Source organism: Mesorhizobium sp. USDA 4132, from assembly GCF_056279545.1.
Map to the genome: position 1 here is coordinate 3,383,311 of NZ_JBWCCP010000001.1, position 55,047 is coordinate 3,438,357.

General features: G+C 62.5%; 56 protein-coding genes and 4 pseudogenes (2 of these 60 cut by a window edge). 34 read left to right on the plus strand and 26 right to left on the minus strand.

What is annotated here, in order from left to right; all coding sequences use genetic code 11:
* The 3 genes from ACZ9IU_RS17245 to ACZ9IU_RS17255 all read left to right on the plus strand — a co-directional run.
* A protein-coding gene (locus ACZ9IU_RS17245) for a class I fructose-bisphosphate aldolase (RefSeq protein WP_038544955.1) crosses the window boundary here: on the plus strand, nt 1–881 show its 3' portion. 151 nt of this gene lie to the left of the window's left edge; the window shows 881 of its 1,032 coding nt (coding positions 152–1,032); the start codon falls outside the window, past its left edge; the stop codon is at nt 879–881.
* Between the two features lie 130 nt (nt 882–1,011).
* Complete coding sequence (locus tag ACZ9IU_RS17250) at nt 1,012–1,458, plus strand: DUF6841 family protein (RefSeq protein WP_157885164.1); 447 nt, start codon at nt 1,012–1,014, stop codon at nt 1,456–1,458.
* Between the two features lie 112 nt (nt 1,459–1,570).
* Nucleotides 1,571–2,488, plus strand: coding sequence for a PhzF family phenazine biosynthesis protein (locus tag ACZ9IU_RS17255; RefSeq protein ID WP_038544961.1), 918 nt, complete (start codon nt 1,571–1,573; stop codon nt 2,486–2,488).
* Nucleotides 2,489–2,509: 21 nt separating this feature from the next.
* Here ACZ9IU_RS17255 and ACZ9IU_RS17260 read toward each other — a convergent pair whose 3' ends face one another.
* The gene (locus ACZ9IU_RS17260) at nt 2,510–2,677 is read right to left on the minus strand and encodes a hypothetical protein (RefSeq protein WP_167551677.1); all 168 of its coding nucleotides are present in this window, start codon (nt 2,675–2,677) and stop codon (nt 2,510–2,512) included.
* Between the two features lie 189 nt (nt 2,678–2,866).
* Here ACZ9IU_RS17260 and ACZ9IU_RS17265 point away from each other — a divergent pair, with 189 nt between their 5' ends.
* The 3 genes from ACZ9IU_RS17265 to rcdA all read left to right on the plus strand — a co-directional run bounded on the left by ACZ9IU_RS17265 (nt 2,867) and on the right by rcdA (nt 5,331).
* Complete coding sequence (locus ACZ9IU_RS17265) at nt 2,867–4,165, plus strand: MFS transporter (protein WP_051899799.1); 1,299 nt, start codon at nt 2,867–2,869, stop codon at nt 4,163–4,165.
* The gene (locus ACZ9IU_RS17270; RefSeq protein WP_038544964.1) at nt 4,162–4,353 is read left to right on the plus strand and encodes a DUF1192 domain-containing protein; all 192 of its coding nucleotides are present in this window, start codon (nt 4,162–4,164) and stop codon (nt 4,351–4,353) included. The genes ACZ9IU_RS17265 and ACZ9IU_RS17270 overlap by 4 nt, the downstream gene beginning before the upstream one ends.
* 465 nt (nt 4,354–4,818) lie before the next feature.
* Nucleotides 4,819–5,331: a protease adaptor protein RcdA gene (gene rcdA / locus ACZ9IU_RS17275; RefSeq protein ID WP_038544967.1), complete on the plus strand. Its 513-nt coding sequence runs from the start codon at nt 4,819–4,821 to the stop codon at nt 5,329–5,331.
* A gap of 68 nt (nt 5,332–5,399) precedes the next feature.
* Here the strand turns inward: rcdA and ACZ9IU_RS17280 are convergent, their stop codons facing one another.
* Nucleotides 5,400–6,050, minus strand: coding sequence for a P-loop NTPase family protein (locus ACZ9IU_RS17280; RefSeq protein WP_065814780.1), 651 nt, complete (start codon nt 6,048–6,050; stop codon nt 5,400–5,402).
* 84 nt (nt 6,051–6,134) lie between these two features.
* Complete coding sequence (gene rpmE / locus ACZ9IU_RS17285; RefSeq protein ID WP_007775493.1) at nt 6,135–6,356, minus strand: 50S ribosomal protein L31; 222 nt, start codon at nt 6,354–6,356, stop codon at nt 6,135–6,137.
* Between the two features lie 187 nt (nt 6,357–6,543).
* Between rpmE and ACZ9IU_RS17290 the strand changes: the two genes are divergently transcribed.
* Both ACZ9IU_RS17290 and ACZ9IU_RS17295 read left to right on the plus strand, forming a co-directional pair.
* On the plus strand, nt 6,544–8,340 hold the full coding sequence (locus ACZ9IU_RS17290) for an ABC transporter transmembrane domain-containing protein (RefSeq protein WP_038544973.1): 1,797 nt from the start codon (nt 6,544–6,546) through the stop codon (nt 8,338–8,340).
* 108 nt (nt 8,341–8,448) lie between these two features.
* Entirely contained in the window at nt 8,449–9,720 is a 1,272-nt protein-coding gene (locus ACZ9IU_RS17295; protein ID WP_080719204.1) for a glucoamylase family protein, read from the plus strand.
* Here ACZ9IU_RS17295 and ACZ9IU_RS17300 read toward each other — a convergent pair.
* The 4 genes from ACZ9IU_RS17300 to ACZ9IU_RS17315 form a co-directional block, all read right to left on the minus strand.
* The gene (locus ACZ9IU_RS17300; RefSeq protein WP_038544976.1) at nt 9,717–9,935 is read right to left on the minus strand and encodes a hypothetical protein; all 219 of its coding nucleotides are present in this window, start codon (nt 9,933–9,935) and stop codon (nt 9,717–9,719) included. The genes ACZ9IU_RS17295 and ACZ9IU_RS17300 overlap by 4 nt on opposite strands.
* Before the next feature lie 59 nt (nt 9,936–9,994).
* Nucleotides 9,995–11,026 carry a peptidoglycan -binding protein gene (locus ACZ9IU_RS17305; RefSeq protein WP_038544979.1) on the minus strand — a complete coding sequence of 344 codons (1,032 nt, stop codon included), beginning with the start codon at nt 11,024–11,026 and terminating at the stop codon, nt 9,995–9,997.
* 3 nt (nt 11,027–11,029) lie between these two features.
* A complete protein-coding gene (locus ACZ9IU_RS17310; protein WP_038544982.1) occupies nt 11,030–12,082 on the minus strand; it encodes a hypothetical protein in 1,053 nt (350 codons plus the stop codon).
* 136 nt (nt 12,083–12,218) lie between these two features.
* Nucleotides 12,219–13,019, minus strand: coding sequence for an inositol monophosphatase family protein (locus ACZ9IU_RS17315; RefSeq protein WP_038544985.1), 801 nt, complete (start codon nt 13,017–13,019; stop codon nt 12,219–12,221).
* A 199-nt stretch (nt 13,020–13,218) separates the two neighbouring features.
* On the opposite strand from ACZ9IU_RS17315, the gene ACZ9IU_RS17320 reads away from it, so the two are divergent.
* Entirely contained in the window at nt 13,219–13,554 is a 336-nt protein-coding gene (locus tag ACZ9IU_RS17320; RefSeq protein WP_038544988.1) for an SdpI family protein, read from the plus strand.
* Nucleotides 13,555–13,664: 110 nt separating this feature from the next.
* Here the strand turns inward: ACZ9IU_RS17320 and ACZ9IU_RS17325 are convergent, their stop codons facing one another.
* Entirely contained in the window at nt 13,665–14,810 is a 1,146-nt protein-coding gene (locus ACZ9IU_RS17325; RefSeq protein WP_157885250.1) for a tetratricopeptide repeat protein, read from the minus strand.
* Complete coding sequence (locus ACZ9IU_RS17330) at nt 14,810–15,463, minus strand: thiamine phosphate synthase (protein WP_038544991.1); 654 nt, start codon at nt 15,461–15,463, stop codon at nt 14,810–14,812. The genes ACZ9IU_RS17325 and ACZ9IU_RS17330 overlap by 1 nt, the downstream gene beginning before the upstream one ends.
* Before the next feature lie 117 nt (nt 15,464–15,580).
* Here ACZ9IU_RS17330 and ACZ9IU_RS17335 point away from each other — a divergent pair, with 117 nt between their 5' ends.
* Both ACZ9IU_RS17335 and ACZ9IU_RS17340 read left to right on the plus strand, forming a co-directional pair.
* On the plus strand, nt 15,581–16,351 hold the full coding sequence (locus ACZ9IU_RS17335; protein WP_038544994.1) for a sulfite exporter TauE/SafE family protein: 771 nt from the start codon (nt 15,581–15,583) through the stop codon (nt 16,349–16,351).
* A 114-nt stretch (nt 16,352–16,465) separates the two neighbouring features.
* Nucleotides 16,466–16,726, plus strand: a complete 261-nt coding sequence (locus ACZ9IU_RS17340) for an ArsR/SmtB family transcription factor (RefSeq protein ID WP_038544997.1) — start codon at nt 16,466–16,468, stop codon at nt 16,724–16,726.
* A 153-nt stretch (nt 16,727–16,879) separates the two neighbouring features.
* Here the strand turns inward: ACZ9IU_RS17340 and ACZ9IU_RS17345 are convergent, their stop codons facing one another.
* The gene (locus ACZ9IU_RS17345; RefSeq protein WP_038544999.1) at nt 16,880–17,056 is read right to left on the minus strand and encodes a YdcH family protein; all 177 of its coding nucleotides are present in this window, start codon (nt 17,054–17,056) and stop codon (nt 16,880–16,882) included.
* A gap of 230 nt (nt 17,057–17,286) precedes the next feature.
* Between ACZ9IU_RS17345 and ACZ9IU_RS17350 the strand changes: the two genes are divergently transcribed.
* From ACZ9IU_RS17350 to ACZ9IU_RS17380, 7 genes are all read left to right on the plus strand, one after another.
* Nucleotides 17,287–17,490: a YdcH family protein gene (locus ACZ9IU_RS17350; RefSeq protein WP_038545001.1), complete on the plus strand. Its 204-nt coding sequence runs from the start codon at nt 17,287–17,289 to the stop codon at nt 17,488–17,490.
* 10 nt (nt 17,491–17,500) lie between these two features.
* Nucleotides 17,501–17,998 (plus strand): 5-(carboxyamino)imidazole ribonucleotide mutase, encoded by a 498-nt coding sequence (purE, locus tag ACZ9IU_RS17355; protein WP_007757842.1) that lies wholly within the window; start codon nt 17,501–17,503, stop codon nt 17,996–17,998.
* Complete coding sequence (locus ACZ9IU_RS17360) at nt 17,995–19,074, plus strand: 5-(carboxyamino)imidazole ribonucleotide synthase (RefSeq protein ID WP_038545005.1); 1,080 nt, start codon at nt 17,995–17,997, stop codon at nt 19,072–19,074. Before purE ends, ACZ9IU_RS17360 begins: the two co-directional genes overlap by 4 nt.
* Before the next feature lie 123 nt (nt 19,075–19,197).
* A complete protein-coding gene (ykgO, locus tag ACZ9IU_RS17365) occupies nt 19,198–19,323 on the plus strand; it encodes a type B 50S ribosomal protein L36 (RefSeq protein ID WP_007607121.1) in 126 nt (41 codons plus the stop codon).
* Between the two features lie 100 nt (nt 19,324–19,423).
* The gene (locus ACZ9IU_RS17370) at nt 19,424–20,044 is read left to right on the plus strand and encodes a tetratricopeptide repeat protein (RefSeq protein WP_038545008.1); all 621 of its coding nucleotides are present in this window, start codon (nt 19,424–19,426) and stop codon (nt 20,042–20,044) included.
* A gap of 19 nt (nt 20,045–20,063) precedes the next feature.
* Nucleotides 20,064–21,104 (plus strand): alpha/beta fold hydrolase, encoded by a 1,041-nt coding sequence (locus tag ACZ9IU_RS17375; protein ID WP_038545011.1) that lies wholly within the window; start codon nt 20,064–20,066, stop codon nt 21,102–21,104.
* Nucleotides 21,105–21,178: 74 nt separating this feature from the next.
* Nucleotides 21,179–21,922: a hypothetical protein gene (locus ACZ9IU_RS17380; protein ID WP_038545012.1), complete on the plus strand. Its 744-nt coding sequence runs from the start codon at nt 21,179–21,181 to the stop codon at nt 21,920–21,922.
* A gap of 131 nt (nt 21,923–22,053) precedes the next feature.
* Here the strand turns inward: ACZ9IU_RS17380 and ACZ9IU_RS17385 are convergent, their stop codons facing one another.
* The 3 genes and pseudogenes from ACZ9IU_RS17385 to ACZ9IU_RS17395 form a co-directional block, all read right to left on the minus strand.
* Nucleotides 22,054–23,424 (minus strand): IS1182 family transposase, encoded by a 1,371-nt coding sequence (locus ACZ9IU_RS17385; protein WP_038541118.1) that lies wholly within the window; start codon nt 23,422–23,424, stop codon nt 22,054–22,056.
* Between the two features lie 100 nt (nt 23,425–23,524).
* The gene (gene pyk / locus ACZ9IU_RS17390) at nt 23,525–24,964 is read right to left on the minus strand and encodes a pyruvate kinase (RefSeq protein ID WP_038545015.1); all 1,440 of its coding nucleotides are present in this window, start codon (nt 24,962–24,964) and stop codon (nt 23,525–23,527) included.
* Nucleotides 24,964–25,356, minus strand: a pseudogene (locus tag ACZ9IU_RS17395) (DUF1036 domain-containing protein); the annotation flags it as partial. The pseudogene ACZ9IU_RS17395 and the gene pyk, both read right to left, overlap by 1 nt.
* Before the next feature lie 290 nt (nt 25,357–25,646).
* Between ACZ9IU_RS17395 and ACZ9IU_RS17400 the strand changes: the two are divergent.
* The 3 genes from ACZ9IU_RS17400 (at nt 25,647) to ACZ9IU_RS17410 (ending at nt 27,145) form a co-directional block, all read left to right on the plus strand.
* A complete protein-coding gene (locus ACZ9IU_RS17400; RefSeq protein ID WP_038545018.1) occupies nt 25,647–26,438 on the plus strand; it encodes an N-formylglutamate amidohydrolase in 792 nt (263 codons plus the stop codon).
* 24 nt (nt 26,439–26,462) lie between these two features.
* Nucleotides 26,463–26,786, plus strand: a complete 324-nt coding sequence (locus ACZ9IU_RS17405) for a DUF1244 domain-containing protein (RefSeq protein WP_038545020.1) — start codon at nt 26,463–26,465, stop codon at nt 26,784–26,786.
* Nucleotides 26,787–26,872: 86 nt separating this feature from the next.
* Nucleotides 26,873–27,145, plus strand: a complete 273-nt coding sequence (locus ACZ9IU_RS17410) for a DUF2312 domain-containing protein (RefSeq protein ID WP_007752220.1) — start codon at nt 26,873–26,875, stop codon at nt 27,143–27,145.
* Between the two features lie 88 nt (nt 27,146–27,233).
* Here the strand turns inward: ACZ9IU_RS17410 and ACZ9IU_RS17415 are convergent, their stop codons facing one another.
* The 3 genes and pseudogenes from ACZ9IU_RS17415 to ACZ9IU_RS17425 all read right to left on the minus strand — a co-directional run.
* Entirely contained in the window at nt 27,234–29,150 is a 1,917-nt protein-coding gene (locus tag ACZ9IU_RS17415) for a peptidoglycan L,D-endopeptidase MepK (RefSeq protein ID WP_244447432.1), read from the minus strand.
* Nucleotides 29,151–29,338: 188 nt separating this feature from the next.
* Nucleotides 29,339–29,515 (minus strand): annotated as a pseudogene (locus tag ACZ9IU_RS17420) (helix-turn-helix domain-containing protein); the annotation flags it as partial.
* 197 nt (nt 29,516–29,712) lie between these two features.
* Nucleotides 29,713–30,901, minus strand: a pseudogene (locus ACZ9IU_RS17425) (sigma-54-dependent transcriptional regulator); the annotation flags it as partial.
* Between the two features lie 157 nt (nt 30,902–31,058).
* Between ACZ9IU_RS17425 and ACZ9IU_RS17430 the strand changes: the two are divergent.
* The 4 genes and pseudogenes from ACZ9IU_RS17430 (at nt 31,059) to ACZ9IU_RS17445 (ending at nt 35,191) form a co-directional block, all read left to right on the plus strand.
* A pseudogene (locus ACZ9IU_RS17430) lies at nt 31,059–32,910 on the plus strand (M3 family oligoendopeptidase).
* Nucleotides 32,911–32,951: 41 nt separating this feature from the next.
* Complete coding sequence (locus tag ACZ9IU_RS17435) at nt 32,952–34,127, plus strand: aminodeoxychorismate synthase component I (RefSeq protein ID WP_038545028.1); 1,176 nt, start codon at nt 32,952–32,954, stop codon at nt 34,125–34,127.
* Nucleotides 34,112–34,816 carry an aminotransferase class IV family protein gene (locus tag ACZ9IU_RS17440; RefSeq protein WP_038545030.1) on the plus strand — a complete coding sequence of 235 codons (705 nt, stop codon included), beginning with the start codon at nt 34,112–34,114 and terminating at the stop codon, nt 34,814–34,816. The genes ACZ9IU_RS17435 and ACZ9IU_RS17440 overlap by 16 nt, the downstream gene beginning before the upstream one ends.
* On the plus strand, nt 34,817–35,191 hold the full coding sequence (locus ACZ9IU_RS17445; protein WP_038545032.1) for a nuclear transport factor 2 family protein: 375 nt from the start codon (nt 34,817–34,819) through the stop codon (nt 35,189–35,191).
* Here ACZ9IU_RS17445 and ACZ9IU_RS17450 read toward each other — a convergent pair whose 3' ends face one another.
* Both ACZ9IU_RS17450 and ACZ9IU_RS17455 read right to left on the minus strand, forming a co-directional pair.
* Nucleotides 35,192–35,485, minus strand: coding sequence for a type II toxin-antitoxin system RelE/ParE family toxin (locus ACZ9IU_RS17450; protein ID WP_038545035.1), 294 nt, complete (start codon nt 35,483–35,485; stop codon nt 35,192–35,194).
* Nucleotides 35,482–35,766, minus strand: coding sequence for a CopG family ribbon-helix-helix protein (locus tag ACZ9IU_RS17455; protein WP_051899801.1), 285 nt, complete (start codon nt 35,764–35,766; stop codon nt 35,482–35,484). Before ACZ9IU_RS17455 ends, ACZ9IU_RS17450 begins: the two co-directional genes overlap by 4 nt.
* Nucleotides 35,767–36,078: 312 nt before the next feature.
* On the opposite strand from ACZ9IU_RS17455, the gene ACZ9IU_RS17460 reads away from it, so the two are divergent.
* The 4 genes from ACZ9IU_RS17460 (at nt 36,079) to hemH (ending at nt 41,566) form a co-directional block, all read left to right on the plus strand.
* Nucleotides 36,079–37,530 carry a homospermidine synthase gene (locus tag ACZ9IU_RS17460; RefSeq protein ID WP_038545037.1) on the plus strand — a complete coding sequence of 484 codons (1,452 nt, stop codon included), beginning with the start codon at nt 36,079–36,081 and terminating at the stop codon, nt 37,528–37,530.
* Nucleotides 37,531–37,747: 217 nt separating this feature from the next.
* The gene (gene omp10 / locus ACZ9IU_RS17465; RefSeq protein WP_037077168.1) at nt 37,748–38,107 is read left to right on the plus strand and encodes an outer membrane lipoprotein Omp10; all 360 of its coding nucleotides are present in this window, start codon (nt 37,748–37,750) and stop codon (nt 38,105–38,107) included.
* Nucleotides 38,108–38,320: 213 nt separating this feature from the next.
* A complete protein-coding gene (locus ACZ9IU_RS17470; protein ID WP_038545041.1) occupies nt 38,321–40,357 on the plus strand; it encodes a 5'-nucleotidase C-terminal domain-containing protein in 2,037 nt (678 codons plus the stop codon).
* 174 nt (nt 40,358–40,531) lie between these two features.
* Nucleotides 40,532–41,566, plus strand: coding sequence for a ferrochelatase (gene hemH, locus ACZ9IU_RS17475; protein WP_038545043.1), 1,035 nt, complete (start codon nt 40,532–40,534; stop codon nt 41,564–41,566).
* Between the two features lie 6 nt (nt 41,567–41,572).
* Here the strand turns inward: hemH and queC are convergent, their stop codons facing one another.
* Complete coding sequence (gene queC, locus ACZ9IU_RS17480; protein ID WP_038545047.1) at nt 41,573–42,283, minus strand: 7-cyano-7-deazaguanine synthase QueC; 711 nt, start codon at nt 42,281–42,283, stop codon at nt 41,573–41,575.
* Between the two features lie 193 nt (nt 42,284–42,476).
* Here queC and ACZ9IU_RS17485 point away from each other — a divergent pair, with 193 nt between their 5' ends.
* A complete protein-coding gene (locus ACZ9IU_RS17485) occupies nt 42,477–43,514 on the plus strand; it encodes an SPFH domain-containing protein (RefSeq protein WP_038545050.1) in 1,038 nt (345 codons plus the stop codon).
* A 3-nt stretch (nt 43,515–43,517) separates the two neighbouring features.
* Entirely contained in the window at nt 43,518–43,976 is a 459-nt protein-coding gene (locus tag ACZ9IU_RS17490; protein WP_038545053.1) for an NfeD family protein, read from the plus strand.
* Between the two features lie 39 nt (nt 43,977–44,015).
* Here ACZ9IU_RS17490 and ACZ9IU_RS17495 read toward each other — a convergent pair whose 3' ends face one another.
* The gene (locus ACZ9IU_RS17495; protein ID WP_038545065.1) at nt 44,016–45,011 is read right to left on the minus strand and encodes a KpsF/GutQ family sugar-phosphate isomerase; all 996 of its coding nucleotides are present in this window, start codon (nt 45,009–45,011) and stop codon (nt 44,016–44,018) included.
* A 145-nt stretch (nt 45,012–45,156) separates the two neighbouring features.
* Between ACZ9IU_RS17495 and ACZ9IU_RS17500 the strand changes: the two genes are divergently transcribed.
* Nucleotides 45,157–46,683, plus strand: a complete 1,527-nt coding sequence (locus ACZ9IU_RS17500; protein ID WP_038545079.1) for an outer membrane beta-barrel protein — start codon at nt 45,157–45,159, stop codon at nt 46,681–46,683.
* Here ACZ9IU_RS17500 and ACZ9IU_RS17505 read toward each other — a convergent pair.
* Together ACZ9IU_RS17505 and galU are read right to left on the minus strand one after the other, a co-directional pair.
* Nucleotides 46,680–47,564: a Rossmann-fold NAD(P)-binding domain-containing protein gene (locus ACZ9IU_RS17505; protein ID WP_038549592.1), complete on the minus strand. Its 885-nt coding sequence runs from the start codon at nt 47,562–47,564 to the stop codon at nt 46,680–46,682. The genes ACZ9IU_RS17500 and ACZ9IU_RS17505 overlap by 4 nt on opposite strands.
* A 94-nt stretch (nt 47,565–47,658) precedes the next feature.
* Entirely contained in the window at nt 47,659–48,546 is an 888-nt protein-coding gene (gene galU / locus ACZ9IU_RS17510) for a UTP--glucose-1-phosphate uridylyltransferase GalU (protein ID WP_038545092.1), read from the minus strand.
* Between the two features lie 201 nt (nt 48,547–48,747).
* On the opposite strand from galU, the gene ACZ9IU_RS17515 reads away from it, so the two are divergent.
* Nucleotides 48,748–49,968 (plus strand): lytic murein transglycosylase, encoded by a 1,221-nt coding sequence (locus ACZ9IU_RS17515; protein WP_038545102.1) that lies wholly within the window; start codon nt 48,748–48,750, stop codon nt 49,966–49,968.
* A 156-nt stretch (nt 49,969–50,124) separates the two neighbouring features.
* Nucleotides 50,125–51,303, plus strand: a complete 1,179-nt coding sequence (locus tag ACZ9IU_RS17520; RefSeq protein ID WP_244447433.1) for an SGNH/GDSL hydrolase family protein — start codon at nt 50,125–50,127, stop codon at nt 51,301–51,303.
* 63 nt (nt 51,304–51,366) lie between these two features.
* Here ACZ9IU_RS17520 and ACZ9IU_RS17525 read toward each other — a convergent pair whose 3' ends face one another.
* The 4 genes in view from ACZ9IU_RS17525 to gltB are tightly spaced (at most 60 nt apart) and all read right to left on the minus strand, a layout consistent with a single transcriptional unit that may run on beyond the window.
* Nucleotides 51,367–52,821, minus strand: coding sequence for a glutamate synthase subunit beta (locus ACZ9IU_RS17525; RefSeq protein WP_038545105.1), 1,455 nt, complete (start codon nt 52,819–52,821; stop codon nt 51,367–51,369).
* Nucleotides 52,822–52,841: 20 nt separating this feature from the next.
* A complete protein-coding gene (locus ACZ9IU_RS17530) occupies nt 52,842–53,237 on the minus strand; it encodes a type II toxin-antitoxin system VapC family toxin (protein WP_051899802.1) in 396 nt (131 codons plus the stop codon).
* Nucleotides 53,237–53,509: an antitoxin gene (locus tag ACZ9IU_RS17535; protein WP_244447434.1), complete on the minus strand. Its 273-nt coding sequence runs from the start codon at nt 53,507–53,509 to the stop codon at nt 53,237–53,239. The genes ACZ9IU_RS17530 and ACZ9IU_RS17535 overlap by 1 nt, the downstream gene beginning before the upstream one ends.
* Nucleotides 53,510–53,569: 60 nt before the next feature.
* A protein-coding gene (gene gltB, locus ACZ9IU_RS17540) for a glutamate synthase large subunit (RefSeq protein ID WP_157885165.1) crosses the window boundary here: on the minus strand, nt 53,570–55,047 show its 3' portion. It continues 3,244 nt past the right edge of the window; only the last 1,478 of its 4,722 coding nucleotides appear in the window; the start codon falls outside the window, past its right edge — the gene reads right to left on this strand; its stop codon occupies nt 53,570–53,572.

A 55,047-nucleotide genomic window follows, 5' to 3' on the forward strand; every position in this document is an offset into this window, starting at 1 on the left:
TGCTGTTCCGCTCCGACGACGCCATGAAGAAGTGCATCTCGGGCGTCATCCTCTACGAGGAAACCCTCTACCAGAAGGCCGCTGACGGCACCCCTTTTGTCGATATCATCAAGGCCGCGGGGTCGATCCCGGGTATCAAGGTCGATACCGGCGCCAAGCCGATGGCCGCGTTCCCGGGCGAAACCATCACCGAGGGCCTCGACGGCCTCGGTGAGCGGCTCGCGAAATATTATGAAGCCGGTGCCCGTTTCGCCAAATGGCGCGGCGTGATCGCCATCTCCACCGAGCAGAAGCTGCCGACCTGGGGCTCGATCAAGGCCAATTCGCAGGCGCTCGCCCGCTACGCGGCGCTCTGCCAGCAGGCCGGCATCGTGCCGATCGTCGAGCCGGAAGTGCTGATGGATGGCGAACCGGCGACCCACAGCATCGATACCTGCGCCGAAGTGACCGAATGGGTCCTGCGCACCGTCTTCGCCGACCTCTATGACGCCCGCGTCAAGCTCGAAGGCATGATCCTGAAGCCGAACATGATCATCGACGGCAAGAAAGCCCGCAAGGCGTCGGTCGAGGAAGTGGCCGAGCGGACCGTCAGGGTTCTGAAGGCAACCGTTCCGCCCGCGGTTCCGGGCATCGCCTTCCTCTCCGGTGGTCAGTCGTCGGAAGAAGCGACCGCCCATCTTTCGGCGATGAACTCCGGCTACGACCTGCCCTGGGGGCTGACCTTTTCCTACGGCCGCGCACTTCAGGACCAGGCTCTCAAGGCCTGGGGCGGCAAGTCCGAGAATGTTGCAGCCGGCCAGCGCGCCTTCACCCATCGCGCCGAGATGAACAGCCTCGCCGCCAAGGGAAGCTGGAAGAAAGATCTCGAAAAGGCTGCTTGAGGAGCGCCTTTTCAAGGAGGAGGAAGAAGGCCGCTTCGGCAACGGAGCGGCCTTTCTGTTGTGTCGCCACCTCAAAATCCAATTGAACCGAAAGGGCGAAGCGGCGTTCATTGCGTGAATGGAGGTTGCCATGATGGAAATGGAAACCAGGGTCCACAGGCTTTTCGACGAGTACGGCCGGACCAGCAATGATGCCCTCAAGGATGCGGCGTCGGTGAATATCGCGGGCATCGCAGCGTTCTTCGCCGCCTATTTCGTCGGCTCGACACCGCAGGCCGTGTTCGGCGGAGCCAATGACGCGGCATTCCGCGAAGTGATCCCGCAGGGCTTTGCCCGATATCGCGAGGTCGGCGGCAAGCGGATGGACATAACCGGCGTGAAGATCACCTGCCTCAACGATCTTCATGCGCTTGCCGAAATCGGCTGGGATTTTTCCTATGTCAACAAGGCGGGCGAGGCTGGCAATGTGCGGTTCACCAATTTTTATTTGGTGACTGTCGCCGACGGTACCCCCAGGATTTTCGCCTATATCACCGGCGACGAGGAGAAAGCGATGCGGGACCACGGCCTTGCCTGAGCCGACGATGCTGGCCGGTTTCATTTCCGTGATGATGCCGATCAAAAACATTGGCTGGTCATGGCGGTTGATGAGGCTTTAAATCCGGCATCGCTCCCGGAGAATTTTCGCCATGCCGACCGCCGATTTCATCACCGTCGATGTTTTCACGAGCGAACGTTTCGCCGGCAATCCGCTCGCCGTGGTGCCGGATGCGCGTGGGCTCACCGACCGGCAGATGCAGAACATCGCCATCGAATTCGGTTACGCCGAAAGCACCTTCGTCCTGCCGCCCGAAAACCCTGAGAACAGCGCGCGGGTACGCATCTTCACCCCGACGATGGAAATTCCCTTCGCCGGCCACCCCAATGTCGGCACCGCCTATGTGCTTGGCCAGCGCGCCGACCTTTTCGGCAAGCCGATCGCCGATACGCTCCGTTTCGAGGAGATCGCCGGCCTGGTCGAAGTCCGGTTGCTGCGTGAACCGACCGGCGTGATCGGCGCCACGATCCGCGCGCCGCGGCCGCTGGAAATCGGCTCGGAGATCGAGCCTGGCCTGATCGCCGGCTGCGTTTCGATCGATGCGAAACATGTGCGCACCACCGCCCACAAGCCGGTCTTCGCCTCCGTCGGTCTCGCGTTCGCGATCGCCGAACTTGACGGTCTCGAAGCACTTGCCGCCGCCCGGCCGAACATCACCGTCTTCCACGAGGCAGCAGCAAAGCACGAGGGTCCCGAAGGCGACTTCCCCATCTTCCTTTATGTCCGCAACCCGGAAAAGCCCTGGAACTTTCGCGCCCGCATGTTCGCGCCGCTCGACAACATCATGGAGGATCCAGCGACCGGCAGCGCGTCTGCCGCCCTCTCCGCCTTCCTGGTGACGCGTGCACCGGAGACGGATGCCAGGGTGCATCTGACGATCGAGCAGGGTGTCGAGATGGGCCGCCGCAGCATCATCGAACTCGATGTGGCGAAGGCGGCCGGAACCGTCACCGACGTCACCATCACCGGCCGCTGCGTGTCCGTCATGCGCGGCTCGATCGAGGTCTAGAGCCTTTCCGGGTTAAAGGCTCTAGAGCGTGGTGAATTCGCGCAGGATCAGCGCAATGCTCCAGACAGCGAAAGCGACGACGGCGAGCCTCCAGAAATCGCTCCGGCGCCTTAAGCCTGGAAGATTGAGCGGCTTGATGATCTGTACCAGCATGGCGAGGATCAGAAGAACCGCGATTGGCTTTGTCATTTAAGCTTTGCCGATCTCATCCGCCACAGGCTGGACATTTTTGCGCTCCACCACAGATAGATGCGGAGGGATTCGGGGAATAGATAGTCCGCTTCGCTTTCGTTAACGCCCGGTTCATTCGCATGCAACAATGCTTGCCTGCGGTCCCGTGATTGATCGCATTCGCGCAAAGAGCTGACAGTAGCAAAGATGAGACGAAACCTCCTTCCAATCCTCGCCCTCCTTTGCGGTACGCTTCTCCTTTTCCTCGGCAATGGCCTGCAGAGCCTGCTTCTGCCGGTGCGGGGCGCGCAGGAAGGTTATTCCAACGAAGTGCTCGGCCTGCTCGGCACCACATGGGCCTCCGGGTTCGTGATCGGCTGCTTCGTGGCGCCGAACGTGGTGCGCCGCATCGGCCACGTCCGCGCCTTTTCCGGCTTCCTGTCGCTGATCTGCCTGAACGTGCTGCTGACCGGGCTGATGGTCGACCAGAACACCTGGCTGGTCCTGCGCGCCATCACCGGTTTCTGCACCGCCGGCACCTCGATGATCATCGAAAGCTGGCTGAACGAGCGCGCCACCAGCGAAAGCCGCGGAACCATCTTTTCGTTCTATATCTCGATCACCCTTTTCGGCGTCGTCGGCGGCCAATTGATGGTGCCGTTCGCGGATATTTCGACACCGACGCTGTTCATGATCTGCGGCATTTTCTACAGCCTCGCAGCGCTGCCGACCACTCTGTCCAAGGCCGCCTCGCCGCAACCGCTGAAACGCGCACGCCTGGATCTGCGCGGCCTCTTCCGCAACTCGCCCATCTCCTGCATCGGCATCCTGCTGATCGGCACCGCCAACGGCGCGTACGGCACGCTCGGCGCCGTCTTCGCCACCCGCGCCGGCCTCGACCAGGGCGCGGTGGCGGCGATGGTCAGCATCACCCTCTTCGCCGGTGCGATCATGCAGTTTCCGGCAGGCCGGCTGTCCGACAGGATGGACCGCCGCCACGTCCTTGCCGGCCTTTCGGCCGCGGCAGCACTGGCGGGCCTGGCGATCCTGGTCATCCACCCGACCGGCACCTATCAGATCGTCGTGCTGGTAGCGATCTATGGCGCCGCCGCCAACGCGCTCTATCCGATCGCGGTCGCGCATGCCAACGACTTTGCCGCTCCCGAGGACTTCGTAAAAGTCTCGGGCGGCTTGCTTCTGCTTTATGGGATAGGAACCATCATCGGCCCGACGCTCGGCGGCCCGGTAATGACCTGGGCGGGCCCGCATGCGCTGTTTGCGGTGACGACCGGGGCGCATCTTCTGGTGGCCGCCTATGCTATCATTCGCAGCCGTCAGCGAGCGCCGGTTCCCATCGCCGAGCGCGACGCCTACACGACCGCACCGGCCTCGACCTCGCCGCTTGCAACGCCCGAGAGCCTGTCGCTCGACCCGCGTGCCAAGACCGGCGGTTCGACGCCGGAGAATGTCAGGCCAGACACGAATGCCGGAAAGGAGACGTCATGAGCATTATCGACGATGAACGGCCGAAGAAACCGACAACCCACGAACTCGGCTGCGACCTCTCCATGCTGTCCGCGGATGAGCTCGAATCGCGAATCGGCCTGCTGAGGCAGGAGATCGCCCGGATCGAGGCCGAGAAGGAGAAAAAGGCCGCAGGCCGGCGCGCGGCCGACAGTCTGTTCCGTTCCTGAACGCTGCCGCTCGCCAATTATTTTAAGTATTTCCCCTTAATGTTAAGACTATATTAAGCATCATCGAACAATATAAAGGCGTTCAGGCTTCCTGGACTCAGACAGTTTCACCATTCGGCGAATGGTCTGATTTCTCCCTGTTTTACCTTGAGAGCCGCCTTTCCGCGGCTCTTTTTTTTATGGCCGCGCCGGCCCGGCCCCGGCTCCTTGCCCTCGATACCGCGGAGGCAAGGGTTTCAACCGGCTTTCCCACAGAAACAAACTGTTGTATTGGACGCCAAAATGCGTCTCATTTCAGGAACATGGCGGCTGTTTACCACTTCTTGTGGGTATTAACCTTTCCTTAAGAAACGCCTTGCGGATTTCCATTATAAGTATCATGTTCAGATCAGTCAGAACGGCATGGGAACTTTTATCCGCCGTTGTCATTGCCTGAATGTGATTGCGTTGAGCAGGATGATTTCGATGTCCGAACAGGGATTGAATACCGTAAGTTTTGCAGGCCGTGCCGCTGCGTCTTCGCAGTTCAAGGCGCTCTACTCCGAAGGTATGTCGCTGGTCGAGGAGACCGCGAGCTACCTTGACGGGACGGGACGCGCCGCGTCGAAGGTTCTGCCGCGCATGGCATCGGTTCTTTACGCAGCCGAATCCATGCGGCTGACCACCCGCCTCATGCAGATGGCCTCCTGGCTGCTTCTGCAACGCGCCGTCAACAATGGCGAGATGAGCCGCGAGCAGGTCATGTCGGAAAAGAGCAAGGTCCGCCTCGACGGCTTCAACGTCGACCGCAATGCTCCGGGCTGGCTCGACCTGCCGGAAGGTTTCCGCGACCTCGTCGAGCGTTCGCTGCGCCTCCAGAACCGGGTCGCCATTCTCGATCGCGAGATCTATCGCCCGGCCGACCCGGCCGTCCTGCCGGACAACGAAAACAGCGTCCGCGCCCAGCTCAGCCTGCTGCGCACCGCCTTCGGCAACTGATTGCCGTAGCGCTATTTGATAGGATCAAACGAAGGGCCGACGCCAAGCGTGGGCCCTTTTCATTTCTGTCAACGCCTTCGAATGTTCGGGTCCATCTCGGCACGCTCCACTGCCTCGATGACGGCATCGAGCGCATCGGCCGTGAGGTGGCTCCGCTGTGCCGCCGCTTTCAGCCAATCATGTTTATCGGTTGGCATCGGCAGAAGGCTCTCCGCATAGGCATCGATCTCGTCCCGGCTCGTCAGCCGCGCCTTCTGGCCCAAGAAGCTTTCATAAAGCTTCAGGTGAGCATCGAACGAGTTCCAATTGTTCTTTCGAAGCCTGTATTCCGACACCCATTTGACCAGCCCGTCGAATGACCCCTGGCTCTCGCCGCCCTGGATGCCGCGGCGCATGATATTCGCCACGCACTCGTCTTCACTCAGATCAAGCCAGATCAACGTCGTTGCCCTCGGCAGGGCGATGCCGACGTAGAGGCCATAGACGCCTTCGATCAGCCAGGCTTCACCCGCTGCGATCGACCGGACATCCTCGTGCACGACGGCCCGGTCGCGCGCAATTCCGTAGCGACCCGGCTCCCAATGCACGTCGTCGAGGTGAACGAGCGACAGGCCAAGCGGCTCTGCCAGCCTTAGTGCCAGCCAGGTCTTGCCGGACCCGCCATTCCCCATGATCACGATCCGCCGGGATGCGGCCGGAATATCGGATTGCTCTTGCAACGGCTCCTCCCCCGCCAGAACACCGCTAACGAAAAAAGCCCGGCTTCCGCCAGGCTCTTCGAAACTCTTCCGTCAAGAAGCGTATTAGAGGCCGAGGCCGCCGAAACGCTTATTGAACTTGGAAACGCGGCCGCCGCGGTCCAGCATCTGCTGGTTGCCGCCGGTCCAAGCCGGATGGGACTTGGGGTCGATTTCCAGGTTCATGGTTGCGCCTTCCGAACCCCAGGTAGAGCGGGTTTCGTACTCGGTGCCGTCGGTCATGACCACTTTGATCACGTGATACTGCGGATGGATGCCAGCCTTCATGTCGATATTCCTGCTCTGCGAGGTCCATTTGTCGCAATTGCGAGCGAGAGGCCTCTTTAATAAATGAAGCCGCAGACCGGTCTGGTCACGGCTTCCCAATTCGATGCGGAGCCTATACAGGAAGGTCGCCGGAAGTACAAGTACCCGCAAGGCCGAGAAATGAGCCTTTCAGGCCTATGGAGATGACGTGGCAGACGCCCGAGAAAACCAGCCGAGAGGCAAAGCCTTAAGACCGCTCGCAAGGCTCCTTCCCTATCTTGCCCGGTATCGTTCGATGGTCGCCGCGGCAATCGTTTTCCTGGCGCTCGCCGCCGCAACCACGCTCGCTCTGCCGCTCGCCGTGCGCCGCATGGTCGACCACGGTTTTGCCTCGTCCGACGGCCATTTCATCAACAACTATTTCGGAATGCTACTGGCCTTGGCGGCCCTCCTCGCCGTCGCAAGCGCCATGCGCTACTATTACGTCATCACGATAGGCGAACGGGTCGTCGCCGACCTGCGCCGCGAGGTCTTCTCGCATGTGACATCGCTGTCGCCCTCCTTCTTCGACGTCAACCAGTCCGGCGAGATCGTCTCGCGGCTGACCGCCGACACGACCCAGATCAAGTCCGCCTTCGGCTCCTCCGCCTCGCAGGCGTTGCGCAACACCATCCTCTGTCTCGGCGCGATGGGAATGATGATCTATACCAGCCCGCGCCTCTCTGCGCTGGTGCTCGGCGCCATCCCGCTGATCGTCTTTCCGCTGGTCGGTTTCGGCCGCTCGGTCAGAAAACGCTCCCGCGCCGCCCAGGACACGCTTGCCCAGACCTCCGCCTTCGCATCCGAAGTGATCGGCGCGACCCGTACCGTACAGGCTTTCGGCGGCGAGGCGACCGCCAACGGCCGTTACGGCGGCACGGTGGAAAGCGCCTATGACGCCGCTCGCACCGCCATCAAGGCCCGCGCGCTTTTGACCGGCTTCGGCATCCTGCTTGTTTTCGGCAGCATCGTCGGCGTGCTCTGGTACGGCGCCCAGAGCGTGCTGGCCGGCACCATGACCGCCGGCACGCTCGGCCAATTCGTGCTCTATTCGGTGATCGCGGCAAGTTCGCTCGGCCAGCTGTCCGAAGTCTGGGGCGAGCTTTCCGCAGCCGGCGGCGCCGCCGAGCGCCTGACCGAACTGCTGCAGGAAGTCCCGGCCATCCGCGACACCGAAAACCCCGTCGCACTCCCCTCCCCGCCGCGCGGTGAAGTGGAGTTCGAAACGGTCTCCTTCGCCTATCCCGCCCGCGTCAGCGCCATCACATTGAATTCCCTGTCGTTCAAGGTGAAGTCCGGCGAGACGGTGGCGATCGTCGGGCCGTCCGGTGCCGGCAAGAGCACGATCTTCTCGCTGCTGCTGCGCTTTTATGATCCCTCCGCCGGGTCGGTGAAGCTCGATGGCATCGACCTGCGCCAGGCAAGGCTCGCCGAACTGCGTTCCCGCCTCGCCATCGTACCCCAGGACGTGACCATCTTCGCCGCCTCCATCCACGATAACATCGCCTTCAGCGCTCCGGATGCCAGCCGCGAGGCTGTCCGCGCCGCGGCAAAAGCCGCCCAGGCAGATGAGTTCATCTCGCGGCTCGACAATGGCTACGACACCATGGCCGGCGAGCGCGGCATCACCCTTTCCGGCGGCCAGCGCCAGCGCATCGCCATCGCCCGCGCTATCCTCAAGGACGCTCCGGTCCTGCTGCTCGACGAGGCGACTTCGGCACTCGATGCGGAAAGCGAAACGCTGGTCCAGAAGGCGCTCGACGGGCTGATGGAGAACCGCACCACGCTGGTCATCGCGCATCGCCTGGCGACAGTTCTCAAAGCCGACCGCATCCTCGTGCTGGAAGACGGGCGGATCGTCGAAGAAGGCACCCATCAAAGCCTGATCACCGAGGGCGGCCTCTATGCCAAGCTTGCACGGCTGCAGTTCCACGATATCGAACGGCAGAGCGCCACGGCGCTCTGATCCTTCACGCCAACGTGTTTCGCTTGGTCTAAATCGGGCGCACCGAGTGCCTACCTACTGCAGAACCGCTAGTATCGCAGATACCATTGCCGCCAGAAGCTTGAGATCATGAATTTCAGTCAATTGCCGCCCAGCCCAACCCTCGACGATTGCCTCGACAAGATACAGTCCCAAACCTTTCGCTTCTTCTGGGATGGTGCCCATCCCGAATCAGGGCTGCCGTTCGACAAGTGCTTCGTTTCGGGCGCGCCTTCTCCCGGCATCGTTTCGGTCAGCGGCGTCGGCTTTGGGGTGCTTGCCATCATCGTCGCCTGCGAACGCCAGTGGATCACCCGTTCGCAGGCACTGGCACGCATATCGACCATCATCGATCATCTGAGGCACTCCCCAACGTTCCGCGGGGCATTCGCGCATTTCATCGACGGCTCGACGAACGACGTCATCCGCTTCTCCGGACGCGACGACGGCGGCGACCTCGTCGAAACGACGCTGCTGATGCAAGGCCTGATCTGCGCGCGGGAATATTTCGCCGGTGGGACCGCTCGGGAAGAGAAATTGCGGGCAGATATCACGCGATTGTTCGACGAGGTGGAATGGAACTGGTTCACCCGCGGCAAGGATGAAGCCCTCTACTGGCACTGGAGCCCGAACTACGAATGGGCCATGAACCTGCCGATCCGCGGCTGGAACGAGGCCTTGTCCTGTTATGTCCTGGCGGCCGGCTCCAACACCCATCCGATCAAGCCGGAGAGCTACCATGCGGGCTGGGCCCGGTCTGGCGCCATGCGCAACGGCGCGACTTACCTCGGAACCGAACTTCCGCTTGGCGAGCCCTATGGCGGCCCGCTCTTCATCTCGCATTATTCGTTCTGCACGCTGGACCCGAGAGGCCTGAGCGACCGCTATTGCAGCGACTACCAGAGCCAGGCCGTGGCCCATACGCGGATCAACCACGACTATTGCCTGACCGTGCCCGACTATGCCAATGCCGGGGTCTGGGGCCTCAGCGCCTCCGACGGACCGCAAGGTTACGGCGCCCATTCGCCGACCTACGATCGCGGCGTCATCGCCCCGACCGCGGCCCTGTCGAGCTTTCCCTTCTTGCCCGCCGAGGCAGAAAGCGCCATGCGCGCATTGCTTCGGTATGGCGATGGCAAACTGCTCGGCGCATTCGGCTTCGTCGATGCCTTCGTGCCGAAGGCAGACTGGGTGGCCGGCACATATCTTGCCATCGACCAGGGCCCGATCATCGCGATGATCGAGAATTATCGATCCGGCCTGCTGTGGCGCCTGTTCATGAACGCGCCCGAGGTGCGTCGCGGCCTGGAGCGGCTGGGCTTCACGTCGACCACCCATTCCATCGCGGCGGAAAATACCTAGTCCAGGCGCCTGAACGTCCACTTCACCACGTAGTCGCCGTTGCGCTTCACCTTGGTCTTGGTCCGCACCTCGACCGGCCCGCCGAGAGCAGCCTCCGCCTCTTCGAACGCCTGACGCGCCTCGGCGATCGCCTTGTGGTAGACGCTGTTGTCCCGCTTCGGGCTTTCCGCGACCTCCTTCAGAAGGACGCTCATATCCGGCTTGTCTTCGGCCATCAGTTGTTCTTCCCCGTCACGTCAGGCGTGGCGACCTCCATCGATACGAAAATGACCGATTACCGCTCGGTGAGCTTCAGCTCGATGCGGCGGTTCTGGGAGCGGGCGTCGGGCGTGTCGCCTTGGGCAAGCGGCTGGAATTCACCGAAACCGGCAGCGACGAGCCGGTTGGCGGGCACGCCCTTGGAGATCAGGTATTTGACCACCGACGTGGCACGGGCCGAGGAAAGCTCCCAGTTGTCGCGATAACGGCCAGTGCCGGTAAGCGGCGAATTGTCGGTGTGACCATCGACGCGCAGCACCCAGTTGATCTCGGCCGGTATCTCCTTGGCAAGGTCGAGCAGCGCCGCCGCAAGCTTGTCCATCTCCACCCGGCCGGCCGGATCGAGTTCGTTGCCGCCGACAGGAAAGAGCACTTCCGACTGGAACACGAAACGGTCTCCAACGATGCGGATGTTCTCGCGGTCCGACAGGATCTCCCGCAGCCGGCCGAAGAAATCCGAGCGGTAGCGGTTCAGTTCCTGGACGCGCTGCGCCAGCGCGACGTTGAGGCGCCGGCCGAGATCGGAGATCTGTGCCTGCGACGACGAGTCTCTGGCCTCCGAGGCCTGCAGTGCCTGTTCGACAGCCGCGATCTGGGCCCGCAGCGCGGCGATCTGCTGGTTGAGCAGCTCGACCTGGCTTGCCGCGCGGGCACTCAACTGTTGTTCCTGGTTGAGCTGGTTGGTGAGGTCGCCGATGCGGGCATTGGCGGCGCTGCTATTGCCGGTGCCCTGGCTCAGAAGCTGCTGCAGGCGCGAGCGGTCGGCCTCGGCCGTGGCGAGCGACGACTGCAGGTTGGCAAGCTGATCCTCGACATCCTGGTTATTGCCTTTTTCGAGCGCCAGCAGTTCCGTCAGTTCGGCGATCTGGCTGTTCAGCCGGTTCAGCACCTCGTCGCGGCCGGTGATTTCACGGCTAAGCAGGAACTGCGCCAGCACGAACACCGTGAGCAGGAACATGATGGCGAGCAGCAGCGTGGACAGCGCATCCACGAAACCCGGCCAATAGTCGACGCCCCGCTCCCGGCGGCGGCTCTTGCCAAGCGCCATCGCTTACTTCCCCCCGATCTTGTCGGAAAGCCGATCGAGCGTGCGGCGCAAAGCCTTCGATTCCTCCTGCTGCGCCTCGATCCAGTCGCGCAACATCTGCTGTTCGTTGCGCATGTTCTTGACGAGGCCCTGGATGCCTTCGGCAAGATTGGCCATGGCCGACAGCGACCGCTCGTTCTGATGGGCGTCGACAGGGCCCTTGGTCTGGGCGGATGCGAGTGCACGCAGCTGCTCCGTCAGCGCCCTCAAATCTTCCGAAGAGCCGCTCGCCAGGGTTTCGGCGACGACCGGCGGCATGTCCGATCCGAGATCGGTCACCGAAGACAGCCAGTTTTCGAGTTCCGTGTAGAAGCGATTCTGGGCGCGGCCGGCCTGCAGGTCGAGGAAGCCCAGAATCAATGATCCGGAAAGGCCGAGCAACGAGGACGAAAACGCCGTGCCCATGCCGGCCAAAGGCTGGGCAAGGCCGCTCTTGATGGCGGCCAGCACATCGTTGGAACTGCCGGAACTCGGATCGAGCGCCCCGATCACGTTGCTGATCGAGCCGATGGTCTGGATGAGGCCCCAGAACGTGCCGAGAAGGCCGAGAAAGACGAGCAGGCCGATGAGATAGCGCGAGGTGTCGCGTGATTCGTCGAGGCGCGTGCCGATCGTGTCGAGGATGGAGCGGAAGGCATTGGTGGACAGCGCCATTCTGCGGCGGCTGCCGATCAGGGTTCGCATCGGCGCCAGCAGGCGCGGTTCGCGGCCGACCTTGTCGGCGTTACCGGCGGCGCGGAAGGAATTGAACCAGCGCACTTCCGGCATCAGGGCGATCACCTGGTTGAAAACCAGAATCACGCCGATCAGGAGAACGCCGAGAATGAGGCCGTTCAGGCCCGGATTGGTCTGGAAGGCATGCGCAGCCTGGCGGTAGAGGATCGACGCGACGAAACCGACGATGATCAGGAAGATCAGCATCGTCCATAAAAACGATGCGGGATTGGACAGTTTATAGGCATAACCGCCGCGGTTCGTTTCAGACGCGTCCAAATCGTCCACTGTCGCATTCGCCATAATAAGCCTTCGCCTCCGGTAGTCTGCCGGCCCGGAGGCTAGTTGAAAAATGCGACGAATTGAAGTGCAGAAGCTTAGGAAAACAGTCAGCTATTCAGTACTGCAGCGCTAAGCTGGGCGGTGGCGCAAAAATGCCTCAGCGGGTCGGAACGGGCCGGTTGACGACGTCGATCAGCGCCTTCTGGATGAGCTCGTTGCCTGCCACGACATTGCCGCTGCCGAAGATATCGGTCGTGCCCTTCATGTCGGAGACGAACCCGCCGGCCTCGCGGATAAGGATCAGGCCCGCCGCCATGTCCCACGGCGAAAGCTCGGTTTCCCAAAAGCCGTCGAGCCTGCCAGCAGCGACATAGGCAAGGTCGAGAGCCGCCGCACCGAAGCGGCGCATGCCGGCCACTTCGCCCATGACGTGGCGCAGTTCGACGAGGAACTTGCCGTGATTGCCGCGGCCGAGATGCGGCATGCCGCAGCCGATCACGCAATCGGACAGCACCCGACGGGCAGCGACGCGGATGCGGCGATCGTTCATGAAGGCGCCGCCGCCCTTTTCGGCGGTGAACAGCTCGTCCGTCGCCGGGTTGAACACGACGCCGGCAACCACTTCACCATTACGCTCGAGCGCAACGGAGACTGCGAACTGCGGAATGCCATGCAGGAAGTTGGTGGTGCCGTCGAGCGGATCGACGATCCAGCGATGCGCGCCGTCGGTGCCCTTCAGCTCTTCGCTTTCCTCACCGAGGAAACCGTAGGTCGGACGCGATTTCAGCAGCTCGTCGCGGACGATCTTTTCCGCCTTCAGATCCGCCTGAGACACGAAATCACTGGGGCCCTTCACCGAAACCTGCAGGTTCTGCACCTCGCCGAAATCCCTGGAGAGCGACTTGCCTGCCTTGAGGGCAGCCTGAACCATGACGTTGAGAAGGGCGGAGCGGGCCATGCGGGAAATCCTTGGGGGTTGTCCCGACTTGTCGTCTGGACGGGACGGCGTTTTATGAGCGATTTTTTGATTGGCGGCTTCAAGACCATAAAACAGCGCGAAATTCAAGTCGTCTGCGGGAATGCGGGCATTGCCGCCGCTGGCCGCGTCTGCAAAACTGGGTCCATCTTGTCCCGGCTGTATCATTGGAGGAAGCAGGATGAAGGCTACGCTACCGCTGACCTTGAGCCTCGCGCTGCTTGCCACCATGGCCGCGGCATCGCTCGCAGCCTGGTTCACGATAGCGCCAGGCGCAGACCTTGCTGTGCATTTCGGCCTCGACGGCACGCCCGACCGTTATGCACCCGCGCCCTTCGCGCTGTCGATCATCCCGGTCGCCGCACTCGTCTCGACGGCGATCTTTGCGCTGACCCAACGCTTCGACCGCAGGGCTGCCGATAAGCCGGTACTCTATATGGCTCTCTGGATCTTCGTGATTGCCCTGCTGGCGGGAGGTCACGCGATGATCGTCGGCCACGCTTTGTCGGCGAATTGATCGGGCCGGCTATTTGCCGCACCGTCTCCCGGCGCTTCGCTTTGACTCAGCGCGTTCGGCCCTGCAATCGATTCACTGGATCGATTGCTCCGGCTTTGCCGGAGCAGGCCTCACCCACGCCGGAACTTGTTCGCCGCGTCGATCGCCTGGCGCTGAGTTTCCTCGTTGATCCCGAGATAGAAGTCTTCAAGCTCAGGGTCCTGCAGGCCGGCGCGGCGTGACAGCACGTACCATTTTGCCGCCTCGACCGGATTGGGCCGGGTGCCGAGCGCGTTGATATAGAGATGGGCGAGCTTGTTCTGGGCCACGACATTGCCGCGATGGGCCGCGATCCGTAGCCATTCGAAACCCTTTTCGTAGTTGCGCTCTCCAGCGATGCCGTTGACCATCCAGAGGCCCATGTCGAGCTGCGCGGTGTCGAAACCGGCATCTGCGGCACGCTCCAGCCATTCGCGGGCCCGCGCCTTCTTTTCCGCCGGCAGGTCCTTCAGCGCCACATAGACTTGCGCCACAGCATATTGGCTATCGGCAACGCCTTGCCTTGCGGATTTTTCGTAGAATGGCAGTGCCAGACGCAGGCCTTTGTCGCCGGGATTTTCGGAAACCAGGATCTGCGCCCAGTTGAACTGCGCCGAGGCATTGCCGGCCTCTGCCGCCTTGCGCATGAAATCGTCGGCTTGCCGCTTGTCGCGGGGCACGTCCCGGCCGGTCATCAGCAGCAGCGCATACTGGAACATCGCAGCTGGATCGCCGCCTTCCGCCGCCTTCTGATACCAGTATGCCGCTGTCTTCGCATCCCGCTTGATGCCGAGCCCCTTGGTCATCATCTCCGCGACCAGGGTTTGGGCCGCTGCATCGCCGGCCCCGGCCCGGGTCAGCGCCTTGTCGAGCGCCGTCAGGTATAACCCGCGCTGGTAGGCCCCATAGGCATCGTCGACGGTACCGGTATAGGCTTTTTCAGGCGGCGCGGGCGGCAGGGCTGCACCCATCCGCTGGTAGAGTTCGACGCCGCCCGAGGGAATGATCCCGCTCGGCTGGCCATCTGGCTCCTTGGTTCCCTTTGCTGAGCCCGGAACCGGCTGGATCTCGACCCGACCCTTTTTCATCGGCTGGAAATTGGGCTCCACCGGCCGGGTCACGGCCCTGGAATTCGCCTGCGCCAGCGCAAGGCAAGGCATTGCCGCCGAAGCGATGAACGTCGCCAGCAGCCCTTTGAGAATCACGCGGGAAAGGCGGTTCGACGGCATGGGCTCCATCAAGCCCCAAACCGTGGCGCTTTTTCGTCCAGAATTGCGTTGACTTCGGCGACCGCGGCGCCGGGGCCCTGGGGGTTGGAAAATACCGCTTCCCTGAGCGCCACGAACTCCGCACCGGTCTCCGCGACGGCAAGCGCCGAGGAGGTATCGGTGCCGCCCATGACGATGCAGGGGATCTCGATCATCGATGCCCACCATTCGCCGAGCGCGAGGTTTTTCGGATGTGCTTCCGGCTTGATATCACCGTCGAGCTTGCCGAAGAAGATATAGTCGGGACGATGTTCGCCGATCGCAAGCGCCTGATGCCGGTCGCCCGCCCCGCCGGTGCCAACGATCATCTTCGGCACGAATTTCTCGATCGCCTCCCCCAGCTCGGTGAGGTCTCCGCCAAGATGCAGGCCATCCGCCTTGATGCGCCCGGCCACTCGGCTGTCCCCGGAGATCAGCGCGGCAGCACCCGCCGCCTGGATCAGTTCGACCAGTGCCTCCGCGCGCTTCTGGAAGGCCTGGTCGTCGAGGCCATATTGCGGCACGATCACCGAGGCGACGTCGCCGCCGGCAAGCGCTGCTTCGAGATCCCTGGCCTGCTGATCGGCATCGTCATATTGCGGCACGATCAGCACCAGGCGGCAGCGGTCTTCCTGTCTGGTCATGTTTCTTCCCGTTCGGCGGATCGGTTTATGAAATCCGCACTCGTTTTCTGTCCGCAAATTCGATAGACCGGACCGCCTGCCGGATCAACCATTCCCTCATCACCCGCCTGAGTCTTCATGCCCGATACGCTTAGCTTCGCGTTCTTCACCTTCGCCATCCCCGCCGTTCTGCTTGTCGGCCTCTCGAAAGGAGGCATTGGCGGTGCTATCGGGTTGCTCGGCGTGCCGCTGATGTCGCTCGCCGTGGACCCGGTCAAGGCGGCGGCGATCTTCCTGCCGATCCTGATCGTCATGGATATCGTCGCATTATGGTCCTGGCGAAACTTCAACGATCCCAGAACGCTGCTGATGATCCTGCCCGGCGGCATCATCGGCATCGCGCTCGGCTGGGCGACCTCGGCCTATGTCTCCGACAATGCGCTGCGCCTCGTCATCGCCGCGGCGACGCTCCTGTTTACCGTGCGATATTTCTGGCAGGTCTACGGTCCTCGCTCCAACCGGCCGGCGGCTCCCCTGCCGCACCGCCCGGCCGCCGCCACGTTCTGGGGCGCCTTGTCCGGTTACGCGAGCTTCGTCGCCCATGCCGGCGGACCGCCTTTCCAGATCTACGTCCTGCCGATGCGGCTCGATCCGAAATCCTATACCGGCGCCAGCATCCGCTTTTTTGCGATCGTCAATGCGGTCAAGGTTATCCCTTATTTCCTGCTGGGTGCTCTCGACGCGGAGAACCTCACCATCTCCGCTACCCTGCTGCCGGTGGCCCTGATCGCCACCATGCTTGGCGCGGCCGTCGTGAAGCATCTGAAGGCGGAAACCTTCTATCCGATGACTTACGGTCTGGCATTCTGTGCGGGGCTGAAACTGCTGTGGGACGGCCTGCCGTTCTGACCCGGCAAGGCAGGCGAGGCGTCGCTAAAAAAGCAACGCAAAATAAGGCAGTCCATATTGTTGCGATGCACAATAAATCTTGCCGTCACCGGGCGTTTACCGTAAGTTCAACGCATGACAACCGTTGACCCCTTTGCAGCCATAGCTGATCCTAACCGGCGGTATCTGCTGGAGGAATTGCGGCGCGCTCCGAAAACCGTAAACGAACTTGCGCAGGGCCTACCGATCAGCCGGCCCGCGGTATCGCAGCACTTGAAGGCGCTTCTGGACAGCAATCTGGTGAATGTGACGGCGGAGGGCACGCGGCGCATCTATTCCGTCAACAGCAAGGGCTTCGACAGGCTGAACCTGTGGCTCGATCAATTCTGGTCGTGACGACCGGGGCTTTTTAAATCTTTTTGGATTTTGTGGTCCCCTGCACCACGACCAGAACCTTGTCATTGATATTTCTGGATTATTTTGCCGCTTTGATTATTCGCCTCTAACTGATGAAACAATGGGCGAGCGGCGGGTTCTCCTACTGAGGAACTAATGACGCGTGGATGCCTTTATGCGCTGCATTTGGTCCTTGATGCGCAGCTTACGCCGCTTGAGATCGGCTATTTCACGGTCGTCGGCGGAGGGTGACGCGAGAATTGCCTGGAGCTCCTCCTCCAAAGCACCATGCTTCTTTTCAAGCGATGCGATATGAGCCTGGACGGTCATGTGGCATGTTCCTTCCTTAGTACCTACCACGGCATTCCCTAATGCCGAGGCTTCAGGTTTACGAAGGAAGTGTGACACGATCGGCCGGGTTTGTCGAAGGTGAAATCATGGTTTCAAGGAGGCAAATTCGTGACCTTGTCTAACTTCCCGTTAACGCGGTTTGGTGGTAGAGGCTTGCGGAGAATGCCGGCGACCGCTGAAATGCCGGGCGTGAGAATGGGGACTGGAATATGGCAGATCAGGAACAGGCGGATGTCCGGCTGGTGCTCGCGAAACTTCGACAGGAACACGAGGATTACGACGCCGCCATCAATGCCATGATCCAGGTCGGCTGCGACGCTCTTCGCGTGCAGCGCATGAAGAAGAAGAAACTGTCGCTGAAAGACAAGATGACTCAGCTCGAAGACCAGCTTGTTCCGGACATCATCGCGTAAGGGTCCCGCCATGTCTGAAAGACCTGCCGTCGCCATCATCATGGGTAGCCAGTCCGACTGGGAGACCATGAAGAACGCCGCCGATACGCTGGAAGCGCTCGATATCGGCTACGAGGCCCGTATCATCTCGGCGCACCGCACGCCCGAACGGATGATGCAATTTGCCAAGGGCGCCCGTGCCGAAGGTTTCCAGGTGATTATCGCCGGTGCCGGCGGTGCGGCACACCTGCCCGGCATGACCGCCGCCATGACGCCGCTGCCGGTTTTCGGCGTGCCGGTTCAGTCGAAGGCGCTGTCCGGCCAGGACAGCCTGCTGTCGATCGTCCAGATGCCGGCAGGCATTCCGGTCGGTACTCTTGCCATCGGCCGGGCCGGCGCCATCAACGCCGCCCTGCTGGCAGCCGCGGTTCTCGCGCTCAACGACGATGAGATCGCCGACCGGCTCGACGAATGGCGCGCCCGCCAGAGTGCGGCGGTTGCCGACTACCCAATCGACGAGGCTCCATGACTGTCCACACGATCGGCATCATCGGCGGCGGCCAGCTCGGCCGCATGCTGGCCATGGCCGCGGCCCGGCTGAACTTCCGCACGATCGTGCTCGAACCGCAGGCCGACTGCCCGGCAGCCCAAGTCGCCAACGCCCAGATTACTGCCGCCTATGACGATCCGGCAGCGCTTGCCGAACTCGCCAGCCGCTGCGACGTCGTCACCTACGAATTTGAGAACGTGCCGGTCACCGCCGCCGAGGTGCTGCAGCGCTCGGTGCCGGTCTATCCGCCGGCCAAGGCACTCGATGTGTCGCAGGATCGGCTGACCGAAAAGCGCTTCCTGAATTCCTGCGGCATCGAGACCGCCCGATTCCATGCCGTCGACAGCCAGTCCGACCTCGAAAAGGCGCTCGCCGATTTCGGCGGCCAGGGCGTCCTGAAGACCCGCCGGATGGGTTATGACGGCAAGGGCCAGCGCGTCTTCCGCTCCGCCGACGACAAGCCGGCCGGCGCCTATGACGCGCTCGGCGGCGTGCCACTGATTCTGGAAAGTTTCGTGCCCTTCGAACGCGAAGTGTCGATCATCGCCGCCCGAGCCAAGGACGGCACGGTCGCCTGCTACGATCCAGCCGAAAACGTCCACCGCAACGGCATTCTCCACACCTCCACCCTGCCCGCCACGATCACCGAAGCGACGGCGAAGACCGCCCGCGAATCGGCCGAGAAGCTGCTCGCGGCGCTGGATTATGTGGGCGTCATCGGCATGGAGTTCTTCGTGATGGCGGATGGCACGCTGATCGCCAACGAGATCGCCCCGCGCGTCCACAATTCCGGCCACTGGACCGAAGCCGCCTGCGTCGTGTCGCAGTTCGAGCAGCATATCCGTGCTGTCGCAGGCCTGGCCCTCGGCAACCCCGTCCGCCATTCCGACTGCGTGATGACCAACCTCATCGGCGACGACATTCTGGACGTACCCGCCTGGCTCTCCCGCGATGAGGTTCTGGTCCATCTCTACGGCAAGACGGAATCCCGACCGGGCCGGAAAATGGGCCATGTGACCGAATTGAAGGGCCTGAAAACGTCGTCACAAGGTTGACATGCAGATTGGCTCGGGTTATCTGCACGCCCAACTGAGAGCGCGCCCCTCGAAGAATCTTGGCGGCGCGCTTTTGATTGATAGACATGCGGCTTCGCGCCCACAGACTGCTGGACCAGGAAAATGAAGATCAAGAACTCGCTTAAGGCGCTGAAGGCTCGTCACCGCGATAACCGTCTGGTTCGCCGCAAGGGCCGCGTTTACATCATCAACAAGATGAACCCGCGCTTCAAGGCTCGTCAGGGCTGATATCGGCGTTCGGTTCCGGTCTTTGACCGCAGCCGATCAAATTGTCGGTAACACGACAAATCGGGTTTGACCTTCGGCGCAGGCGGATTACCTTATCCGCATGCGCTATTTTCGTTTCAGTACCCTGATTCTCGCCGCGAGCCTTGCCGCTTCGTCCGCTCTCGCCCAGACCGCGACACCCAAGCCGCCCGCAGCCCCGCCTGCCGCCGCTCCCGTCGTTCCGGCCGTCGCCCAGAAACCGGGCCGGCCCGTGGATGCTTTGTTCGATGCCCTGAAGCGCGAACGCAATCCGGAAAAGGCACGCGGTATCGCTAGCCAGATCATCGCCGATTTGAACGATTCGGGCAGCGCCACCGTCAACCTGCTGATGCAGTGGTCTGCAACCGCCATCAAGGAAAAGCGCAATGCCGCGGCACTTGATTTCCTCGATCAGGTGACGGTCCTCGATCCCGCCTTCGCCGAGGGCTGGAACCGCCGCGCCACGTTGCATTACACGATGGGCGACGCCCGCAAATCCATGGCCGACATCGCCGAAGTGCTGAAGCGCGAGCCGCGCCATTTCGGAGCGCTTGCCGGCATGGCCGGTATCCTGACGGAAGCTGGCAAGGACGAGCTTGCGCTGAAGGCATGGCAGGATTATCTGGCCATCTACCCCGCCGACCGCGATGCCCAGGAAGTGGTCACCAAGCTTTCCGAAAAGCTCGCCGGCAACAGGACCTGAGCCCTACGGCAGCCCGTCGATGATGATCTTGCCCCTTGCCATCGCCGGCATTGTTGCCACCGCTTTCTGCTTCACCGCCTGGAAGGCGAAGGCGATCGAGATCGCGTTCCCGAATACCGGCGAACTGATCGATGTCGGCGGCTTTTCCATGAACTCGCTGCATATGCCGAAACCGGCAGGCGCCGACTTGCCGGCGATCGTCTTCATCCATGGCGCCAGCGGCAATTTTCGCGATCAGGAGGCGGCCTTCCGAGGGGCGCTCGAAGGCCGCGCCGAAATGCTCTTCGTCGACCGGCCGGGCCATGGTTATTCCGAACGCGGAGGTCCTGAAAACGGCTTCCCGGACGGCCAGGCGGCGGCGATCGCAAGGCTGATGGAAAAGCGCGGCATCGACAAAGCGATCATATCGGGCCATTCCTTCGGCGGTGCGATCGCCGCGAGCTTCGCCCTTTACCATCCGGAAAAGACCGCCGGCCTGCTCTTTCTGGCGCCTGCCACCCATCCCTGGCCCGGTCGGATCGACTGGTACTACAATCTCACCGCCCGCCCGGTTATCGGCCGATTGTTCAGCCATCTTCTCGCCCTGCCAGCCGGCCTCGTGGTGATGAAAACCGCCACTCGCTCGGTCTTTCATCCCAACCCCTGCCCCGAGACCTATCTTCGCGACGGGGCGCCGTATCTGGTCCTGCGTCCGAAAGTGTTCCGCAGCAATGCTGTCGATGTCGCCAATCTCAACGGCTACGTGACGCGTGTCGCGCCAAGATACAGCGAGATCACCGCGCCGACGGTGATCATTACCGGCGACAGCGACGCGATCGTTGCAGAGGAAATCCACTCGCGCGGTCTTGCCGATGATATCGCCGGCTCCGAACTCGTCTCAATCCGCAATCTCGGTCATAAGCCGGACTACGTGGCAACCGACGTGGTGATTGCCGCGATCGAAAAGCTTTCCGGTCTCCCCCGCGACCTGAAGGCCGCGGCCCGCATCGTGGAAGCCCGGATCGCGCCGGCGGCGGAAGACTCGGCCCCGGAAATGGATCTCTCGATCGAAAAAACCTGAGCCCGGCTCCGATAAGCCAGCCCCAAGCAAGCTGTCCGTCCCAACGTCCGAGCAAACGGAATCGGAGAGACGAGATGGAAATCGGCAGCATTGGCAGGGACTATTCCGCACGGTCCGCAAAGCCGGATAGCGCGTCGACCGCGACGGACGCCGCACCGGCATTGTCCGATCCCTCCAGCCCCAAGGACGCGCCTTACGATCGCCTCGTCCATGGCCTGACGTCGCTGAACAAGGCGACGGACGAGGCGGAAGAGCAGGCAAAGGCCCGCGCCAAACAGAAGCTCGACGACGCCAAGCAGCAACTCGAATTCATGCGGCGCTGGGGGTTCGATCCGGAAGTGGTCGCCAAGCAGGCGGCCCAGCTCGGCGTCATGGTCGCCGGCGCTGCACGAGAGTTCACCGAGGCGCTGACCGGAGCCGGCAACGGCGCCACATCCTCCGTTTCCGCCAATGCTCCGTCCGGAGCAGAGACGGCCGATCCTATGCTCGATGCGAGCGAGGAGGCTGCGGCCGCAGATACGACGGACGACGCGTCGGCGGAGGGCGACGAGCCGGTATCGTACGCCGAGCAGGCCTATCTCGAGGAGATGGACGAGACACCGCGGGAGGCGCCAAAACTGTCGCTTGACGACATCAAGACCGCGATGGAATTCAGCACCGTGGCCCGCCAGATCAAGGCACTTCTGGAGGAGGCCGCCCGCAGGCTGCGCGAACAGAACAGCACGGCCACCGTCCCCCGCACCCAGAACCTCGACGCCTCGGTCGACACGCTGACTGGCACGATCTCCGCCCTGCCAACGGTCGGCATCACCATCTGACCAATGGAAGTGCGCAATAAAAAACCGCCGGATCGCTTGACAAACCCGTCGATATTTTCGGCGGGTTTTGTTTTTGTGGATTTGTTTTCCGCCGGGAGGTCTTGGCGGGAGGGGCAGAAGGATGGGCTGGCTCATGCCGCGGCTGGTTTTGGTGTTTTGATGAGCGCCATTGCGATCTTCTTGATGTTCTGGGCGGCTGCAGCCAGCAGGCATTGGCAGGCGACACGGGTGAGACTTCGGAAGCGGGCATAGCGGTGGCCATGCAGCTGCTTGGCATCGGCAAAGGAGCGCTCGACCGTTTCCTTGCGGCGTTTGTAGATCGCCTTGCCCCAAGCGGTCAGGCGGTTGGCATCGGTGCGCTCGCGGGCATCGGCCCAGACATGGCGGGTGATGGTGCGTGTCGCGGTGGCGTTATGGGTGCAGGAGGCCAGCAACGGGCAGGTGCGGCAGATGGCCGGATCGGATGCGTAATGTTTATAGCCGTTGCGGTCGGTGGTGGCATAGGCGAGCAACTGTCCTTCGGGGCAGCGATAGCCGTCTGTCTGAGGCTCGTGGACGAACTTCGATTTGCGCATCATGCCGGCTTTGGGCGGTGTCGGATTGCGGTAGCCGGTGACACCGAGGATGGTGCGGTCTTCAAGCCCCTTGGCGATGCCGGAGGTCGCATAGCCGGCATCCAGGCCAACCGCGCCGACCTCGAAGCCGAACCGCTCACGCTGACGGTCCAGCCGCTCGAGATAGACGATGCTGTCATGCACATTGGCAGGTGTCACATGGGTGTCGGTGATGATCGCATGGCGGCCGTCCACCGTGCGGTGGTCGAGGTAGAAGAAGCCTTTCGGTTTGCCGTCGCGCACCATATAGCCGCTCTCGGGGTCGGTGCGCGACACCTTGGTTTCCTTCACCTCCGGCTGACGCTCTTTCTCCTTCAACGGCTTCTGGCCATGCAGCGCCCGCTCGACCTCGATTGCCCGGTCGAGGTCGGCCCAATAATCGGCGCGCGACTTCTCGATCATCGCAAGGTCGTATCTGCCCTTGTTGGCGTTCGCCTTCAGATGCGTCGAATCCGTATAGAGCACCGTACCGTCGACCAGGCCATGACCGATCGCCTGCTCAACGATATGATCAAAGATGTCCTGGGAAACCGAGGTGTCGTTGAAGCGCCGGCGGCGGTTCTGCGACAGCGTCGAGGCGTCAAACACCCCATCCGTCAGCTTCATCCGCAGAAACCAGCGATAGGCGACGTTGACCTCGATCTCGCGCACCAATTGGCGCTCCGAGCGGATGCCGAACAGGTAACCGATGAACAGCGCCTTGAACATCAAGGTCGGATCGAGCGGCGGCCGGCCGTTGTCGGCGCAATAAAGCCCGGCAACGCGATCATGGATGGACGAGAAGTCGATCACCGCATCAATCTTGCGAAGCAGGTGATCCTTCGGCACCAGACCCTCGAGCGTCACCATCTCAAGAGCCGTCTGGCAAGAGGCAGGTTTCTTCAACATGTCCCAATGAATCACAAACCCCCGGACCACGCCAGGGGTTTGTCAGCAGTCTGAACCGCCGGATCGCTCCGGCGGTTTTCGTTTGCCTGGATGATACGCCTCAGATGCCGCTCTGGCCGTCCGAGCCGATATAGGCGATGCGCAGCATGTTGGTGGCGCCGGGCGTGCCGAGCGGCACGCCGGCCGAGATGATGATCCGGTCGCCGGGCTTGCCGAATCCTTCCGACACGACGATCCGGCAGGCACGGTTGACCATGTCGTCGAGATCAGTCGCGTCGCTGGTGACGACGCAATGCATGCCCCAGCCGACCGAAAGCCGCCGTGCCGTCTGGACGATCGGCGACAGCGCGATGATCGGCACCTGCGGGCGCTCGCGGGATGCGCGCAGGCCGGTCGTGCCCGACGAGGTGTAGGTGACGATAGCCGCCAGCTTCAAGGTTTCGGCGATCTGGCGGGCGGCCAGCGAAATGGCGTCGGCGCCGGTCGCTTCCGGTGTCGCACGCTGGGCATAGATGATGCTCGGATAGAGCGGATCCTGCTCGACCGTGCTGGCGATCGACGCCATCATCGAGACCGCCTCGACCGGATACTGGCCGGAGGCCGATTCGGCGGAAAGCATGATCGCATCGGCGCCTTCGAAAACGGCGATCGACACGTCCGACACTTCAGCGCGGGTCGGAACCGGGGCGGTGATCATCGATTCCAGCATCTGGGTGGCAACCACGACCGGCTTGCCGGCGCGCCGACACAAGCGGGTCAGCTGCTTCTGGATGCCCGGAACGGCCTCGATCGGCATTTCGACGCCGAGATCGCCGCGCGCCACCATGACCGCGTCGGAAAGCTCGATGATTTCGTCGATGCGCTCCAGCGCCTGGGGCTTTTCGATCTTCGACATGATGCCGACACGGCCGCGGGCGATCTTGCGCACTTCGGCAAGGTCGTCGGGACGCTGGACGAAGGAAAGCGCCACCCAGTCGACATCGTCGGTCGCCAGAACCGCATCGAGGTCGATGCGATCCTTTTCGGTCAGCGCGCCGACGCCGAGCAGGGTATCGGGCAGGCTGACGCCCTTGCGGTCGGAAATGCTGGTGCCGGCGACGACCTTGCAGACGATGCTCTTGCCGTCGGACTTCTCGGCCTTCAGCGCCAGCTTGCCGTCGTCGATCAGCAGGCGATGGCCCACTTTCACAGATTCGAGAATTTCCGGATGCGGCAGGAACACGCGGGTCTCGTCGCCGGGTTCGTCACGGCTGTCGAGCGTGAAGGTCTGGCCGGGGGTCAGCGTTACCTTACCGGCCGCAAATTTGCCGACGCGCAGCTTCGGCCCCTGAAGGTCGGCGAGAATGCCAATCGGCCGGCCGCTGCGCTCTTCGACGGATCGGATGCGCTTGATCAGCGTGCGCATCAGGTCGTGGCTCGCATGGCTCATGTTGATGCGGAAGAGATCGGCCCCCGCTTCGTGCAGCTTCTGGATCATCTCCTCTTCGGACGAAGCGGGTCCGAGGGTGGCGAGGATCTTTACTTTGCGGTTGCGCCTCATCAGTTGTGGCCTTCTTGTGTGCCAGGCGTATCCGAAAGCTGGACCATCCAACTTCCCTGACGGCCCGTGTCATATTCCTTGAAGCCCATGCGCTGGAAGCCACGGGCAAAACAATCGTTGACGCCGACGATCTTGAACTCGTTCTCCGCGACGCACATGTTCACATTGCCGGTCCATCGGCCTCCTCGAGCTGCATCCTCGGCATAAAGATAATAGTAGCGCGACTGCAGTTCGCCTTCGATCAGCGTTGCGCAGGTGGAGGCCGGAACCTGCCACCAGCCTTCCGTGGTCCAGCCTTCGGTGGCGCGGTAGCCAATCGCCACGCCAACGAGGTTCTGCGTGGCGTTGCAAACGCGGAAATCCGCATGCGCGGCAGTCGCCGCGAAAAGCGGAATACCGGAGGCGACCATGGCGGCAAGCGCCGGAGCGGAAACGAGGGAGCGAAGATAAGCTTTTGGGGATTTTTTCGACACGGTTTCCGTCAGGACTCCATGGTTATTCGTGAAGCACTTTCTTCGCGCGGCGGAGTCGGAAAGTCAACGTAACTCTAATCGATTAGTCCGTCTCACGGCCTCAACCCATGCTGATCGCGATGCCAGCACGGCTTGCGTCGCGACTTTCCCCATGTCATCAACACCCGTCTCTCGACCCACCTTTCGCAACCACTTCATTTTCGACGGCGATGCAGGACTTCATTCCTTTCGAGATCATAGAAGGCGATTATGACAGCGGCATGGTGCTGCTCGCCGACCATGCGATGAACCGCCTGCCCACTTCCCATGGCAGCCTCGGTCTTCCGGAGAGCGCCTTCCACCGCCATATCGCCTTCGACATCGGCGTCGAGGGGCTGACCCGCCAGCTGGCGGCGATGCTGAACGTGCCGGCCGTGCTCGGCTGTTTCTCCCGCCTGCTGATCGATCCGAACCGCGGCGAGGACGATCCGACCCTGATCATGAAGATTTCCGATGGGGCGATCATCCCCGGCAATCATCCGATCACGCAGGAAGAATGGGATTTCCGCCTCGATACCTATCACCGGCCCTATCACCGGGCCGTCGAGCGCACCATCGCCAAGGCAGGCAGCCCGGGCCGCGCGCCGCTCGTCCTGTCGCTGCATTCCTTCACCCCGTTCTGGAAGGGCGTCGCCCGCCCCTGGCACGCAGCCGTGCTCTGGGACAGCGACGATCGCGCCGTAAAGCCTCTCCTGCACCTGCTTGGCGAACCCGGCGACATCGTCGTCGGTGACAACGAGCCCTATGACGGCGCGCTTAAAGGTGACACCATGTACCGGCACTGCATGGTGTCGGGAATTCCGCACGCGCTTCTCGAGGTCCGCCAGGACCTGATCGGCGACGAGACCGGCATCACCGCCTGGGCGGAAAGGCTGGCGCCGGTCTTCAAGAGGCTCAACGCCGACCCCACATTGCATGAATACAGGATCGTTCCCTCGCGCACCGGACCCTATCCGGTCTGACGCGACGACACCCGGAGATGCGCCATGAGCGAACTCACGCCAATAGAACTGACCAGAGAACAGCAGACCGAATTCGAGGCCGCCGCTTTCCGCCGTCTCGTCCAGCACCTGCGCGAGCGCACCGACGTGCAGAACATCGACCTGATGAACCTCGCCGGCTTCTGCCGCAACTGCCTGTCGAACTGGTATCGCGATGCCGCCAACGATGCCGGCGTCGGCCTCTCCAAGGACGCCTCCCGCGAGATTGTCTATGGCATGCCCTACGAGGATTGGAAAAATCTGCACCAGGCGGAGGCCTCGGATGCACAAAAAGCCGCATTCGACGTGAACAAGCCCGTCCATGGCTGATCGATTTGCCGATTGCGCTTGACCTTGCGGCGGCTTTTCGGCAGTTGACGACCATTCATTGAAATCTACACGATCAGGAGGCCCCGATGTCTGATGCTCATGGCGTCGCCCGCGACCAGCTTCGCGCATTTATCGAGCGTATCGAACGACTGGAAGAAGAAAAGAAGACCATCGCCGACGACATCAAGGATGTCTACGGCGAAGCCAAGGGCATGGGCTACGACACCAAGATCATGAAGAAGGTCATCGCCCTTCGCAAGAAGGACGATCAGGAGCGCATGGAAGAGGATTTGATCCTCGATACCTATCTCCAGGCACTCGGCATGATCGAAGCCCCAGCCGACCAGGATGCTGCCTGATCTTTCGCAAGACATGCAAGCCAGGCACCAAGCATGAAAAAACCCGCCATTTCGGCGGGTTTTTTATGGTCTTCGATCAGTCCGGCGATCAGTTGTTCGGGCCGCTGAAACGGTTCGGGTCGATCGCTACCGTTGCGGCAACCGGCCTGAAGCCACCGCCGGAATAACCTGCCGAGTATTCGTTGTTGAGGGTACGGCTAACGACGCGCGGTGCCTTCATCGAGGCGGCGGCGCCGGCACGATTGTTGCTGAGAGCCCATTTCGCCAGCACGTCGCCCGTCAGCGCGCCGCCGCTTGCACCCTGCGGCGCGGACGTACGGCCGCCCTTTGCAGGGATCGGAAGCGCGCTTGTCGAAGCGGAGACTGGGCTGCGCGGCGTATCGAAACCATCGCCGAACTGCGCACCCTTGTTGGAATGGATCACTTTCGGAGAAACCGACGCCGTTTCGACGGGCTTCTGGACCGGCATCGGAGCCGCCGCCATTGCCGCAGCAGGCTGGGCCGGTGCCGGCTGGGTCGGTGCTGGTTGAGTCGGAGCCGGCTGAGCCGAGGCAACCGGCCCGGGCGACGCTGCCGCCGGACGCGGCTCGACGCTCTGGGCAAGCGCCGCAACGAGGGCCGGTGTCAGCTCCTGCTGTTCCTCCGCCTTGGCAGCGGGTGCCGCAGCGGCAATGTTCGGGCGTTGGCCGGGAAGCGGTACGGACGCGGCATCCTCTTGAGCGCGCATCGGGCCAACGGATGCGGTCATCACGCCGCTTTCCGCGTCACCCTTGAAGCCACGCGGTCCGAGCAGCGTCGGGACCGGAATAGTGTAGGCGGAAAGATCGGCGAAGGTTTCGCCGCCGGGCTGGGCGGGAGTCGACGCCTGCAGGGCGAGCGCTTCCTGGGCCGGATTACGCGCCGGAGAATAGAGCGCCGTCGCAAGCCCGCCCGCATCCGAACGGAAAGCGGGGCGCGAAAGCGGTACGGGCGCTGCAATCGTCTGTGCCTGTGCCGGAGCCTGGGCTTGAGCCTGCGTCTGGCCTGTCAAAGGCGAAGCCGAGGCAACCGCGACGGGCGCTTCGCCCTCGTCGTCGTCTGCAGCGGGCTTGGCAGCCGGAGCCCCACGCTTCGCCACGGCCGGAGCCGTGTTTTCCGCGTTGTCCTCCTCCTCGTCGGCACCGCCGCCGCCGAACAGGAAGGCCAGCAGGTTCGGCTGCCGTTTCCGTTCCGAGCCGTCGCCGCGGATACCGGCACCGGCGGTGCTGGCGATCTGGATCGAATCGGAACCGACGCGCCGCTTGTAATCCGCCATCGCCGCTTCGTAGCCGGGAAGCGGCTTGCCGTCGGCGGGAAGATGGATCGTGTTGCCGTTCGGGAATATCTGCACCAGTTCCTGGCGCGTCATCCGCGGCCAGGCGCGCACGCCGCCGACATCGAGATGCACGAAGGGCGAACCCGAAGTCGGATAATAGCCGACGCCGCCGACCTGCATCTGCATTGCGAGCCCGCGCAGCGTCGAAAGCTTCACGCCCGGAATGTAGAAGTCCATGGCCTTGCCGAGCATGTGCTGGCTGTTCTTGGCGACACCGGTGTAGCGCGAACGGGTGCGCAGCATGTTGTTGGTGGTGGGAGAACGATAGGCCGAAACCACATGGATATAGTCGGAAGCGCCGGAACGGCGATAGACTTCCCAGACGAGATCGAAGAGCCGCGGGTCCATCCTGGCCGGCTCGTTGCGGCGCCAGTCGCGCAGGAACTGGTTGATCTGGGCGAGGCCCTTGGGATCGAACTTGCCATTGCGCTTGAAGGTGATGACGGCCTTTTCGCCGGTATGGACGAAATAGAGTTTGAGGCTCTTTTCCTGTGCGGCGGCATCACTTGCGGAGACCGAAAGCACAGGCAGAGCCATCAGCACCAACAGGGCGATGGCCGTAACGCATTTGGTGAGGCCGGCAAAAAACCCGACTTTGCAGCCGCGCCCCTTCTCACCCGAAGGCGTTTCTTTTGCATACTGATCCGGCAAAACGATCCCCGTCCTGTCGACAACGTCCCACGTTGCCTCAAATGACTGTCAATTGCGGTGACACGATGGCAAATGTGCCACACATGTACAAGCTTCTCCCGTATAGTCAACAATTGACTAATCAGAGATTGACAGACGTTGACAGGACATCCTTGCGCGAAGGTTAACACTCGCTAATACATTAGTAATTACGCGGCTTCCTTCAGGGGATCATCCGGATCGATGCCGTAATCCTTGAGTTTACGATAAAGTGTCGAGCGTCCGATGCCGAGCTTGCGGGCAACCTGGCTCATCTGGCCGCGATAGAACTTCAGCGCGAAGCGGATCAGCTCCTCCTCGACATCCGCAAGCTTCCTCACTTCGCCCGTGTCGTCGGTACTGACGATGACGTTTTCCTGGGGATAAGCGGCGGCGAGCATCGCCTTCGCATCCGGCCTGCCGACCCGCCCCTTGTCGTTATTGGCAAATACCGGCGAATCGGCGAGCGCCTCGCGCATGGCGTGATCGGACAAGACACCCGGCGCGGGCATGACGGCGGTCGCCGCCAGTTCCGCCTGCCGGAATTCCGGGATCTGCGCAGCGATCTGCGGAAAATCGTCTTCGGTAAGTTCGTCGCCCTCGGCAAGCACCACCGCCCGGAACACGGCGTTTTCGAGCTGGCGGATATTGCCCGGCCAGTCGTAGGCCGTCAGAAGTGCCAACGCGCCGGCGCCGACCGACAGCGTCCTGTTGAGCTTCTGCTCGGTCGAGAACCGTTCGGCAAAGACGCGGGCGAGATGCGGAATGTCTTCCTTGCGGCGGCGCAGCGCCGGAATGGTGATCGGGAAGACGTTGAGGCGATAATAGAGGTCCTCGCGGAAGCGGCCGGCGCGGACTTCCTCGATCAGGTCCTTGTTGGTCGCCGAAATCAGCCGGACGTTGACCTTCTGGACCTTGGAGGCACCGACGGTCTCGACCTCGCCCTGCTGCACGGCGCGCAACAGCTTCACCTGCACTTCGAGCGGCAAATCGCCGATCTCGTCGAGGAAAAGCGTGCCGCCATCGGCTTCCACGAACTTGCCGGTATGTTTTTCCGAAGCGCCGGTGAAAGCGCCCTTCTCGTGGCCGAAGAGAATGCTTTCCACGAGATTATGCGGAATGGCGCCGCAGTTGACGGTAATGAAAGGCTTGCCGGCCCGGTCGCTGTTCGACTGGATAGCTCGTGCGATCATTTCCTTGCCGACGCCGGATTCACCTTCCAGCACCACCGGGATGTTGGAATGGGCGGCGCGCTGGGCGAGGTCGATGACCCGCAGCATGTCCGGGCTTGCCGAGATGATATCGCCGAAACCGACGGCGCCGGCGCGATGGCGGCGGCCGACGCGGGCCTTCGATTCCTTCTGGTCGAGCTTCAGCGCATTGGAGATCGAGGCGCCGATCCGTTCCGGCGACACCGGCTTGACGACGAAATCGAAGGCACCGGCGCGCATCGCCTGCACCACGTATTCGATGCTGCCCTGTCCGGTCTGGACGATGACGGGCGTTTCGACGCCGAGTTCACGGATCGCCGCGAGGAAGGTGAGGCCGTCCATTTCCGGCATCATCAGATCGAGCACGATGACATTGATGTCGGTCGCGGTGCGCTTCAGGAACTCCAGCGCCGCTAGGCCGTTCTCGGCGAGATGGGCGACATGGCCGTAACGTTCCACCGCATTTTTCAACAGGCGACGCTGAATAGGATCGTCATCGACAACGAGGATTTGCGCAATCATGCTCGGCTCCCAGCAATGGTCATCATGGCCCTTTTAGGCTGTTATGCCGCTGGTTGTGTCAGAAAGCCTTGAACATCCCCTTTTGAGAAAAGCTTGCATTTTAACGGCCGGCAAGGAAAACAGACGCAACAGGTTGAGAAGGAAAAAAGCGATGAGAATGTCCGCCCCCGCCCTCCCCGAAATTCTGGCCGCAACCGCCGCAGGCGCTGCCGCCTCCGACCCGGCGCTCGGTCTTCTGCCGGTCTGGAAGCTTTCGGATCTCTATGCCGCCAAGGATGCCCCGGCTTTTACCGCCGATATGGAGAAAGCCCAGAAACTGTCGATCGCCTTCGAGGAAAAGTGGAAGGGCAAGCTTACCGAAGCCGCGACCAAGACCGGCGCCGGCGGCATCGGCGAGGCGCTCAAGGAATACGAAGCGCTCGACGATCTGCTCGGCAAGATCGGCTCTTTCGCAGGCCTCACCTATTTTTCCGACACGTCGAGCCCTGCCAACGGCAAGTTCTACGGCGACGTCCAGGCTAAGCTGACCGACCTCTCCGCGCACCTGCTGTTCTTCGCGCTGGAACTCAACCGCATCGACGACGCGGTGATGGACGCCTGCATGGATCGCGACCCGGCCGCCGGCCACTATCGCCCCTGGCTCGTCGACCTGCGCAAGGACAAGCCCTTCCAGCTCGAAGACAAGCTCGAACAGCTCTTCCTCGAAAAGTCGATGACCTCTGCCGCCGCTTTCAACCGCCTCTTCGACGAGACCATGGCCGAGCTTCGCTTCGAGGTCGACGGCGAGCAATTGTCGCTGGAGGTCGCCCTCAACATGCTGCAGGAGCCTGAGCCGGAGATCCGCGCCAAGGCAGCCGCAGCCCTGTCGAAAACGTTCGGCGACAACCTGCGGGTCTTCACGCTGATCACCAACACGCTCGCCAAGGACAAGGAAATCTCCGACCGCTGGCGCGGTTTCGAGGACATCGCCGACAGTCGCCATCTTGCCAACCGTGTCGAACGCGAAGTCGTCGATGCGCTCGCCGAAGCGGTGAGACAAGCTTACCCGCGCCTCTCGCATCGCTACTACGCGATGAAGGCGAAGTGGCTCGGCGTCGGCCAGCTGAATTTCTGGGACCGCAATGCGCCGCTGCCGGAAACCCCCAACGCGCTGATCTCCTGGACCGAGGCGAAGGAGACCGTGCTCGACGCCTATCGCGGCTTCGCGCCGGAAATGGCCGACATCGCCGGCCGCTTCTTCGAGGAGCAATGGATCGATGCGCCGGTGCGTCCCAGGCAAGGCGCCGGGCGCCTTCGCGCACCCGACCGTGCCGTCGGCACACCCCTACGTGCTCGTCAACTATATGGGCAAACCGCGCGACGTGATGACGCTCGCCCACGAACTCGGCCACGGCGTGCACCAGGTGCTGGCCGGCGACCAGGGCGCCCTGATGTGCCAGACGCCGCTGACGCTTGCCGAAACCGCGTCCGTCTTTGGCGAAATGCTGACCTTCCGTGCGCTGCTGGAAAAGACCACCGACAAGCGTGAGCGCAAGGCCATGCTCGCCCAGAAGGTCGAGGACATGATCAACACGGTCGTGCGCCAGATCGCCTTTTACCAATTCGAGCGCAAGGTCCACACCGCCCGCAAGGAAGGCGAGTTGACCGCCGAGCAGATCGGCGAACTGTGGCTTTCCGTCCAGGGCGAGAGCCTCGGGCCGGCGATCAAGATATCGGAGGGTTATGAAAGCTGGTGGACCTATATCCCCCACTTCATCCACTCGCCCTTCTATGTCTATGCCTATGCCTTCGGTGATTGCCTGGTGAACTCGCTCTACGCGGTCTACAGTCAAGCCGCTCCGGGTTTCCAGCAGAAGTATTTCGAGCTTTTGAAGGCCGGCGGCACCAAGCATCACTCGGAACTGCTGAAGCCCTTCGGCCTCGACGCCACCGATCCATCCTTCTGGTCCAAAGGCCTGTCGATGATCGAAGGCCTGATTGACGAGCTGGAGGCTCTGGACAAGGCTTGAGGCATTCCCTTAATGCACGCCAATGCCCATAATACACTGCCATGAATGAGAAAGCGCCCTTCGCGCTCTTTCGCGACGACCCCGCCGGCCGGAGCCTCGTCTTTGACCGGCCGAAGGAAATCGTCATTGCCCGAACTGCCGCCGAGGTGCTGCCCGCACTTCGGCGTCTGGAAGAGGCGCGCCTCGCCGGTCAGTGGCTGGCGGGTTATATTTCCTATGAGGCCGGCTACGTCTTTGAGGACAAGCTCCGGCCGCTGATCGTCGACGACCGGCCGACGCCGCTGATCGCCATGGGCATATTCGACAAACCCTCGGGCAACGAACATCCGCTCGCCGGACCGCCCGCCATGGTCGTCGACGACGGTTCTTCACAGGGCTCTTTCCTCAGCGAACCGCGTGCCGGCTGGGATTTTGCGACCTACCGGGAACGGTTCGACCGACTTCACCGGCACCTGCGCAACGGCGACTGTTACCAGGCGAACCTGACCATGCCGGTCACCGCCCGCTGGCAGGGCGATCCGCTGTCCGCCTTCTGGTCCCTCGTCACCCGCCAGCCGGTGCGCTACGGCGCATTCGTCGACTTCGGCGGCCCGGTCATCCTGTCGCGTTCGCCCGAACTGTTCTTCTCGGTCGATGCGGATCGTTTCATCGAAACCCACCCGATGAAGGGAACCGCCCCGCGCGGCGCGACCGTGGGAGAAGATGAAGCGATCATCGCGGAAATGCTCGCCGACGAAAAGACGCTCGCCGAAAACCGGATGATCGTCGATCTCCTGCGCAACGATATCTCCGTGATCAGCGAGGTCGGCACCCTCTCGGTTCCGAGATTGTTCGAGATCGAAACCTATCCGACCGTCCACCAGATGGTCAGCCACGTGCGGGCGAAGCTGCTGCCCGAGATCGGTTTGCCCGAGATCCTCGCCGCTCTCTTTCCCTGCGGCTCGATCACCGGAGCGCCGAAAATGTGGGCCATGCGCATCCTTGCGGATCTCGAAAGGGAACCGCGCGACGTCTATTGCGGCGCCATCGGCTGGTGCGATCCGGCCGGCCCGATGCGATTTTCGGTGGCCATCCGCACGATCACGCTTTTCAATGACGAAAAAGCCGTCTTCAATGTCGGCGGCGGCATCGTCTTCGACTCGAAGGCCGAGGCCGAGTATGACGAGTGCCTGTTGAAGGCACGCTTTGCGGTGGGCGACCAATGGATTTCTCGCTGATCGAAACAATGCGCTGGGAACCGGGCGACGGCTTGCTCCGGGTGGACCAGCATTTGCGCCGGCTCAGCCGGTCGGCGGACGCGTTGGGTTTCCGCCAGCCGCCGGCGGATACGCTGAAACAGCTTCAAGCGGCCACAGCCGCCAGCGAGACGCCGCTCCGCGTCCGGCTGGTCATGACCTATCGCGGCAAGATCGAGATCACCACCACGCCGTTCACGCCTCTGCCCGCCGATACGCTCTGGCGGATCCGGGTCGCCAGGACGACACTTCCCTCGGACGATCCCACCTATCGCCACAAGACCTCCCGGCGAGAACTCTACGAGGCTGCCCGCGCCGAGTTTACACCGGAAGAAGCAGACGAGGTTCTGCTCCTCAACGAGCGTGGCGAGGTCTGCGAAGGCACGATCACCAACGTCTTCGTCGAACAGCCGGACGGTTCCCTGCTGACCCCGGCTCTGTCGAGCGGCCTCCTGCCGGGCATCCTGCGCGCCGACCTGATCCGCGAAGGAAGGGCGAAAAGCCAGGTCCTGCGCCTCGCCGACCTCGATAACCGCCGCTTCTTCGTCGGCAATTCGCTGCGCGGCCTGATCCCCGCCGAACTTGTCGCCCAGGCTGCGCGATTGGAAGTGGCGGTGGAAGCGCCTCGCCCTGCCGCGCGCGCCGCCAAAATGGCGAGAGCTGGTCGATAGATGACCGCGCCAAAACCCCTCGCGGATCATCTGCTTGCGCTTGAAACCGCACTGCAGACTCGAGAAGTCCGCAACTCCGAGGAAAAACTGCGTGAACTGCTGGCGCCGGACTTCCGCGAGTTCGGCCGCTCCGGCCTCGCGTACACGTTCGACGACATCGTCACCCATCTCGTTGCCGAGACAGGACCGGACAACAGTTCGATCTCGGATTTCAGCGCCACGATGCTAAGCGACACGATCGCGCTCGCCACCTATCGCGGCACCCGCGTCAGGGACGACGGCAGCCAGCTTTTTACCAACCGCAGCTCCATCTGGCGCCTCGACCCCGACGGCAAATGGCGCATGGTCTTTCACCAGGGCACGGCGACGGAGTGACTAATCCGTCAGATCCGTACGAGGTTTACGCCGGCGGCCGTCGAACACTTCGATGATTTCGATATCCTGGTCCACCGTCCGATAGATCAGGGAATAGGCGGATTGCGGTACGATGAGGCGACGCACGCCGAGTTTTGCTGTCAGCACGCCCGCTTGAGGATGCGCGATCAGCAGTTCCGCGATGTCGAGCAATCTCGCCGCCATCTCATTCGCGGCCTGGGGATTGTGCTCGGCGATGTAGGTGCGAAGGTGCACAAGATCGGCGATCGCCGCCTCGGCCCAGATGAGCCTCATCGACGCGTCTTGATGATGTCCGGCTTCGGCGCCGAGTCTTCGTCGGCCGTACCCCAGGTCTTCAGCCAGCCGGCCACCGCTTCATGCGAAACGAAATCGCCCTTGTCGGCGCGCTCGGCCGCGGCATCAAGGGCCTCGATCTCCAACTCGCGTTGCGAGAGATAGTCTTCGAGCGCTTCCTCGGCGAGCGCGGTCGAGGACCGATTGGTAGCCGAAGACAATCGGTCGAGCCGTTCCTTCATCTCTCCCGAGATGCGAAGTGAAACCACATGCGACGTCATGGCCTATAAGCCTCCAATTTTTCCCGTATGTAGCACAAAACCCGACCTCATGAAACTCGCCCACGCACCTCCCGGCGGCTGTTTGGGCACTGCCGGATCGGGCTTCTGCAACTCGCCGCGACACCGCAGCCGCGCCCACCGCGATCGAATAGCGCGGCCGATTCATCTGCCGAAAATCGACAGGCTCTTTATTGTGACGAAGTTTTATGATCTAGAGCGCCGCGAATTGCCCGAGTGCAGCCTTTAAATTTCCATTCCACTGCCGAATAAGCGGGGCAGCGGCCCGACAAGGCCGCGATCAAGGAGAAAGACATGTCAGAGACTACCTATCCGGTTTATGGCGAAATCACCGGTCCGATCGTGATGATCGGTTTCGGCTCGATCGGCCGCGGCACGCTGCCGCTGATCGAACGCCATTTCAAGTTCGACAAGAGCCGGATGGTCGTCATCGACCCGCGCGACGAACCCTCCGACATGGAGATCCTGAAGAAGCACGGCGTCCGTCACATCAAGGAATATGTGACCAAGGACAACTACAAGGACCTGCTGAAGCCGCTTCTGACAGCTGGCGAAGGCCAGGGCTTCTGCGTCAACCTCTCGGTCGACACCGGTTCGCTCGACCTGATGAAACTCTGCCGCAAGCTCGACGTCCTCTACATCGACACGGTCGTCGAGCCCTGGCTCGGCTTCTATTTCGACAAGAACATGAAGAATGCCGAGCGCACCAACTATGCGCTGCGCGAAACCGTTCGGCATGAAAAGAAGAAGAACCCCGGCGGCGCGACCGCCGTTTCCACCTGCGGCGCCAACCCGGGCATGGTCTCCTGGTTCGTCAAGCAGGCGCTGGTCAACCTCGCCAACGACACCGGCCTGAAGTTCGACGAACCGGATCAGCACGACCGCGAAGGCTGGGCGAAGCTGATGAAGAAGCTCGGCGTCAAGGGCGTCCACATCGCCGAACGCGACACCCAGCGCACCAAGCACCCGAAGCCGCTCAACGTGTTCTGGAACACCTGGTCGGTCGAAGGCTTCATCTCCGAAGGCATGCAGCCGGCCGAACTCGGCTGGGGCACGCATGAGGAGTGGATGCCGAAGAACGGCAAGAAGCACAAGAAGGGCAACAAGGCCGCCATCTATCTCGAACAGCCGGGCGCCAACACCCGCGTCCGTTCCTGGTGCCCGACGCCCGGACCGCAGTATGGCTTCCTCGTCACCCACAACGAGTCGATCTCGATCGCCGACTATTTCACGGTGCGCGACAAGGACGGCGAAGTGACCTTCCGTCCGACCTGCCATTATGCCTATCATCCGGCCAATGACGCGGTTCTCTCGCTTCATGAGATGTTCGGCAATGGCGGCACTCCGCAGCCGGTCCACCACGTTCTCGACGAGGACGAGCTGGAGGACGGCATCGACGAACTCGGCGTGCTGCTCTACGGCCACGAGAAGAACGCCTACTGGTTCGGTTCGCGCCTGTCGCTCGAGGAAACCCGCCGTATCGCGCCTTACCAGAACGCCACCGGCCTGCAGGTAACCTCCGCCGTTCTCTCCGGCATGGTCTGGGCGCTCGAAAATCCGACCGCCGGCATCGTCGAGGCCGACGAGATCGACTACAAGCGCTGCCTCGAAGTGCAATTGCCCTATCTCGGCCCGGTCGAAGGCCACTATACCGACTGGACCCCGCTCGACGGCCGCCCGGGCCTCTTCCCGGAAGACATCGACACCAAGGATCCGTGGCAGTTCAAGAACATCCTGGTTCGCTAATCTCGCGAACGGGTTCGCTAGTCTCGCGAATGGGTTCGCTGATTTCGCGAACGGGTTCGTTGATCCGATAAAACACAATGGAAACCGCCTGCCTCACCGCAGGCGGTTTTTTGCATGTTGAAAGCTCTTGCCTTTTCAAGGCCACATCTTGCGTTACATAGGGCGATGGCGGCAAGGTTTGCCAACCGAAGCCGGACCGAATCGCGGGAGACTGATCATGAAATTTAAAGTGAGCTTTGCGCTCATCGCCGCAGCCAGCTTGACCGCCTGCGTTTCGTCCCCTCCGCCTCAACAGATGGCGGCCGTGCAGCCGCAGGGCGTCGAAGGCAGCTGGGTCGATCCGAACGGCATCGTTTCCTCGTTCCAGGCCGGCACGTTCAACACCCGCTCCAGCGACAGCAACACGCTGCTCGCCTCGGGCACCTATACCAGCCTCTCGCCGACGCTGGTCGAGATCAACATGACCTCGCTGGTGCGCAAGACCCAGTCGCGCGTCAACTGCTCGCTGGTCAGCATCAACCAGCTCAACTGCACGCAGGATAGCGGCGCCCAGTTCTCGCTCGCCCGCCGCAGCTGAGGCGACGCATCCTCGACCGCACATCGCAACCCCGCTCCGGCGGGGTTTTCGCGTTTTGCGTGTGCTAATTTCAGAATACCCTACTGTCACATTTCCCTTGAACCCACCGTCGGTTGATGAAAACATGCCCGCCGGAACGGTTGTCACATTGAAAAACTAGAACAGATAAAAGGGGCGGCGCAGCCGGCCGAATTAAGAAAGAGGAGAGATCAGATGAAGAAGACATTGGGGTTCGGGCTGCTGACTGCGTCGGTCATGGCTCTTTCGAGCGGCGCGGCATTTGCCGATTTCGAACTCAATATCCTACACATCAACGACTTCCATTCGCGTCTTGAATCCATCAACGCGACGGATTCCACCTGCTCGGCCGAGGATGAAGGCAAGGGCGTCTGCTTCGGCGGCGCGGCCCGGCTGCTGACCGCGATCAACCAGGCGCGCGACGCGCTGAAGGCTCAGAACAAGAACGTCATCCTCCTCAACGCCGGCGACAACTTCCAGGGTTCGCTCTTCTACACGACCTATAAGGGTGCGGCCGAAGCCGAAGCGCTGAACGCCATGAAGTTCGACGCGATGACCGTCGGCAACCATGAATTCGACGACAGCGACGACGTGCTTGCCACCTTCCTCGACAAGATCCAGTTTCCGGTCGTTACCGCCAACGTCGTTCCGAGCGCCGCCGCCAAGATCGGCAACCGCATCAAGCCGTCGCTGGTGCTGACCGTTGGCGGCCAGAAGATCGGCATCGTCGGCGCCGTCACCAACGACACCGCCGAAATCGCCAATCCCGGCCCGAACATCACCATTGCCGACGACGTCGCCAAGATCACCGAAGCCGTTCAGGGCCTGAAGGCCCAAGGCGTCGACAAGATCATCGCGTTGACCCATGTCGGTTACCCGCGCGACCTCGCCATCATCGCCAAGATCCCGGATGTCGACGTCGTCGTCGGCGGCCACACCCACACACTGCTGTCGAACGTGGCCAAGGGTGCCGAAGGCCCCTACCCGACCTGGTCGGACAATCCCGGCGGCTACAAGGTTCCGGTAGTCCAGGCTTTCCAGTATTCGAAATATCTCGGCGACATCAAAATCGTCTTCGACGACAGCGGCGTCGTCAAGTCGGCCGAAGGCGAGCCGATCCTCATGGATAAGTCGATCACGCCCGATCCGGCCTTCCTGGCTCGCGTTGCCGAGTTGAAGAAGCCGATCGAAGACATGAAAAAGAAGGTCGTCGGCGCTTCCGACGCGGTCATTGATGGCGACCGCCGCGTTTGCCGCGCCAAGGAATGCTCGATGGGCAACCTCGTCGCCGACGCCATACTTGACCGCACCAAGGGCCAGGGCATCACCATCGCCATCCAGAACGGCGGCGGCTTGCGCGCTTCGATCGATGCCGGCGAGGTCACCCAGGGTGAGGTCGTCAGCGTCCTGCCCTTCCAGAACACGCTCGCGACCTTCCAGCTCACCGGTGCCGATGTCGTCAAGGCGCTCGAAAACGGCGTCAGCCAGATCGATGACGGCGCAGGCCGCTTCCCGCAGGTCGCGGGTCTCAAATATTCCTTCGACAAGTCGAAGCCGGCCGGAGCCAAGGTCAGCGACGTGCAGGTCAAGGAAGGCGACAAGTTCGTACCAATCGACCCGGCCAAGACCTACGGCGTCGCCACCAACAATTTCATGCGCGCAGGCGGCGATGGCTACGCCATCTTCAAGACCGGCGGCAAGAACGCCTACGACTACGGTCCGGACCTCGCCGACGTAACGGCGGAATTCGTGGCCGCCCACAATCCCTACAAGCCCTACACGGACGGCCGCGTTACCGATCTGACGCCGGCCAGCTACACCCCGCCGGCCAAACCCGCGCCTGCCGCCCCGCCGGCAGCTGCTCCGGCTCCGACGGCTGCCGCTCCCGCTACCCCGGCTCCTGCTGCACCTGCCGCTCCTGCACCTGCCGCTCCGGCCCCCACTGCAGCCGCTCCGGCCGCACCGGCGAACCCTGCTCCGGCAGCACCCGCGGCGCCGGCACCGAACACCATGGCTGCAGCTCCGGCGAAACCTGCTCCGGCAGCGGCTCCCGCCGCACCCAAGCCGGCCGGCCCCACCAAGTACACGGTCGCCAAGGGTGACTCGCTCTGGAAGATCGCCGAAGCCACCTATGGCAACGGCGAGAAGTGGACCGAGATCGCCAAGCTCAACTCGCTGCGCCATCCAAACGTCATCCAGGTCGGCGCCGAGCTGGAACTGCCGGCGAAGTGACACCGCTTGACCCGGATCAAGGTTCGGGCCGGCGACTTCACGCAACACATTGGGACGATTTGTCCCGATCCCATGATCGGCCCAGGCTTTCCCGGGCCGATTTTTGTTTCTAAGTAATTTGCGAAACAAACGAGTGCGTCGTCGCCCGTGCAAGACTTAATCGAAAGTATCCGCATGACCTCCCATTCCGCCCATATGCCCTCCGATCATCCGAAGGTGAGTTTCGGCAAAGTCGGCGTATTGCTCGTCAATCTCGGCACCCCGGACGGCACGGACTACTGGTCGATGCGGCGCTATCTCGCCGAGTTTCTGTCCGACAAGCGGGTGATCGAGTGGTCGCGGTTCTACTGGTACCCGATCCTCTACGGCATCGTGCTCAACAAGCGGCCGCAGAAGGTTGGCAAGGCCTATGAGGCGATCTGGAACAAGGATCTGAACGAGAGTTACCTGCGCACCTATACCCGCAGCCAGGGCGAACTGATGGCCGAACGGCTGAAGGATCTGCCGAATGTCGTCGTCGAATGGGCGATGCGCTACGGCAAGCCGTCGATCGCCGAACGCATCGACGCGCTGAAGGAAAAGGGCTGCGAGAAGATCGTCCTCTTCCCGCTCTATCCGCAATATGCCGCCTCGACCACCGCAACCGTCAACGACAAGGCCTTCGAGCACCTGATGAAGCTGCGCTGGCAGCCGGCCTTGCGCACCGTGCCGCCCTATCACGACGAACCGGCCTATATCGAGGCGCTGGCGGATTCCGTCAGGGCGGAATACGCGGCGCTCGACTGGGAGCCGGAAATGCTGATTGCGTCCTTCCACGGTATCCCGCAATCTTATTTCAAGGCAGGCGACCCCTATTACTGTCATTGCCAGAAGACCGCCCGGCTCCTGAAGGAGGCCCTCGGCTTCACCGACAAAAATTTCATGATCACCTTCCAGTCCCGTTTCGGGCCGGAGGAATGGCTGCAGCCCTATACCGACAAGACGGTCGAAAAGCTCGCCCAAGACGGCATCAGGCGCATCGCTATCATGAATCCCGGTTTCGTCTCCGACTGTCTGGAAACGCTCGAGGAAATCGCCGAGGAAGCGGGCGAGATCTTCCGCCACAATGGCGGCGAAAAGTTCGCCCATATCCCCTGTCTGAACGATAGCCCCGGCGGCATGACGGTGCTGGAAAAGGTCGTCCGCCGCGAACTTCAGGGCTGGGTGTAGGCCGGCTTACCGCACTTCGGTCGCCGTGAATCCTTCCGTTGCAGTCCTCCAGAAATCAGGATCTTCATACTCCGTCGGGTCTTCGATGCCGGCGATGTTAAAAGCTTCGCGCCGTTCGACGCAGGTGCCGCAGCGGCCGCAATGCAGGGTACCGCCCTTGTAGCAGGACCAGGTTTCGGCAAACGGCGTTCCGTGCCGGGCGCCATCGGTGACGATATCCGCTTTCGATCCGGCGACGTAAGGCGCAAGCAGCCGGATCGACGCGTAGCCGTCCAAGGCATGATCCTGCATCGCCTGGAAGGCATCGATGAAACCGGGCCGGCAGTCGGGATAGATGAAATGGTCGCCGCCATGCACGGCGATCGCCACCGCATCGGCGTTTCGCGCCGCAGCCACTCCGAAGGCGACCGACAGCATGATCGCATTGCGGTTCGGCACCACGGTCACCCGCATCGTCTCCTCGGCATAATGTCCGTCCGGCACATCGAGATCGTCGGTCAAGGCGGACCCGGTCAGCCGGCTGCCGATCCCGCGCATGTCGATGGTCTCATGGAAGACGCCGAGCCGCGCGGCGCAGGCGGCGGCGAAATCGAGTTCCTTGCGGTGTCGCTGGCCATAATCGAAGGAGATCAGGCCCAGCAGCTGCCGTTCGGCGGCAATCCTGTGGGCGAGCGAAACGGAATCCAGTCCGCCGGAGCAGACGACGATGGTTCTCATGGGCTTTTATCCTTGTTTTGACCGGGTAGGCTGCGACCGGGTGTTCGAACCTGCTCTCTAGACCGCCAACGCGTCCTTGTGAATAACCGCAGCCACGTCGACAGCGGTCTAGCTGTCATTTCTTCCCTGCAAATAACGTGCTAACTCATCACGTGTGACCTGGCGGACTTACCGCCTGCAATGGAGGACTGTCATGAACTTGGGCGGCCTGGGTGGCTTCGATATCGTCGTGATCGGCGTCGTAGTGCTGATCATTCTGGTCCTGTTTGCCGGGATCAAGACCGTGCCGCAGGGTTATCGCTACACCGTGGAACGCTTCGGCCGCTACACCCGCACGCTGGACCCGGGCCTCAACCTGCTGACACCTTTCATCGAGCGCATCGGCGTGCGCATGAACGTCATGGAGCAGGTCCTCAGCATCCCGACCCAGGAGGTCATCACCAAGGACAATGCCAGCGTCTCCGCAGATGCCGTGTCCTTCTACCAGGTCCTCAATCCGGCCCAGGCCGCCTATCAGATTTCCAATCTTGAAAATGCCATCCAGAACCTCACCATGACCAATATTCGCTCGGTCATGGGTTCGATGGACCTCGACGAACTGCTCTCCAACCGTGAAGTCATCAACGAGCGGCTGCTGCGCGTCGTCGACGAAGCCGTGGGTCCCTGGGGCATCAAGGTCACCCGCGTCGAGATCAAGGACATCCAGCCGCCCGCCGACCTCGTCGAATCGATGGGACGGCAGATGAAGGCCGAGCGCGAGAAGCGCGCCCAGATCCTCGAAGCCGAAGGCTCGCGCAGCGCCCAGATCCTGCGCGCCGAGGGCGCCAAGCAGGCAGCCGTTCTGGAAGCGGAAGGCAAGCGCGAAGCCGCCTTCCGCGAGGCAGAAGCCCGCGAACGCCTCGCCGAGGCCGAAGCGCGGGCCACACAGGCCGTCTCCCAGGCAATCGCCGCCGGCGACGTGCAGGCGATCAACTATTTCGTGGCTCAGAAATATACCGAAGCGCTGGTGGCAATCGGCAGGGCTCCGAATTCGAAGATCGTGCTGATGCCGCTGGAGGCTTCGTCGATCATCGGTTCGCTCGGCGGCATCGGCGCCATCGCCAAGGAGGTTTTCGGCGATGGTTCTGGGCATGCCGCACCGCCGCGCCCACCGGCCGGCCCGCGGCCCCAGCCCGGTCCGCGCACCACGCCGGTCCTCAATCCGTTCAACCCGAATTCCTCAGAGACCTGAGCCATGCTGCATGATGCTGTGGTCAATCTTGGTCCCTGGAGTTGGTGGATTTTAGGCGTCGTCCTGTTGTGCGCCGAACTCGCGGCACCAGGCGTGTTCCTGATTTGGATCGGCGCGGCCGCGATCGTCATCGGCGCGCTGTCTCTGGCGCTCTGGGACGCGGCCTTCTGGAGCTGGCACGTCCAGCTTCTGCTGTTTGCAGTGCTCTCAGGCGCCTTCGCGCTGGCAGGCCGCCGTTTCTATTCCAGCCGCAACCAAGCGACCGACGAACCCAATCTCAACCGCCGCGGCGAAAGCCTGGTCGGCCGCACCGCAACTCTCCACGAGCCGATCGCCGAGGGGCGCGGCCGCATCCGGCTCGACGATACATGGTGGTCGGTGATGGGACCGGATCTGCCAGCCGGCACGCAGGTGAAGGTGGTGGCGGCAAGCGGCCGAGACCTGAAGGTCGAAGCGGCGTAGTTTTCCCTGTCCGAAAACGGCTTGGAGCCTGGCTCGGTATCAGGCCACGCCGACGCGCAGCAGATCATGAAAGTGAACGATGCCGATCGGCTTGCGCTCTTCATCGACGACGAGCAGCGCGCCGATGCTGTGCTTGTTGAGCAGCGCCATGGCCTTGGTGGCGAGCGTTTCCTTAGTGACAGTCTTCGGATTGCGCGTCATCACGTCATCGACCCGCGTATCGCGCAGATCGAGATGAAGGTGCCGGGAAATATCGCCATCGCTGATGAAGCCGCAGAGGCTGCCATCCTCGTCGACTATGCCGACGCAGCCGAAGCGCTTGCGCGACAGCTCCTGGATCGCCTCCAGCATGAGGACGCCCTTTTTGACCAGAGGCATGCGATCGCCGGTATGCATCAGATCGCCGACATGGCTGAGCATCGCCCCGAGCTTGCCGCCCGGATGATAGACGCGGAAATCGGTTGCCGAAAAACCGCGCGCTTCGAGCAGCGCCACGGCAAGTGCATCGCCCATGGCAAGCTGCATCAGCGTCGACGTGGTCGGCGCCAGGCCGTGCGGGCAGGCTTCCTGTTCCTTGGGCAACAGCAGGACGACATCGGCCTCGCGGGCCAGCGTCGAAACCTCGCCTGACGTCATGGCGATCAGCGGAATGGAGAAGCGGCGGGTGAAGGAAACGATGCCCTGCAGCTCGGCGGTCTCGCCGCTCCAGGACAGAGCCAGCACCACGTCCCCCGAGCCAATCATGCCGAGATCGCCGTGATTGGCTTCGACGGGATGCACGAAGAAGGAGGGCGTGCCCGTCGAGGCGAGGCTGGCGGCGATCTTGCGGCCGATATGTCCGCTCTTGCCGATGCCGGTCACGACGACCCTGCCGTCGATGTCGCCGATCAGTTCCGCAGCCTTGCGGAAGGCTTCGCCGAGGCCGTTCTGAAGCGCCAGCTCCAGCGCATTAAGCCCTTGTTTCCCGAAGGAAATTGTCCTCAAGGCGGAATCGACAAGGTCGTTCTCGACCAGTTGCAAAGCTCTCTTGATCATGGGCAAGCCTTAACGCTTTTCGCCCACCAAGTCTATCGGCTTCGGGCCGGGGCCACGAAGTTGGCCGCTGCCATAGCGTCGCAACCAAACGTTAACCACATGGCTTTACGTTTGGGTAAGCATTTGCGATTGCCCGGGCAGGCCTATGAAGATCACCACAACGACAGGCGGGACGCGCCAGAGGCGCCGGACGGCACTCGGCCTTCTGCTGGCCTGTTCGGCGCTTGTCTCGCCCGCAGCCGCCCAGACCCGCAACGTGTTTCCGCCGCAGAGCGGCTCTCTTCCATCGGTCACAGACACCAGTTCGCCCGCGTCGAATCCCGCTTCCGGCGCGGCGTTGAGAGGCAGTACCTCGGCGCAGCCGTCCGCCAGTGCCGCCGCCGATCAGAACCAGGACGACCCGAATGTCGCGACCGGCACCACGCCCGGCCGCAACCGTGCGGCAACCCAGGAGCTTCCCTATGAGGACGACCTGAACCAGCCCCATGAAGAGCCGCTCGACCGTGGCGCCGAGCCGGTCGAGACCCAGGAACAGCCCCGCGAACCGGGTGATCCGACCGGCATCCGGATGGGCAGCTTCCTGCTCCGTCCTTCGATCAACCAGGGTATCAACACCGAGATCCGCCGCTCGAGCGGCACCAAGATCCGCCGCGATTATCTGTCGACGGCGATCCGCGGCACGCTGACCTCCGACTGGTCGCGCCATTCGTTGACTGTCACGGGCGAAGGCACGCTGGAGCGCAATCTCGGCAGCAGCAGCCAAGGCGAGCAGCCGGAAGCGAACATCAATGCCGACCTGCGGCTCGATCTCTCCAACGATACGGTCGCCCATGTCACCGGCGGCTATAAGTTCTCCCGCGAGAACGACTACGATCCGAACGCGCTCGGCGGCGCATCGACCCAGTCGGGCGTCCATGAATTCACCGGCGGCGCCTCCGTCCAGCGCGACTTCGGCAAGATCCGCGGCACGGCCGCACTCGACCTTTCCCGCGCCTCCTATACGGATGCGAAGCTCTCCGACGGCACGATCGTCAGCATGAAGGATCGCAACCGGACCGGCATCGACGGCCGCCTGCGGCTTGGCTACGAACTGTCGCCGGCGCTCGTCCCCTATGTGGAAGTGGCGACCGGCCACACGTTCTATGACCTCAGGCACGACAATTCCGGTTATGCCCGTTCGTCGCAGAGCTATGCCGCACGCACCGGCGTCGAATTCGATCTTGGCGAAAAGCTGCGTGGCGAAATCGGCACCGGCTACGAGGTCGTCGATTACGAGGACGACCGCCTGAAATCGGTCGGCGCGGTCACCTTCAGCGGCAGCGCCACCTGGTCGCCGCAGCGCGGCACCAATGTCGATCTCGGCCTGCGCACCACGGTGCAGGATTCGACCACGCCCGGCCAGAGCGGCTGGGTCGAATACCGCGCGACGGCAGCCTTGACCCATGAGATGCGCGACAACCTCATCGCCCGGCTGACCGGCAGCTCCACGCTGCGCAATTTCCCGAGTGGCGGACCGAGCGACGAAACCGTCTGGATCGGCGGCGCAGGCCTCACCTGGGCGATCAACCGTTACCTCGACCTGACCGGCGACGCCGAATACGAACAGGCGGGCGGCGGCGGCACCAACGACAAGATCGTCCGCGCCGGCGTCGGCCTCACCTTGAAGCGTTAAGCTTTCGTTCGACCGGTCATCCATTCCATCAGCGCATTCTGCGCATGCAGCAGGAAGGCTTTCGCCAGCGTGCTCTGGCAGGCCGCGTGCGTCATCGCATCCGCTGTGACTTCCTGTCCGCGCGCCACCGGCGGACAGGGAATGAAGATCGCATCGGGACGGCAGCGATCGAGAACCGCCGCCGAGATCCGGTAATCCGCAAGCGTACTTTCAGCGACCCCGCCCGGCCAGCTATCCGTGAAGATGACGTCCGCATCCTCAAGCTCCCGCATATCCGTGCTCCGCCGGAAATTGTCGTTGAGCAGTGCCGGGTCGCCCACGTGCCAATCATCCCGATAAACCTGTACCACCTCGATCGGCAGCGAGATCGACGCCTCCACCCAGGACCGCAGAATATTGGCGTCCGGCGCCACGCCGACGATCTTCAGCCCCTCGATGCCGCCCCTTTGGGCTCTGACATAGGCAAGGTCTCCGAGCGTCTCGCAAGGATGGTTCGATCGCGTCCGGGCATTGATGACCGGTGCCCGGACGTATGCCGCAAGCTCCCGGAGCGACGTGAGTTCCGGCGTGCGGATGACAACCATGTCGAACCAGTTGTCGAGATAACCCGCCAGGTCGGCGATCGTCTCACGCCCGCCGAGGCTCGCCGGCACATGTGCGCAAATGCCGCCCATCGCCTGGATGCCGAGATCGAAAGCTGTCGTATTGCGCCAGCCGCCGTCATCGACGATCAACGCGACCCGACGGCCCTCGAGGCTTTTCGGCATCCGCCGCTCCCGCCACGCCTCGGCAAGCACGCCGGCGCGATCGAGGATCGCCGTTATGGCATCCGCCGAAAAATCGTGGAATTCCAGAAAATCGAGACCCGCAGAGACAGCCATGGCACCCGGCACCGTGAAAAACAAAAACCCCTCATAGCAGGACCATGAGGGGTTTGCGTGACGTCCGGACCGGCAAATCGCCGGTCGGAAAGATTTACTTCAGCGAGGCGAGCAGCGCCTTCATCGGTCCTTCGATTGCAGGACGGATATCGGCGCGCTGCAGGGCGAAGGCGAGGTTTGCCAGGATGAAGCCGTCCTTGGCGCCGCAGTCGAACGTGTCGCCCTTGAACGGATAGGCGGCGAATTCCTGAGCCTTGGCGAGCGTCAGCATGCCGTCGGTGAGCTGGATCTCGTTGCCGGCGCCGCGTTCCTGGGTTTCCAGGATCTTGAAAATCTCCGGCTGCAGGATGTAGCGGCCGTTGATGTAGAGGTTGGACGGTGCCGTGCCCTTGGCGGGCTTTTCGACCATCTGGGTGATCTTGAAACCTTCGCCAACCGGCGCGCCGATGCCGACGATGCCGTATTTATGCGCCTGGTCCGGATCGCATTCCTGCACCGCGACGACGTTGCCACCACTCTCTGCATAAAGATCGACCATGCCCTTCAGGCAACCCTTGCCACCGGCCATGATCATGTCCGGAAGCAGGACCGCGAAAGGCTCGTTGCCGACGATGTCGCGGGCGCACCAGACCGCATGGCCAAGCCCGAGCGGCACCTGCTGGCGCGTGAAGCTGGCGGTGCCGGCAACCGGCAGAAGGCCGGCGAGCAGGGTTAGCTCGGCATTCTTGTTGCGCTCGCGCAGCATCTGCTCCAGCTCGTACTGAATGTCGAAATAGTCTTCGATGACCCCCTTGCCGCGACCCGTCACGAAAACGAAGTGTTCGATCCCGGCTTCGGCCGCCTCATCCACGACGTACTGGATGACCGGCTTGTCGACCACGGTCAGCATTTCCTTCGGCACTGCCTTGGTCGCGGGCAGGAAGCGCGTGCCCAGACCTGCTACCGGAAACACTGCCTTACGGATCTTTTGTTGTTGTGCCACTCACGCCTCCTGAAAGCACGTCATTGTGCGAATATTCAAATCTCGGCATCTAATGACGAATTGCTACCGTTTCGCAAAGACTGCCGTGGGTCCGGTTTCTATGGTAAAGAATTTGTTGACCCAATCCTGTTATTACATCGTTAAGCCGCATGCCACTCTTGCCGCAAGGCTTGGTAAAAAGAAGACTGGACCCGACTGCCGATGAAGACCCTTCGCACCAACCTCTTTCGAGGGTTTGCCTTCTCCCTGATCGCCGGGCTCGCCGCGGCGGCCATGCCGATAGATGCCCAGGCAGACGCCGGTTTCAAGGCGTGGATCGTAAAATTCTACGATACCGCCGCCAAGAGCGGAATCACCCGTTCCACCTATGAGAAAGCGTTCGCCGGTGTCAGCGAACCCGATCAGGACGTGCTTGAGAAGGCGAACTATCAGCCCGAATTCACGTCCAGGATCTGGGATTACCTCGACAGCCGCGTGAACCCTTATACGGTCAAGATTGGCCGCGAGATGGCGGCCAAGCATGGCTCGACGCTTGCCGCACTGGAACGCCATTTCGGCGTCGACAAGAACATCCTGCTCGCCATCTGGTCGATGGAATCCAACTACGGCGCTGCGCTCGAAAAACCCGAGCGCCTGCACCACGTGCCGCAGGCGCTCGCCACACTTGCCTGGGGCGACCCCAAGCGTGCCAAGTTCGCCCGCACCCAGCTGATCGCCGCGCTCAAGATCCTGCAGTCGGGCGATATCACCCCCAAGCAGCTGACCGGCTCCTGGGCCGGCGCCATGGGCCATACTCAGTTCATCCCGACCAGTTACCTGCTCTACGCGATCGACGCGGATGGCAACGGCAAGCGCGACATCTGGCATTCGGTCCCGGATGCGCTCGCCACGTCCGCCAACCTGCTCGCCAAGAACGGCTGGCAGAGCGGAAAGACCTGGGGTTATGAAACCGTGCTTCCGGCCAATGGCACCCGCTACGAAGGCCAGACCAAGGCGCTCGGCGAATGGGCGAAGCTCGGTTTTGCCCGCCCGAACGGCAAAAGTTTCCCGCGCGGCGCCGACAGGGCGACGCTGAAGATGATGGCCGGTGAGAGTGGACCGGCCTTCCTGATGCTCGGCAATTTCTTCACCGTCAAGAAATACAACGCCGCCGACAGCTATGCGCTGGCCGTCGGCCTGCTCGCCGACGAGATCGCCGGCTTCGGCGGCGTCCAGCAGAGCTGGCCGCGTCCCGACGGCACGCTCGACATCAAGCAGAAGTTCGAACTGCAGAACCGCATGAAGCAACTCGGTTACTACGAGGGCGAAGTCGACGGCAATTTCGGCTCCGGCTCGAAGGCTGCGATCTCGGCAATCCAGAAACGCCTCGGCATGCAGCAGAGCGGCGAGCCGTCGAAGTCGCTTCTCGAAGCTTTGCGTTGACAAGAAGGTGCTTCGCGCCACATCGTTTACAAGGAATCTCCCGCAAGCGTGCGGGACGGCGGAGACATGAAGGCTTTGCATAAATCCGGGCAAAACGAGGCCGGCTGCAACGGGGCCGGGCTGAACGAGCCCCTGCGGAGCAGAGGATGGGCACGCTTGGCTCTCCTCCTCCTCGCGGTGCTGCTCGCCCTGCCGGTCGCGCCGCGGCCGGCCGCCGCCCAGGAGCCTCTCCCGCGCCGCAACCTCTTCGATTACCTGTTCGGCGGCCCGCGTTACGAGCGCGACGACCGCTATGAGCAGCCTCCTCCTTATAGCCGACGCCGTTACGACCGGGATGGCTCGATCATCGATATGAGGCCGCGTCCGCGCCGCAGCACGGGACGGGCAGCCGCTCCCCGCCCGGTGCAGCCAATGGTGCCGGCTGCGCCGGAACCGGTTGCCAAAATCGACAATGCCAAACAGGTTCTGGTGGTCGGCGACTTCATGGCCGGCGGCATCGGCAGCGAGCTGGAAACGGCGTTTGCGACCGCTCCCGGCGTCGCGATCACCGAGCGCAGCGACGGCTCCTCCGGTCTCGTCCGCGAGGATCACTTCGATTGGCCGGGGGAACTCCCCGCCATGCTCGACGAGGTGAAGCCGGCCGTCGTCGTCGTCATGCTCGGCGCCAATGACCGCCAGCAGATGACGATCGGCAGCACCAAGGAAAAGTTCCGCAGCGACGCCTGGTTCAAGGAATACGAGCGGCGGGTGACCCGGCTCGTTGGCATCGTCACTTCCCGCAAGCTGCCGCTTCTCTGGGTCGGCCTGCCCTCCTTCCAGTCGCCGACCGCAACCGCAGACGCCGTGACGCTCAACGCCATCTATCGCAACCAGGTTGAAAAGGCCGGCGGCGAATTCGTCGACATCTGGGAAGGTTTCGTCGACGAGGACGGCAAGTTCGTCATCACCGGCTCAGACGTCAACGGCCAGCAGGTGCGCCTGCGCGGTTCCGACGGCATCACCTTCACCAAGGCCGGCAAACAGAAGCTCGCCTTCTACGTGGAAAAACTGGCCCGCCGGCATCTCGGCGAAATGGCAAGCCCCGATGTCATCAAGCTCGACGGTTCGAACCTGCCGGCACTGTCAGCCCTTCCCGCCTCGCCCGGCCAGGCGGTCCCGACCCATCCGATCAGCCTCTCCGACCCCGAACTCGACGGCGGCAAGGATCTTCTCGGCGCAGCCCCGCTCCCGCCGGTCCTCGTCGAAACGCCGCGCGACAAACTGGTCAGGCGCGGCGAACTGGCCCCCGCACCGGCCGGACGGGTTGATGATTACAAGGTGAAAGTGGCCCAGTAGCAGCAGTTGTCATCGTTGGCGTGGGAGCAAGATCGCTCCCACGTTATTGAATTCCGCTCCCGCTTACCGCGGCAGAACCGAGCTTCCCATCAGCGCCTCGTCGATCGCCCGCGCTGCCTGGCGGCCTTCGCGGATCGCCCAGACGACCAGCGACTGGCCACGGCGCACGTCGCCGGCGGTCCAGAACTTGTCGACCGAAGTCTTGTAGTCCTTGTCGTTGGCGACGACATTGGTCGAGCCGCGGCGGTCGACATTCAGCGTCAGCTTGCCTTCGAGCTCGTTCAGAACACCGTCCGTCAGAGGGCCTGAAAAGCCGATGGCGATGAAGGCGAGATCCGCCTTGATGATGAAATCCGTGCCGGCGATCGGCTTGCGGCTTTCGTCGACTTCGCAGCAGCGCACGCCGATGAGCTGGCCGTCTTCGCCGACGAATTCGAGCGTCGCCACCTGGAACTCGCGCACCGCACCTTCGGCCTGGCTGGACGAGGTGCGCATCTTGGTGGCCCAGAACGGCCAGACGGCGAGCTTGTCTTCCTTTTCCGGCGGCTGCGGGCGGATGTCGAGCTGGGTTACCTTGACTGCGCCCTGGCGGAAGGCCGTGCCGACGCAGTCCGACGCTGTATCACCGCCGCCGACGACGACGACATGCTTGGCACCGGCGAGGATCGGATCGGCCGGCCAGGCGACGCTGTCGATGTTTTCGCGGCCGAGGCGACGGTTCTGCTGCACGAGGTAAGGCATCGCGTCATAGACACCATGCAGCTCGACGCCTGGAATGCCGGCCGGCCGCGGGGTTTCCGAACCGCCGCAATAAAGCACCGCATCGTGTTCGGCGATCAGCTTCTCGACGGGAATGTCGACGCCGATATTGGCACCGTAATGGAAGGTCACGCCTTCGCCGGTGATTTGCTCGACGCGACGGTCGATGAAGTTCTTCTCCATCTTGAAGTCCGGAATGCCGTAGCGCAGCAGGCCGCCGGCCTTGGACTCGCGCTCGTAGACATGCACCTCATGGCCGGCGCGGCCGAGCTGCTGGGCAGCCGCCATGCCGGCGGGGCCGGAACCGATGATCGCCACTCGTCTGCCGGTATGAACGGTTGCGGGCTGCGGCGCGATGAAGCCGAGCTCATAGGCCTTATCGGCGATGGCCTGCTCGACCGTCTTGATCGCGACCGGCGCATCCTCGAGGTTCAGCGTGCAGGCTTCCTCGCAGGGTGCCGGGCAGACGCGGCCAGTGAATTCCGGGAAGTTGTTGGTGGAATGGAGGTTGCGGATCGCCTCCTCCCACTTGTTGTTGTAGACGAGGTCGTTCCAGTCCGGGATCTGGTTGTGAACCGGACAGCCGGTCGGGCCGTGGCAATAGGGAATGCCACAGTCCATGCAGCGCGCCGCCTGCTTGGTGACCTCCGCATCCGACATCGGGATGGTGAATTCGCGGAAATGGCGGATGCGATCGGAGGCCGGCTGATACTTGCCCACCTGCCGGTCGATCTCCAGGAAACCCGTTACCTTGCCCATGTTCTACCTCTACTTCGCCGCTACCGCAGCCAGTTCTCAATCTTCAATCCCGGCACCCGGGAAAACTCACTCTCGTTGTTCGTCACCAAGACCGCATCCAATACAAGGGCATGAGCAGCGATCCAGAGGTCGTTTGGACCGATATTCTTGCCCTGTCTCAATGCCTGCCGAATGTCGGCATAGCGCTGGTCTACCGGCAGGTTGAGCGGAGCGACATAAAACCTCCGCGTGACTGCGGCGACCTTACGCGCCAATTCCTCAGAGCCGTTCTTCTTGACGCCATACCAGACCTCACCATGGGTGATGATGCTGATGAAGACGTTCTGTTCTCCCACTTCAGCCAACCGCTCGAACACCTTGCCGCGAGGATCACGGACGATGGCCGAAACGATGTTGGTATCGAGCATGAAGCGCATCAAAGGTCGATCTCATGAAGCGGCGCCAGATCGTCGTCACTCGCGATAAAATCTCCCCCAGTCCAAGCTTCAGCTTGCCTGAGATAGTCGATCAGCCCGGCAGTTACCGCCGTTCGAATGAGGATCGATCCATCTGGCTGCTTCACCATCACGACCTTGTCGCCATCCAGATCGAATTCCTTCGGTATGCGTACTGCACGGCTGCGACCATTTTTGAAGATGCTGACGGTAACGCCACCATCCTCACGAGACTCCCTTATGTGTTCGTTCATCTCCATACTCCATCGTCGTCATATGCCGCCAGCATATCACAGCAATGATGCCCGGTGAAGTTACTCCGCAGCGACGCCCATCCGCATCCGCTCCATCTCCACCAGAGCACGGCGGTATTCGACCGGCATGACCTTGCGGAATTTCGGGCGGTATTCGCTCCAGCGGTCGAGGATCTCCTTGGCGCGGTTGGAGCCCGTGTAGTGCAGGTGGTTGGAGATCAGCTGGTAGAGGCGTTCCTCGTCGTGGCGCGTCATGTCCTCGGAGACGTCGACACGTCCCTTGTGCATGAGGTCGCCGCCGTGATGGTGCAGCTTTTCCAGCATGTCGTCCTCTTCCGGAACCGGCTCGAGTTCGACCATCGCCATGTTGCAGCGCTTGGCGAAATCGCCGCTCTCGTCGAGCACGTAGGCGACGCCGCCGGACATGCCCGCCGCGAAGTTGCGGCCCGTCTCGCCGAGCACGACGACGATGCCGCCGGTCATGTATTCGCAGCCGTGGTCACCCACGCCCTCGACGACCGCGATGGCACCGGAGTTGCGAACGGCAAAGCGCTCGCCGGCAACGCCGCGGAAATAGCATTCGCCGGTGATCGCGCCGTAGAGCACGGTGTTGCCGACGATGATCGAGTTCTCCGCGACGATCCTGGAGTTCTCCGGCGGGCGCACGATGATGCGGCCGCCCGACAGGCCCTTGCCGACATAGTCGTTGCCGTCACCGACCAGATCGAAGGTGATGCCGTGCGCAAGGAAGGCACCGAACGATTGTCCGGCCGTGCCGCGCAGCGTCACATGGATCGTGTCGTCCTTGAGGCCCTTGTGGCGCCAGCGCTTGGCAAGCGCACCCGACAGCATCGCGCCGACGGAACGGTCGACGTTCTTGATCGGCACTTCGAAGACCACCGGCTCCTTGTTCTCAAGGGCAGCCTGCGACTTCTCGATCAGCTTGCGGTCGAGAATGTCATCGATCGGATGCTTCTGGCGCTGCGTCCAGTAGGTCGCCTCCTTCGGAGCCTCCACCTTATGGAAGATCTTCGAGAAATCGAGGCCCTTGGACTTCCAGTGGGCGATCATCTGGTCCTTTTCGAGAAGCTCGACCATGCCGATGATCTCGTCGAAACGGGTGAAGCCGAGCGATGCCAGGATCTCGCGCACTTCTTCGGCGACGAAGAAGAAGTAGTTGATGACATGCTCCGGCGTCCCCTTGAAGCGCTTGCGCAGGACCGGATCCTGCGTCGCCACGCCGACCGGACAGGTATTCAGGTGGCACTTACGCATCATGATGCAGCCGGCAGCGATCACCGGAGCGGTCGCGAAACCGAACTCGTCGGCACCGAGCAGCGCGCCGACGATGACATCGCGGCCGGTCTTCAGGCCACCGTCGACCTGCAGCGCGATGCGCGAGCGAAGACCGTTCAGCACCAGCGTCTGCTGGGTTTCGGCAAGGCCGATTTCCCAAGGCGACCCCGCATGCTTCAGCGAGGTCAGCGGCGATGCACCGGTGCCGCCGTCGAAGCCGGCGACCGTGATATGGTCGGCGC

Coding starts and splice junctions, on each gene's coding strand:
- ACZ9IU_RS17250 (WP_157885164.1), top strand. CDS start 1,012: ATGATGGAAATGGAAACCAGGGTCCACAGGCTTTTCGACGAGTACGGC.
- ACZ9IU_RS17255 (WP_038544961.1), top strand. CDS start 1,571: ATGCCGACCGCCGATTTCATCACCGTCGATGTTTTCACGAGCGAACGT.
- ACZ9IU_RS17260 (WP_167551677.1), bottom strand. CDS start 2,677: ATGACAAAGCCAATCGCGGTTCTTCTGATCCTCGCCATGCTGGTACAG.
- ACZ9IU_RS17265 (WP_051899799.1), top strand. CDS start 2,867: ATGAGACGAAACCTCCTTCCAATCCTCGCCCTCCTTTGCGGTACGCTT.
- ACZ9IU_RS17270 (WP_038544964.1), top strand. CDS start 4,162: ATGAGCATTATCGACGATGAACGGCCGAAGAAACCGACAACCCACGAA.
- rcdA (WP_038544967.1), top strand. CDS start 4,819: ATGTCCGAACAGGGATTGAATACCGTAAGTTTTGCAGGCCGTGCCGCT.
- rpmE (WP_007775493.1), bottom strand. CDS start 6,356: ATGAAGGCTGGCATCCATCCGCAGTATCACGTGATCAAAGTGGTCATG.
- ACZ9IU_RS17295 (WP_080719204.1), top strand. CDS start 8,449: ATGAATTTCAGTCAATTGCCGCCCAGCCCAACCCTCGACGATTGCCTC.
- ACZ9IU_RS17300 (WP_038544976.1), bottom strand. CDS start 9,935: ATGGCCGAAGACAAGCCGGATATGAGCGTCCTTCTGAAGGAGGTCGCG.
- ACZ9IU_RS17305 (WP_038544979.1), bottom strand. CDS start 11,026: ATGGCGCTTGGCAAGAGCCGCCGCCGGGAGCGGGGCGTCGACTATTGG.
- ACZ9IU_RS17310 (WP_038544982.1), bottom strand. CDS start 12,082: ATGGCGAATGCGACAGTGGACGATTTGGACGCGTCTGAAACGAACCGC.
- ACZ9IU_RS17315 (WP_038544985.1), bottom strand. CDS start 13,019: ATGGCCCGCTCCGCCCTTCTCAACGTCATGGTTCAGGCTGCCCTCAAG.
- ACZ9IU_RS17320 (WP_038544988.1), top strand. CDS start 13,219: ATGAAGGCTACGCTACCGCTGACCTTGAGCCTCGCGCTGCTTGCCACC.
- ACZ9IU_RS17325 (WP_157885250.1), bottom strand. CDS start 14,810: ATGGAGCCCATGCCGTCGAACCGCCTTTCCCGCGTGATTCTCAAAGGG.
- ACZ9IU_RS17330 (WP_038544991.1), bottom strand. CDS start 15,463: ATGACCAGACAGGAAGACCGCTGCCGCCTGGTGCTGATCGTGCCGCAA.
- ACZ9IU_RS17335 (WP_038544994.1), top strand. CDS start 15,581: ATGCCCGATACGCTTAGCTTCGCGTTCTTCACCTTCGCCATCCCCGCC.
- ACZ9IU_RS17340 (WP_038544997.1), top strand. CDS start 16,466: ATGACAACCGTTGACCCCTTTGCAGCCATAGCTGATCCTAACCGGCGG.
- ACZ9IU_RS17345 (WP_038544999.1), bottom strand. CDS start 17,056: ATGACCGTCCAGGCTCATATCGCATCGCTTGAAAAGAAGCATGGTGCT.
- ACZ9IU_RS17350 (WP_038545001.1), top strand. CDS start 17,287: ATGGCAGATCAGGAACAGGCGGATGTCCGGCTGGTGCTCGCGAAACTT.
- purE (WP_007757842.1), top strand. CDS start 17,501: ATGTCTGAAAGACCTGCCGTCGCCATCATCATGGGTAGCCAGTCCGAC.
- ACZ9IU_RS17360 (WP_038545005.1), top strand. CDS start 17,995: ATGACTGTCCACACGATCGGCATCATCGGCGGCGGCCAGCTCGGCCGC.
- ykgO (WP_007607121.1), top strand. CDS start 19,198: ATGAAGATCAAGAACTCGCTTAAGGCGCTGAAGGCTCGTCACCGCGAT.
- ACZ9IU_RS17370 (WP_038545008.1), top strand. CDS start 19,424: ATGCGCTATTTTCGTTTCAGTACCCTGATTCTCGCCGCGAGCCTTGCC.
- ACZ9IU_RS17375 (WP_038545011.1), top strand. CDS start 20,064: ATGATGATCTTGCCCCTTGCCATCGCCGGCATTGTTGCCACCGCTTTC.
- ACZ9IU_RS17380 (WP_038545012.1), top strand. CDS start 21,179: ATGGAAATCGGCAGCATTGGCAGGGACTATTCCGCACGGTCCGCAAAG.
- ACZ9IU_RS17385 (WP_038541118.1), bottom strand. CDS start 23,424: ATGTTGAAGAAACCTGCCTCTTGCCAGACGGCTCTTGAGATGGTGACG.
- pyk (WP_038545015.1), bottom strand. CDS start 24,964: ATGAGGCGCAACCGCAAAGTAAAGATCCTCGCCACCCTCGGACCCGCT.
- ACZ9IU_RS17400 (WP_038545018.1), top strand. CDS start 25,647: ATGCAGGACTTCATTCCTTTCGAGATCATAGAAGGCGATTATGACAGC.
- ACZ9IU_RS17405 (WP_038545020.1), top strand. CDS start 26,463: ATGAGCGAACTCACGCCAATAGAACTGACCAGAGAACAGCAGACCGAA.
- ACZ9IU_RS17410 (WP_007752220.1), top strand. CDS start 26,873: ATGTCTGATGCTCATGGCGTCGCCCGCGACCAGCTTCGCGCATTTATC.
- ACZ9IU_RS17435 (WP_038545028.1), top strand. CDS start 32,952: ATGAATGAGAAAGCGCCCTTCGCGCTCTTTCGCGACGACCCCGCCGGC.
- ACZ9IU_RS17440 (WP_038545030.1), top strand. CDS start 34,112: ATGGATTTCTCGCTGATCGAAACAATGCGCTGGGAACCGGGCGACGGC.
- ACZ9IU_RS17445 (WP_038545032.1), top strand. CDS start 34,817: ATGACCGCGCCAAAACCCCTCGCGGATCATCTGCTTGCGCTTGAAACC.
- ACZ9IU_RS17450 (WP_038545035.1), bottom strand. CDS start 35,485: ATGAGGCTCATCTGGGCCGAGGCGGCGATCGCCGATCTTGTGCACCTT.
- ACZ9IU_RS17455 (WP_051899801.1), bottom strand. CDS start 35,766: ATGACGTCGCATGTGGTTTCACTTCGCATCTCGGGAGAGATGAAGGAA.
- ACZ9IU_RS17460 (WP_038545037.1), top strand. CDS start 36,079: ATGTCAGAGACTACCTATCCGGTTTATGGCGAAATCACCGGTCCGATC.
- omp10 (WP_037077168.1), top strand. CDS start 37,748: ATGAAATTTAAAGTGAGCTTTGCGCTCATCGCCGCAGCCAGCTTGACC.
- ACZ9IU_RS17470 (WP_038545041.1), top strand. CDS start 38,321: ATGAAGAAGACATTGGGGTTCGGGCTGCTGACTGCGTCGGTCATGGCT.
- hemH (WP_038545043.1), top strand. CDS start 40,532: ATGACCTCCCATTCCGCCCATATGCCCTCCGATCATCCGAAGGTGAGT.
- queC (WP_038545047.1), bottom strand. CDS start 42,283: ATGAGAACCATCGTCGTCTGCTCCGGCGGACTGGATTCCGTTTCGCTC.
- ACZ9IU_RS17485 (WP_038545050.1), top strand. CDS start 42,477: ATGAACTTGGGCGGCCTGGGTGGCTTCGATATCGTCGTGATCGGCGTC.
- ACZ9IU_RS17490 (WP_038545053.1), top strand. CDS start 43,518: ATGCTGCATGATGCTGTGGTCAATCTTGGTCCCTGGAGTTGGTGGATT.
- ACZ9IU_RS17495 (WP_038545065.1), bottom strand. CDS start 45,011: ATGATCAAGAGAGCTTTGCAACTGGTCGAGAACGACCTTGTCGATTCC.
- ACZ9IU_RS17500 (WP_038545079.1), top strand. CDS start 45,157: ATGAAGATCACCACAACGACAGGCGGGACGCGCCAGAGGCGCCGGACG.
- ACZ9IU_RS17505 (WP_038549592.1), bottom strand. CDS start 47,564: ATGGCTGTCTCTGCGGGTCTCGATTTTCTGGAATTCCACGATTTTTCG.
- ACZ9IU_RS17515 (WP_038545102.1), top strand. CDS start 48,748: ATGAAGACCCTTCGCACCAACCTCTTTCGAGGGTTTGCCTTCTCCCTG.
- ACZ9IU_RS17525 (WP_038545105.1), bottom strand. CDS start 52,821: ATGGGCAAGGTAACGGGTTTCCTGGAGATCGACCGGCAGGTGGGCAAG.
- ACZ9IU_RS17530 (WP_051899802.1), bottom strand. CDS start 53,237: ATGCGCTTCATGCTCGATACCAACATCGTTTCGGCCATCGTCCGTGAT.
- ACZ9IU_RS17535 (WP_244447434.1), bottom strand. CDS start 53,509: ATGAACGAACACATAAGGGAGTCTCGTGAGGATGGTGGCGTTACCGTC.